Raw genomic sequence first — 57,516 nt, 5'->3', positions numbered from 1 at the left:
CGGAAATGAGCATAATATGCTACGCTATTTTGCTGAAGGACAGGCCTCTTATTGTCATACGTCTGATGACACTGCCATAGCGTATCCTGTGCTCACTCATTTTGGTTATTTACCTTATAATCCTGAAGGTAAGGAGGTACAAGTGCCACTTGAATTGATCAATTTATATATAAAGGCTGAATTAAACAGCGCATATCCCTTGATTAAAGACGGCTCCTTTGAGGACGAGATTGAAGCGATTAAGCGTCAGTTATATGAGGAAATAATGAGAAGTGAGGATGACTGGATTAAGAAGGAACTTGATAAGCAGATACGTCATTTGAAAAAGGATACACTTTATGACTGCTTGATTGATTATACAAATGATGACTTAAAGGATATCTGTCGTTTTTATAAGATTAGAGGTTTCTCTTCTAAAAATAAATCGCAGCTCGCGATGTTGATCTGCAGTCATTTTTTCGAGGATTTCAGTATGCTTGAAAAGATGGTCGAGCATATGTCATTAGAAACCATTGAAATAGTTGAGAAGATGGTTCGTCTTGACCGAATGTATACAATGGACCAGCCCGAGCTTGATCCTATGATGTTCTTCTACTATCTGAGCGATTCTGAATTATTTGTTTCCACTAAAGATGTGAGGGCACATTTCAGAGCCTATCTGAAGGAAAATGAACTGCATCCTGTAGTGACAAAGCGTTTATTCTATCGACGTCTGCTTTATCTGTATGGCGCTGTTGATTATCAGCATCTGTATAAGATGGCGCAGCAATTGATGGATGAATCAATGACACTCGCTCGTGTTAAAAGAGAGGTCAAATCGTCCTTCTCTAAGGATGAAGTGATTTTCAGCAGTGAAGGTATTAAACATAGAGCCTGGGCAGGCATCGACGTCAATGTACTGGAGAGACCTGCCTATTATGAACCGACGCTGAAAGAACTTGAACCTTTTCTGGATCAAAGCTTCATCAATAAAACTAACCTGCGAAAGGTTCTGAAGAAGCATGCCCGTCATGCCCATCAGTTTGAGATAGAATCACTCGATCGTGAAATACGGAAAGGACTTCGTGCTTGTCTGGGAATTGAAGATGTGCTTGATTTTGTTGCGGCACTTATTGATGAGGGTCTGTTTAATGAAGAACTGATGACAGATTTAGGTCATGAAATGACAGGATTAATGAGAGATGTACGTCTCTGGGTGCTAGCGGGCAATCAGATAGACCAGACATCTCAACGAACGCAGGATCGTCAGAAACCTCAATCTCTGAACAAAGGGCAGGTTATGAAGAAATCGAAGAAGCGGAAAAAGAATATGAATGTTGCGCGAGTTGTTAAATTAGATGACTATAGATGACGGAAAGATAGTGAAAAGCTGATATTACTGTCCGATCTCACAACATTGTAAATGACAATATACTTATTGATTACAGCATTCATCAAAAGCCGAATCTCTCACTAGTGATTACGGCTAATTTTGTTATTTAGTCTCAACCCACTTGCTTGTCCTCTCTTTTTTTCATATAATAAATAGGAATTTAATAACCGACCGATAAAAGGACGGGATGCATGGCTGCTGATTTAGAGAGTGATTGACTGAGGTGAAACAATCACCAGTGCTATGTTTCTTTTCATCTTTTTGGTTGCTTAATAAGAAGTTAAGCCGGATATGCCCGTTATGCATGAATGAAGTGTATGCTTAGGCATAAATTTGGGTGGTACCGCGGAAGTCTTTCGTCCCTTGTTGGATGTCAGGCTATTTTTTTATTTATTTTTAAGGAGGATTATGATGGAACTTAAAGAAAAGTTAAGTGCATTGCAGCAGGAAGCACTGGCAAAAGTGAATGACGCGAGTGATGCGCAGGGGCTGCAGCAGGTGAAGGTGGAGTATCTCGGCAAGAAAGGGATCATCACCGGACTGATGAAAGAGATGAAGTCTCTGCCGAACGAGGAGAAGCCGATGTTCGGTCAGCTTGTCAATGAGGCACGCCAGGCGGTTGAAGCGGCGATGACAGAGAAGGATGCTGAGCTTAAAGAGAAGGCGATCAATGACAAGCTCGCGAATGAGACGATTGATATTTCTCTGCCGGGCCGTCAGTTCAATGTCGGCAGTGCGCATCCTTTGACGAAGATTGTCGAGGAGCTTGAGGATTTATTTATCGGGCTCGGCTACGAGGTCGTTGAGGGCTATGAAGTGGAGACGGATTACTATAACTTTGAAGCGTTAAACTTACCAAAATCGCATCCAGCGCGTGATATGCAGGATAGTTTCTATATCACTGAGGAGCTCCTGATGCGTACACATACGTCTCCTGTGCAGGCACGGACGCTTGAAAGCCGCAAAGGTCAGGGTCCTGTTAAAATTATTTGCCCAGGTAAAGTTTATCGCCGTGATAGTGATGACGCGACGCATAGCCATCAGTTCACGCAGATTGAGGGGCTGGTTGTTGATGAGAACATCAAGATGAGCGACCTGAAAGGAACACTGGAGCTGTTCGCGAAGAAGATGTTCGGTGCTGAGCGTGAGATTCGTCTTCGTCCAAGTTTCTTCCCGTTCACTGAACCATCTGTTGAAGTCGATATCTCATGCTTCAAGTGTGGCGGCACCGGCTGTAATGTCTGCAAAGGTACAGGCTGGATTGAGATTCTCGGTGCCGGCATGGTGCATCCGAATGTGCTTGAGATGGCAGGATTTGATTCAGAGAAGTACTCAGGCTTTGCGTTCGGGATGGGGCCGGACCGAATCGCGATGTTGAAGTACGGGATTGAAGACATTCGTCACTTCTATACGGATGATCTCAGATTCCTTGAACAGTTCAAAGCAGTAGAAGATGGAGGTAGTGAACATGTTAGTCAGTAAAGAATGGCTGAATGAATTTGTCCGCGTCAATGTGCCGGTTGAGGCACTGGCTGAGAAGATCACGAGAAGCGGGATTGAAGTAGAAGAGATCACCGATTATACGAAAGACATCAAGAACCTGGTTGTCGGCCATGTGCTGACGAAAGAGAAACATCCAGATGCCGATAAACTGAATGTGACGACTGTGGATGTCGGTGACGAGACGCTGCAGATCGTCTGCGGTGCGCCGAATGTTGAAGCGGGACAATATGTCATCGTCTGTAAGCCGGGCGGCCGTCTGCCGGGCGGTATCAAGATCAAGCGTGCAAAGTTGCGCGGTGTCGAGTCAAACGGGATGATCTGTTCACTCGGTGAGCTCGGTATTCCGAAGAATCTGGTGCCTGAACAGTATGAGACAGGTATCTTCCATTTCCCTGAGGAAGTGACACCGGGAACAGATGCGCTTGAAGCGTTATTTTTAGCGGATGGTGTCATGGAGTTCGGTCTGACCCCTAACCGTGCAGATGCGATGAGCATGCTCGGCTCTGCCTATGAAGTCAGTGCATTGTACGAAGAAGAGATGGAGTTCCCTGAAGCAGAATTAGAGGAAGCCGGGAACGCAGCAGATGCGCTTGCGATTAAAATAGATGATGCTGAGGCATCGCCTTATTATGCGGCGCGTGTCGTGCGTGATGTGGTCATTAAGCCTTCGCCGACATGGATGCAGATGCGTCTGATTAAAGCGGGTGTTCGTCCGATCAATAATGTCGTCGATGTCTCGAACTATGTCATGATGGAACTCGGTCAGCCGCTGCACATGTTTGATGCTGATCAGATCGGCTCACAGAAAATCGTTGTCCGTTATGCCCGCGACGGCGAGACAATGACGACACTTGATGATAAGGAACGCGTACTGACATCAGAAGACATCGTGATTACGAACGGCACTGCACCGATTGCGCTGGCCGGTGTTATGGGCGGTGATTTTTCTGAAGTGACTGCGGATACGAAGAATGTCGTCATTGAGTCTGCACTCTTCAATCCGGTCAATGTCCGTAAGACGTCACGTCAGACGGGACTTCGTTCTGAAGCATCAAGCCGTTTTGAAAAAGGCGTGGCACCAGAACGCGTCAATATGGCGCTTGACCGTGCAGCGTTCCTGCTGCAGGAACATGCCGCTGGGAATGTGCTCGCGGGTATTGTCTCAGCAGGAGAACTGCCGGCGCTTGAAAAATCTGTACAGATCACGACAGATGAAGTCAATAACTTGATTGGTTTTGATCTCTCGAATACAGAAATCAAGAATATCTTTGAACGTCTCGGCTTTGATTCACAGGTGGACGGCGATGCCTTCAATGTTCACGTTCCGTCCAGACGGGGCGACATCACCATCAAGGAGGATCTGATCGAGGAAATCGCACGTATCTACGGCTATGACGAATTGCCGTCGACTCTCCCGGTGACGAATACAAACAAGCGGGTCGGCCTGACTGCTTATCAGACTAAACGCCGTGCAGTGAAATCACTCCTTGAAGGACTGGGCCTGAACCAGGCGATTACTTATGCGCTTGTGTCAGAGGAAAAAGCCCAGCAGTTCACGGCTAAAGAGCATGAGACAGTCAAATTAATGATGCCGATGAGTGCGGATCACGCTGTTCTTCGTCAAAGTCTGCTGCCTCATCTGATCGATGCCGTTCAGTATAATAATGCCCGTCAGATGAAGGATGTCGCGTTATACGAAATCGGCAACGTCTTCCATGGCCGCGGTGCAGAACAGCCCGTAGAAGTGGAGCAGCTGGCGGGTATTATCACCGGTCAGTTCAGTGCAACAGAATGGCAGGGTAAAGTGGAGCCGGTTGATTTCTTCGTGGTCAAAGGCATCGTTGAAGCATTGGGTGAGAAACTCAGCGTCCAGTTCTCATACGTACGTGCTGAACTGAGTGACCTGCACCCGGGAAGAAGTGCACAAGTACTTTTAAACGGGGAAGTTGTAGGGGTTATCGGTCAGCTGCATCCACTTGTGGAACGTGCGCATGACCTGAAGGACACTTACGCCTTTGAACTGAACTTACAGCGTATACTGGAAGAAACAAGCGCGGTGAAATATCATCTGATTCCGAAGTTCCCGGGTATCTCCCGTGATATCGCGCTTGAGGTTGACCGTCAGCGCGCGACAGGTGAACTCATTGACATCATCATGCAAGCGGATAATAAATATCTGCAACGTGCGACAGTTTTTGATGTCTACGAAGGTGAGCATATCGCAGATGATAAGAAATCTGTTGCCATCCGGATGGAATTCCTTAATCCGGATGAGACGTTGAAAGATGAAGATATCCAGCCGATTGTCGATCAAGTCCTTGATAACTTGACGCAGGCAGGCGCGAAATTGCGCGGTTAATCAAGATCTTTGAAATTGAGAGACATGAATCAGCAGCGTTAATCAAATTTGATTACCCGTAACATTTGTGAGAACTAGAAGGCCGAACATCAACAAAGGTGTTCGGCCTACTTCAATATATTTGTTATAATGACACAAAAAAGGGGGGGATGAAGATGAAACGTATTTTAGCGGGGCTGATCAGTCTGTCTGTCCTGGCAACAGGGCACGAGGCAGATGCGGCGAGCTGTAAAATCAATGTCAGCTATAATAAGCAGCTTTACAGGATCGACGGGCTGCCTATCGCCAACAAGCAATATGGTATGGCAAGAAGCTATAATCCTGGAGCGAGTAAGGCGATGATAGAAGCTTATAAGAAGATGAAGGCGGCTGCGCTCAAGAAAGGAATCGTGCTGGACGTTGTCGGGACGCCGGGTGCCTATGGCTTTAGAAGTTATGAGACGCAGAAACAGCTGTACAATCAATACATGAATCTTTACGGCTTTAGCTATGCCTCAAAGATCTCAGCGAGGCCCGGTACAAGTGAACATCAGCTTGGTCTGGCAATGGATATTCGGGATGGTACGAATTACGGGACACTGAACACCGCTTTTGAATATACAGCAGCCTCGAAATTTATCCGGGAGAATGGTCAGCGTTATGGTTTCATCGTCCGATATTTAAAAGGCAAAGAAGCCATTACTGGTTTTATGTATGAACCTTGGCATATCCGCTATGTCGGTGTGACGCATGCGACGCGCATCAAGAAGGATAACGTCACGCTGGAAGAATATCTCGGTATCGCCGGCCGCAAGAAATTAGGAGCCGGTCAGTATCAATCGAATGGGAACCTATGCAAATATAAAAGGTAAGGACCAAGAAGTCCTTACCTTTATTTGATATAGTGCTTTAAATGCTGGGCAGTATAGCTGTCTTGTATATCCAGCAGGCCGGCTGCCGGACCACTGTAGAGCAGTCTGCCGCCATCCTGTCCTGCTCCTGGTCCCATATCGATGATCCAGTCGGCAGCAGTCATCATCGTCAGGTTATGTTCAATCAGGATGACGGTATTGCCGTCATCTACGAGCCTGTTGAAGAGATCGATGAGGACATGGATATCTTCCTCGTGGAGTCCTGTCGTCGGCTCATCGAAGATAAAGATATGGTCTCTGACCTGCTCGATCAGATACTTGCTGAGCTTGACGCGCTGGACTTCTCCGCCTGACAATGTATCAAGTGACTGACCGAGCGTCATATAGCCGAGACCTGTCGCCTGCAGGGACTGGAGTGTTTCTGTTATTTTGTCATGATGGCTGAAATAGGCGACACCTTCATCTACCGTGAGTCTGAGGACATCCGCGATGGAGTAGCCATCAACTGTGGCAGCGAGTACTTCCTCTTTATAGCGGGTACCGTGACAGACCTCACACACCTGTGAGAAGTCCGGCATGTAGGCAAGTTCCGTCTTTAGAACCCCTTTGCCGTTACAGTTTGGACAGGCACCATCTGAGTTATAGCTGAACAGGCTCTTTTTCAGGCCGGTTTCTTTGCTGAAGAAGGCTCTGACTTCATCGAAAATATCTGTATAGGTCAGCAAATTTGAGCGGTTAGAGGCATGTACAGGTTTCTGGTCGATTATGATTGTCTGGTCCATATGTCTGAAGCCGGTCTTGATTAATGTGCTTTTGCCGGAGCCTGCGACGCCAGTGACTGCCGTGATCATCTGCTTAGGAATGTCCACTGAGATATCGTGCAGATTATTCCGGCTGATCGGTCCCAGATGGATGAAGTCTTGAGGTTCGCGCGCGCGTCTGAGCTGATGCTGTTCTCTTAGCGCACGGCCTGTCGCCGTATCGGATTCAAGCAGTTCAGGATAGCTGCCCTCAAACGTGATGGTGCCGCCATCCCGGCCGGCACCCGGTCCAATATCAATGATATGGTCAGCTATTTTGATGATATCCGGGTCGTGTTCGACGACAAGCACGGTATTCCCTTTGTCGCGTATAGACTGGATGATGCGGTTGATGTTCTTGATATCCTCCGGATGAAGGCCGACGCTTGGTTCGTCGATGATATAGACAAGGTCTGTCAGCGGACTGTTGAGATGCCGGATCAGCTTGATGCGCTGTGATTCACCGCCTGACAGTGTCGGTGTCTCACGTGCTAACGTCAAGTAGCCGAGACCGATATCAACAAGTGACTGGAGCTGTGTACGCAAGGGTTTGATGATATAGCTGGCAGTGGGATGATCTATTGAATCAAGAAACTGAATATTTTCACGGATGGTCATGCTAGTGAAGTCCGCGATATCGAGCCCCTTGATCTTACAGCTGAGAATCTTGCTGTTCAGCCGTTTGCCATGACAGTCAGGACAGGTCTTTTCCGTGACAACACGGTTGACCTCGCTCAGCCAGCGATTTTTCTCGAAGCCGTCATTGATGAGGAAATTGCGGCGGAAGCGATGAATGACTCCTTCAAATTTCGCGGTCTTCGGCCATTTGTCCGGTGCGTCTTTCAGCTTCATGGGTTCTGTATAGAGAAGTATCTCCATTTCGTCTTTCGTGTAGTCCTTCAGTTTCTTGTCATTATCAAAAAGGCCGGAGAGCGTATAACGTTTGCCGCGCCAGTGGTCCGGTCCGAATGTCGGAAACTGAATGGCATGTTCATTCAGTGACTTGTCATAGTCCAGCAGTTCATCGACATCAATATCCTCCACATAGCCGAGGCCATGACATGTCTCACACATGCCGGCAGGATTATTGAATGAGAATTCATTGGAATAGGCGACAAAGGGTTCGCCGACACGTGACCAGAGCAGACGGACAGCAGAGTAAATATCTGATATGGTGCCGACTGTTGAACGCGAGTTACCGCCGAGCCGTTTCTGACTGATGACCATGGAGACAGGGAGATGATAGATTGCATCGACATCCGGCTTCTCATACTGCGTGAGCTGGTTCTGAATATAGGTTGAATACGTTTCGTTCAGCAGGCGTTCGGATTCAGCAGCAATCGTACTGAAGACGAGTGAAGATTTCCCCGATCCGGAACGGCCTGTAAAGACCGTCAGCTTGTGCTTAGGAATCTCCACACTGATATTCTTAAGGTTGTTCTGTTTTGCGCCTTTAATGATGATGTTAGCCATAAGAAAAATCCTTTCAAGTGATTATCTTTTTCTTTTCCCTATTTCCTTTGAGATATACCATAATAAATAAGCAATGACCCCGAGACCTGCTCCTAGATAGATGGGTTCCATTATAATCGCTTCCTTTCAATTAAATCGAGTGCTTTTGCTCTGTTTTTGAAGTCCTTCTTCGTGATACTGTCGAGATAATCAAGCGATTTTCGCTCAATGATTTTAGCGGCCTGCAGATCGACCTTGCTGCCGGCCCCTTTATAGATGTCAAGCCCTGTCTCGAGCTCAATCTGGTCCATCCATCTGATGAAGGCATATCTGGCAATAATAGAGCTTGCCGCAATGGCGATTGATTTCGATTCACCTTTCGTCTCGAACCTTGTGCGGTCGCGTTCTGGAATAGGGGTCAGCGCATAATTCTCGTAGACACCCTGTACAGCGAACTGGTCGATGACGATATAGTCCGGGCGTTCCTCTATTTTAGACAGGACGTTCTGGATAGCCTGGTTATGCAGGACGGCCTTCATCTTGACCTGGCTCCAGCCGCGCGCTTTCTGCTCATTGTATTTTGGGTTGGTCAGAACGAGCAGCGAGTGCGGAATCATCGGAATGATCTGTTCAGCCAGTTCCACTATCTTCGGATCCTTCAGGTTCTTTGAGTCCGTGACACCGAGCAGTTTGAGTATCTCAGCATTTTTCTTTGAGACGTAACTCGCGACGACGGTCATCGGACCGAAGTAATCGCCGGAACCTGCTTCATCGGAACCGATGCAGTTATATTGATCGTACTGATGGACTGCTGACTGACGAGGTGCAGCTGTGCCGAGTAGTTGCGCAGCCAGATTCTCTGCATCCTTGCCCTGTATCATGACTTTGTTCGACCGGTAGATGGAAATAGAATGCCCTTGGATCTTCGCACGGGCGACCATGCCGGGCGGCAGATGGGTGGTTTCATAGGCGATTTGACGCAGTAATTGCTCAATTTCTTTTTGTTCCAGTGTCTTTACGACAGTACTCACTGTAAATCCCTCATTATACATGTATTTTTATTGTCTATTCCTTATAAAAAATGGTACCATATATATTAAATGACGCACAGTGGAGTGATATCGTATGGGAGAATTTAAAAATAGAATTACTGTCTCTATCTATGATCAGCAGTATACGATTATCGGTGAAGATGAACCGGGTCACATCCGCTATGTGGCAGGGTTAGTCGACGAGCGCATCCGTGAAATATCTCGCTATAATTCCGGACTTGATACGTCGAGAAAAGCAGTGCTGGCTGCAGTCAACATCATGGATGACTATGTCAAACTGAAAGAAGATTTTGAAATACTATTACATAAACTAGAAGCAGAAGGTTACGACCATGATTGATATTATTTTATTGTTCTTTTTATTATTAGGGGCCATCATCGGCTTACGGAGAGGGTTCATCCTTCAGTCCTTACATTTCATCGGAACGATCGGCGCACTTGTCATCGCAAGGATGTTTTACCAACCGCTGGCGGACAAACTGGCACTCATCGTGCCTTATCCCGCTGCAGGGGGGACACCTAAAGTTCTGATCAACTGGGCTGACGGTGAGCACGCCTTCTACAATGTGATCAGCTTTATTTTTCTGTTCATCGTCAGCAAAGTCGTGCTGCAGATGGTCGCAACAGTCTTTGACTATATTGCACAGCTGCCCCTGTTAAAACAGCTGAACAAAAGTTTAGGGTCACTGCTGGGCTTTATTGAGAGTTACCTTGTCATATTTATCGCATTTTTCTTCATTGCCATGATCCCGGCCCCTGCTATTCAGGCGAGAATTCAGGGAAGTACACTTGCCCGTGCGATAATTGAATACACACCTATCTTAAGCAACCGTGCAATTGACTGGTTTCAGCACATTGCCTTTATTCATATCTTCTAAAGTCATAGGCATAGGTCTATGACTTTTATTTTGGAGGTCATTAAATGACAAAGAAAGATTATATCAAGTTACTGGAGACCATCGGCTTATATATGGAACTTAAGGGTGAGAACAGCTTCAAGGTTTCAGCTTACCGTAAAGCGGCGGCTGCCATTGAGCAGTCACAGGTGCCTATTGATGAACTGGCAGACTTCACTGTACTTGCCGGCATCGGTAAAGGGGTCTCTGAAGTACTGAATGAATACCGCGAGACCGGTCAATCCAGTCTGCTAGCGGAACTGCAGGCAGCGGTCCCGGCCGGTCATATTCAGATGCTCAAAATCCGCAATCTGGGTGCCAAGAAAATCGTCAAGTTGCATAAGGAACTGAATATCACAACCATTGAAGAGCTTAAGGCAGCCTGTGAAAGCCATGCGGTAAGTGGTCTGACGGGTTTCGGTAAAAAAACGGAGGAGTCCATTCTCCAGGGTATCGAGGACCTTGAGACGAAAAAAGAGTATATAACGATTCATGAAGCGGTGAAACTGACAGCCTATATCAATCAGGCACTGGAAGAAGCGGTGCACGTCAAACGTTATGCGGTCGCCGGCAGTCACCGCCGTATGAAAGAGCAGAGCAAAGACCTTGATTATATCGTTGTCACTGACGATGCGCTGGCAGCAGCAGAAGAGATCGAGGCGTTCACGTTCGTCAAGCAGGTGGCAGTGAGCGGCCAGGAGAAAGTCTCCGTGACTGTCCAGCTGGATGACCTTGAGACAGCTGTCGATTTTCGTTTCACAGATGATAAAGGCTTTACACCGATGCTGAATCATTTTACAGGCAGTAAAGAGCATAACGTCAAAATGCGCCAGCTAGCTAAAGCACGAAGCGAGAAAGTGAATGAATATGGTATCACTTTAGCAGATGGGACATTGAAGCAGTATGAGAGTGAGGAAGCGATCTATCAGCACTATCAGCTGAACTATATTCCGCCGGAGATGCGAGATGACGTCACGGCGTTTGAAGTGGAGCAGTCAGCTATCATCAAGCTGTCAGACATCAGAGGCGATTTGCATATGCATACGACAGCAAGTGACGGGGCCTTCGAACTGACAGAGATGATCGAAGCGTGCATCCAGCAAGGCTATGACTATATGGCCATTACGGATCACTCCAGAAGTCTGCGGGTGGCGAACGGTCTGTCTGTTGAGCGCCTGCTGGAGCAGAATCAGCAGATCAGAGCACTCAACAAGGCTTACAGCGAAATTGATATCTACAGCGGTATCGAGATGGACATATTACGGGACGGGACCCTGGACTACGAAGATGAGGTACTGAAGGAGCTGGACTATGTGATTGCGGCGATTCATCAGTCGTTCAATCAGTCAGAAGAGGAGACGATGCAGCGTCTGGTCAATGCCTGCCACAATCCTTATGTCCGTCAGATTGCGCATCCGACAGGCCGGCTTATCGGCAGACGCGCGGGCTATGCCGTCAATATGGAAGAACTGATAGCAGTCGCCGCACAAACCAATACCGTGCTTGAAATCAATGCGAATCCGATGCGCCTTGACCTGAGTGCAGCGGTCATCAGACAATATCCGGATATCAAGCTCGCTATCAATACAGATGCACACCATACCAGTCATCTGGACTTTATGAAGTATGGTGTCGGGACAGCCATTAAAGGTCACGTCAAGCGCGAGCAGGTCATCAATACATTGACGCGCGAGGCATTCCGTGACTGGCTGCAGAAAGGAAAATGACATGAATCAAAAAGCTTTAAATATACTGGAATATCACCTGATCAGAGAGAAAGTGGCTGCATACAGTCAGAATGAAGTCAGTGCCGCTTTAATCAGCAGGCTTGAGCCGCAATCTGACGCGAGTTGGATAGAGGCAGAGCTTGAGAAACTGGAAGAGGCCCGCCTGATTCATATGCAGGCAAGTGAGCCGGGCATGAGTCAGCTGACAGAAGTGAAACAGCTGACTAAGCGGGCGAGTATCGGTTCGATGCTCAGTGTGACTGAGCTGAACCGTATCAAGAATAATATCCGTGTCACGAACCGTTATAAGACTTATCTGCTGAATATGACTGAAGACAGTGACATCAAGCTGCCGCTGCTCCGCGACAGATTTCAGCATCTTCCGGTCTTATCGCATGTCAGTGATGCGATAGACGAGAAATGTGACGAGACGATGCTCTATGACAATGCATCAAGCACGCTCTATGATATCCGTCAGCAGAAGAAGACGATTAATCGCCGTATTAAGGAGAAGCTTGACAGCATCGTCCGCTCACAGGCCAATCAGAAGAAACTCTCTGATGCGATCGTCACCATCCGTAACGACCGCCAGGTCATTCCTGTCCGCAGTGAATATAAGCAGGATTTCCCGGGTATCGTGCATGATACCTCGGCCTCAGGTCAGACATTCTATATTGAACCGAACAGTATCGTCGAACTCAGCAGTCAGCTCAATACAGTCACAGCGCGCGAGAACGAGGAAGTCAGTCGCATCCTGTACGAACTGTCTGCGCAGGTGGCAGAATCTCAGCATGATATTGACTGGATTACGACGGTCATGGGTGAACTGGACTTTCAGCTGGCTAAAGCGAAATACGGTCATTCAATCAATGGAGTGATCGCTGACACTGCAGACGAGCGAGCGATTGAACTCCCGTCCGCCTGGCACCCGTTGCTCGATCCTTCGAGCGTCGTCAAGAACTCGATCATCTTCGGTGATGATATCGATGCGGTGATCATTACAGGACCGAATACGGGCGGTAAGACCGTGACACTGAAAACAGTGGGTCTCCTGATTGCAATGAATCAATCCGGCCTGATGATCCCTGCAGGAGTCGGTGCCCGCCTCAGCATTTTCAACGATGTCTACTGTGATATCGGCGATGAGCAGTCGATTGAGCAGTCCCTGTCAACGTTCTCCAGCCATATGACCAATATCGTCTCCATCTTAAAATCAATGGACGATAAGAGTCTTGTGCTTTTTGATGAACTTGGTGCGGGCACGGATCCATCTGAAGGGGCGGCTCTGGCGATGAGTATCCTGGACCGCTGTCTTGAAACAGGTGTCATGACGATGGCAACAACGCATTATCCTGAACTGAAAGCATACAGCTATAACCGCGACCATGTCATGAACGCCAGTGTGGAGTTCGATGTGGAATCATTGAGCCCGACTTACAAGCTTCTGATGGGTGTGCCGGGTAAGAGTAATGCCTTTGAAATCTCGAAGAAGCTCGGGCTCGACTTGTCCATCATTAAAAATGCCCGCCAGCTGATTCATATGGATAATATTGAAATCAACGATATGATTTCAGCGCTTGAGAGAAATACAAGACAGGCAGAGAATGACAGAGAGGAAATGGCCCGTCTGAAGCAGGAATCTGCCGCCCTTCATCAAGAATTATCCGAACAGTTCGCCGCTTATCAGCAGATGAAAGAAACACTGGTGGAAAATGCAAAGATGAAAGCCAATGAGATCGTGCAGAAGGCTGAAAAAGAGGCTGATGCCATCATCAAAGACCTGAAGAGCCTGCGCAGTGAACATCAGTCGCTGAAAGAGAATGAACTGATTGAACGTAAAGGGAAATTCAAGAACCTTTACAATGAGGCAGCCCTGAAAAAACAGAACAAGCAGCAGGAAGCAGAAAAGATCGTTGCCGGTGACCATGTCAAAGTCCTGTCCTATGGTCAAAAGGGTGTGATCCTCAGTGTCGATAAGGATGAAGCAGTTGTGCAGATGGGCATCATTAAGATGAAGCTGCCGCTGACAGACTTCAAGAAAGAACAACCTGAAAAAGAAAAGCAGATCCGGGTGGTCCCACGTGCTAACCGACAGACGATCAAGATGGAGCTCGATCTGCGCGGTGAACGTTATGAAGATGCGCTGCAGCGGCTGGAGAGTTATCTGGATCAGGCACTGCTCAGCAACTACAGCCAGGTCACGATCATCCACGGCAAAGGCACAGGCGCCCTGCAAAAAGGCGTGCAGGACTATCTGAAGCGTTCGAAAGTCGTCGCATCGTTCAGAGGCGGTATGCCGTCTGAAGGTGGCTTTGGTGTCACAGTCGTTGAACTGAAATAGGAGGATATGATGTGGAATTTTGATATGTATAAGCTTGCCGTTGTGCTGATTGTAGTGGCAGTTGTCATGCTCCTGTCTGGCGTCGGCTATTTGATTCTCACCTCATGAGCAAACCGCATGACGCATGGAAATGCGCATGCTATAATTCTTAAAAATAGAACTTTGAGGAGGAAATAAACATGGCATTAATTAATGCAACTGATGCAAATTTTGATGAACAAATTAAAGAAGGTGTGACATTAGTCGATTTCTGGGCACCTTGGTGTGGACCTTGTAAAATGATCGCACCCGTCTTAGAAGATTTAGCGGGTGATGTTGACGGTAAAGCGGACATCGTAAAAGTGAACGTGGATGACAACCAGGCAACAGCTGCTAAGTTTGAAGTGATGAGTATTCCGACATTAATCGTCTTTAAAGACGGTCAGGCAGTTGATAAAGTTGTGGGCTTCCAGCCTAAAGAACAGTTACAATCTGTACTTGAAAAACATTTTTAATTGAGAAAAAGAGCTTCGGCTCTTTTTTTTTGAAATAGAGTGGTGGAAAAAATGGAAGAATATGAAGTCAGAATAAAGCATAAGCTCGCAGTCCTGCCGATGGAGCCAGGCTGCTATCTGATGAAAGACAGGCAGAACGAAATCATCTATGTCGGTAAGGCGAAGAACTTAAGAAATCGTGTGCGCTCTTACTTTACAGGGGCCCACGATGAAAAGACGACGCGGCTTGTCGCAGAGATCCGTGACTTTGAGTTTATCGTCACGAGCACTGAAATTGAGTCGCTGCTTCTCGAACTGACGCTGATCAAGAAGCATTATCCGCGCTATAATATCATGCTGAAAGATGACAAGAGCTATCCGTTCATCAAGATCACGAAAGAGAAGCATCCAAGACTCTTTGTGACAAGGCAGGTCAAGAAGAATACAGGTAAATATTTCGGCCCTTATCCGAATGCCTATGCGGCGCAGGAGACAAAGAAGCTGCTCGACCGCATCATCCCGTTCAGAAAATGCAATAAGATGCCGGACCGGTTATGTCTCTACTATCATATCGGCCAGTGCCTCGGTCCGTGTGTCTATGATGTAGAAGAGCGGGAATATCAGGAGATGATTCAGACGGTCAGTCAGTTCCTGAACGGTGAAGATACTACTATCGTTGAAGACCTTAAAGTGAAGATGGCAGAAGCAAGTGAAGCATTGAACTTTGAACAGGCAAAGGAATACCGGGATCTGATCAGCCATGTTGAATCATTGATGTTCAAGCAGAAGATGATGACTGCTGATATGACCGTCCGCGATATTTTCGGTTACAGTGTGGATAAAGGCTGGATGTGTGTGCAGGTCTTCTTTATCAGACAAGGTAATCTGATTGAACGCAATGTCACGATGATTCCGCTCATGGAAGACCCGAAGGATGCCTTCTATAATTTCATCGGCCAGTTTTATCAGCTGGACCAGCATATTCTGCCTGGTGAGGTGCATATTCAGCCGGGTCTGGACATCGATGTCATCCGTTCGGTCGTGGACACGAAGATTGTGCAGCCTGTCCGCGGCAAGAAACGTGAGATGGTGGACCTCGCCGTTAAGAATGCGGATATCGCATTGTCGAATAAGTTTGAGATTATCAAGCGCGATGAATCCCGGACGATTAAAGCGATCGAAGAAATCGGTGAAGCGATGGGGATTCCGACACCGATCCGTATTGAGGCCTTTGATAACTCGAACATCCAAGGGGTTGATCCGGTTGCTGCGATGATTTCATTTGTCGATGGTAAGCCGAGCAAGAAAGATTACCGGAAGTACAAGATCAAGACCGTCTCAGGGCCTGACGATTATCGGTCAATGGCAGAAGTCGTCAGACGTCGCTATACACGGGTCTTACGTGAACAGCTGCCGCTGCCTGACCTTATCATTGTGGATGGCGGGAAAGGTCATATGAATGTGGTCCTAAGCGTGCTGCAGGATGAACTCGGGCTTGATATACCGGTGGCCGGCCTGAAGAAAAACGCCAAGCACCAGACAGCAGAACTGCTCTACGGTGACAATGCCGATATCATTCCGCTCGATAAGAAGGGGCAGGCATTCTATCTTCTGCAGCGCATCCAGGATGAAGTCCATCGCTTTGCCATCTCCTTCCACCGGCAGACGAGACAGAAGACGGGGCTGCAGTCTCAGCTGGATACCATTCCAGGTATCGGTCCGAAACGCAAAAAGCAGCTGATCAAGCACTTTGGGTCAACCAAACGCATCAAGGAAGCAAAACAGGAGGAGCTGACCGCTATCGGTATACCGAAAGCGACGGCAAGCCTGATTCTGGAGACATTGAATGAAGAGACCGAAAAACAGTCCTGATGGGCTGTTTTTTTACTTTTAGTGAGAATAATTATCATAAACAATAAGCCTGAAATTAATGATACAATTGTCATATATTAATCTTCACATACTGTGCGACAAAATGTAATCGGTTTCTTGATTTGACCCATTTTTAGGCGTACAATAGTTTGTGATGATTTATCAGAAAATATTAGGGGGGACTTCGCTTGGCGAATTCAGAACAATCATTTGCAATACGCAGGCTTCATTCATTACTTGGTGTGTTACCGATTGGTGTCTTTTTAATCCAGCATTTATTCGTAAACCACTTCGCAGTATATGGTGAGGCAAGTTTCAACAGAGCTTCGGACTTTATGGGAGGATTACCGCTCAAACTGCTCCTTGAGACAGTGATTATCTACATTCCGATTCTGTTTCATGCTATCTATGGTTTCTATATTGCTTTCACAGCAAAGAATAATATCGGACATTACTCGACATTCCGTAACTGGATGTTCATGCTGCAGCGTGTATCAGGAATCATCACGTTCTTCTTCATTGCTGTTCACGTCTGGCAGACACGTGTGCAGGTCACACTGCATGATGCGCATGTCAACTACGAGATGATGCATAACATCTTCAATAATCCATTCTGGATCGCATTTTATTCAATCGGTCTTTTAAGCACTATCTTCCATTTTGCAAACGGCCTATGGTCATTCGCCGTGACATGGGGAATCACGCAAAGTGAGAAATCACAGCGCATCATGACATACGTATCACTTGCAGTCTTCGTGCTCGTAGCAGCATTAGGATTTACAGCTTTAATCGCATTTATTTAATTTAGGGGAGTGGCATATATATGGCAAACAGTAAAGTAATTGTTGTCGGAGGCGGTCTTGCCGGCTTAATGGCAACAATTAAAGCAGCTGAGCACAATACAAGCGTAGAACTATTTTCATTAGTGCCGGTAAAACGTTCACATTCAGTGTGTGCACAAGGCGGCATCAACGGTGCGGTCAACACGAAAGGTGAAGGAGATTCACCTTGGATTCATTTTGATGACACGGTATACGGCGGCGATTTCCTGGCGAACCAGCCGCCTGTCAAAGCGATGACTGAAGCGGCGCCAAGCATCATCCACTTACTGGACAGAATGGGTGTCATGTTCAACCGGACGCCGGAAGGTTTACTCGACTTCCGTCGATTCGGCGGTACACTGCACCACCGTACCGCATTCGCAGGTGCGACCACAGGTCAGCAGCTGCTCTATGCACTTGATGAGCAGGTACGTCGCTACGAAGTGGACGGACTTGTCACGAAATTCGAGGGCTGGGAATTCCTCGGTATCGTCAAAGATGACGACGGCGTCTGCCGCGGTATCGTTGCCCAGAATCTGGTGACTTCAGAAATCCAATCGTTCGCAGCTGATGCCGTGATCATGGCAACAGGGGGACCTGGTATTATTTTCGGTAAATCAACGAACTCTATGATCAATACCGGTTCTGCGGCATCAATCGTCTATCAGCAGGGCGCGACTTACGCGAACGGTGAATTCATTCAGATTCACCCGACAGCGATTCCGGGAGATGACAAACTGCGTCTGATGAGTGAATCAGCGCGTGGTGAGGGCGGCCGTGTCTGGACATACAAAGATGGTAAGCCTTGGTACTTCCTCGAGGAAAAATATCCGGACTATGGTAACCTGGTGCCCCGTGATATAGCGACACGTGAAATCTTTGATGTCTGTGTGAACCAGAAACTCGGCATTAACGGTGAAAACATGGTATACCTCGATTTAAGCCATAAAGACCCGCATGAACTGGACGTCAAGCTCGGCGGGATCATCGAAATCTATGAGAAATTCACAGGTGATGATCCGCGTAAAGTACCGATGAAGATCTTCCCGGCTGTGCATTATTCAATGGGCGGTCTCTGGGTCGATTACGATCAGCAGACGAATATTCCAGGTCTTTTCGCTGCCGGTGAATGTGACTATTCTCAGCACGGCGGTAACCGCTTAGGAGCGAACTCACTGTTATCGGCTATTTACGGCGGTATGGTGGCTGGACCGAATGCCATTAAATATATCAAGGGACTCGAGAAATCGTATGAAGATATTTCTGAGGACATTTATGCACGCAAAGTGGATGAAGAGCAACGTCGTTTTGACGCGCTGATGAACATGCGAGGCAGTGAGAATGCCTATAAACTGCACAAAGAACTCGGAGAAATCATGACGGCTAACGTCACAGTTGTCCGTCACAATGATAAATTACTCGAGACCGACAAGAAAATTGTGGAACTGATGCAACGTTATCAGGATATCGATATGGAGGATACAGCAACCTGGAGCAACCAGGCTGTCTTCTTCACGCGTCAGTTATGGAACATGCTTGTACTGGCACGTGTCATGACAATCGGTGCCTATAACCGTAACGAATCACGTGGCGCGCATTATAAACCGGAATTCCCGAAACGTAATGATGAAGAATGGCTGAAGACAACCATGGCGACATTTGATGGTGCCACTAATCCGCCGATCTTCAATTACGAGGACGTGGATGTCAGCCTCATCCCACCACGTATCCGTGACTACTCTAAATCAGGAGGTAAACATTAATGGCAGAAAAAACGATTGAACTTGTTATCAGACGCCAGGCGAACCCTGAATCAACGCCCTATGATGAGAAATTCGTCATTCCTTACCGCCCTAATATGAACGTCATTGCTGCCTTGATGGAGATTCAGCGTAATCCAGTCAATGCACAAGGTCAGAAAACCACACCTGTCACTTGGGATATGAACTGCTTAGAAGAAGTCTGTGGTGCCTGCTCAATGGTCATCAATGGTAAAGCACGTCAGTCATGTTCTGCTATCATTGATACACTGGAGCAGCCGATCAGATTAGAACCGATGGCGACATTCCCGGTGATGCGTGACTTACAGGTAGACCGTTCTAAAATGTTCGATAATTTAAAACGTGTCAAAGCATGGGTACCGATTGACGGGACATATGACCTCGGACCAGGTCCGCGTATGCCGGAGAAACAACGTCAGACGGCTTACGAATTATCGAAATGCATGACATGTGGTGTCTGCCTTGAAGTCTGTCCGAACGTCAATAAGAACTCGGACTTCATGGGTGCGCAGCCGATTTCGCAGGTTCGCCTGTTCAACCTTCATCCGACAGGTAAGATGAATAAAGATGAGCGTCTTCATGCCTTGATGGGCGACGGCGGTCTTGCTGAATGTGGTAACTCACAGAACTGTGTCAAGGCCTGTCCGAAAGGCATCCCTTTAACAACAAGTATTGCAGCGATGAACCGTTCTGCAAACTTCCAGTTATTCAAATCATTCTTCGGTTCAGACTATCAAGTGAATTAATCGGAACGACAGGTGGGAATTCTCGCCTGTCGTTTTTTTTGTTATGATAGTCATGAACAGGAAGTGAGGAATTGAAGATGAATAAAGAATTGATTATTCCACTGGAGTTTCATCTCCGTCATCTGGCAGATAGAATCAAGAAGTCAGGACGTAGTCAGCTGCAGGCGTATCAGCTGTCAGATAATCAGTTTATCGCGATGCAGTGGATCCATGAGGAACCTCTGACAGTCGGTCAGCTGGCGACGAAGATGGGCATCGCTGTCTCCACAGCTTCAGAAATGGTAGACCAGCTGATCAAGAAGGAATGTTTACGCAGAGAAAAAGATGTGGCGGATAAACGTAAAGTCAATCTGTATCCTGAACAGAAAAGCATTGATATCATCAATGAGGTGATTTCTAAGCGGCAGGAATTCTTAAATGAACTGATGACAGATATTCCACAGGACGATCAGCAGATGATGGCTGAAGTCATCAAGCAGTTATTCGCTAAAATGGAGCAGTCGTCATGAAGCCGATCGGGGTCATTGATTCTGGTATGGGCGGCCTGACAGTGGCAAAAGAAATTATGCGTCAGCTGCCGAACGAAAGCATCTGCTATCTGGGTGATGTGGCCAGATGCCCATATGGTCCGCGCAGCCCAGAAGAAGTCAAGCAGTTCACGATCGAACTTGCCCAGTTCCTGCTGAAAAAAGAGATCAAGATGCTGGTGATTGCCTGCAATACCGCGACCGCAGTTGCGCTTAAGCCTCTGCAGGAGATGCTGTCGATTCCGGTGGTCGGTGTCATAGAGCCGGGGGCCAGAACCGCACTGATGACGACAACTAATAGTCATGTCCTCGTGCTCGGTACTGAGGGGACGGTCAAGTCAGATGCCTACCGCAAGTCGATACAGGCTATCAATCCGAACGTGGATGTGCATAGTGTCAGCTGTCCGCGTTTTGTTCCGCTGGTGGAACAGATCGCTTATAAAGACCCTGTTGTGACGAATATCGTCATCCATCAGACTTTAAAGGAATGGCGGCTGGATCCGGCCGATACAGTGATATTAGGCTGTACACATTATCCGTTATTAAAAGGCTATATAGAGGATTACTTTAATGGAGAAAAGACGGTCATTTCGTCAGGACTTGAGACGGCGCGAGAAGTCAGTGCACTGCTGACGTTCAGTCAAGGTCACGCCCCGTATGCGGATGAAAAACACCATGAGTTCTATGTCAATGGTGACGCAGAGAAATTTACACGTGTCGCACGCGAATGGCTGGAAGATCCGGAGCTCGTGGTCACATCCATCAATTTAGAGGAGGAACTGAAATGAAAGATATTGTTATCGCTACAGGTAATCAAGGCAAGATCAATGACTTTAAACATATATTCCCAGACCATAACGTCATCGGCATCACGGCATTACTGCCGGACTTTGATGTCGAAGAGACCGGCACGACTTTTGAAGAGAATGCGGCGCTGAAAGCAGAAGCGGCAAGCCGCCTCCTCGGCAAGACGGTGATCGCGGATGATTCCGGCCTTTCTGTCGATGCATTAGACGGTGCACCCGGCGTCTATTCTGCCCGCTATGCAGGACCTGAGAAGGACGACGCAGCCAATATGAAGCTGTTGCTGAAGAACCTGCAGGGCGAGACGGAGCGGACGGCACGTTTCCTCTGTGTCATTGCACTGAGTGAGCCTGGACAGCCGACCCGGACATTCCGCGGTGAAGTAGAAGGCATCATCGCTGAGGAAGAGCGGGGTCAGCACGGCTTCGGCTATGACCCGATTTTTTATCTTCCTGACAGAAACAAGACCATGGCTGAACTGTCATCAGAAGAAAAAGCGGAGATCAGCCATCGTCGTAAAGCGATCGATAAACTGACAGACTACTTGGAGGGCTACAAGTCATGAAATGGGTAGTAGTCAGTGATAATCACGGCATGTCCCCTATTCTGACGGATATCAAGTCTATCCACCATGATGCTGATCGCTTCATCCACCTAGGGGATTCAGAATTTACGCGGGAGAATCCTGAAATAAGAGATTATGTGGCAGTGCGGGGGAACTGCGACGGTCCCTGGTTTGAGCAGACAAGGGTTCTGAAAGAGGACGGCGTATTTCTCACCCACGGTCATCTCTATGCTGTCAATGCCGGCAGAGAAAAATTAGCAGCAGCGGCGAAAGAAGCGGGCTGTTCACTGGCATTATATGGCCATACGCATGTCCGTCAGATAGAGGAGATTGAAGGGGTCATCTGTATCAATCCCGGCAGCGTCGCTCAGTCAAGGAGTGAGGAACCGGAGACGTACCTGGTCATACAGGATGACAGGCTCACTTTCTATGATCAGCAGCACCGTATTTATGCACAAGCACAGCTCAAGGGTTAACCTTCTGCCCTTAAAGGTGTAATAACGCAAAAAAAGGTTGTTGACTTTCCAGCTCAAACTTGATTATAATTAATCTTGTCTTGAAATTGAGTCCTGGTAGCTCAGCTGGATAGAGCAACGGCCTTCTAAGCCGTCGGTCGGGGGTTCGAATCCCTCCCAGGACGCTAGATATAAGAGTCTTTAAAATCGGAGAACGTCTAGAACGTTGATTTTAAAGGCTTTTTTCTTTTTTGAGCATCTATAAAAATCTATAAGAATCTATATTTTGGTCAAAATCTTGGTCAAGTTTTTGGTCAAGTTTTCATCCGGTTTACATTGCCTCTAAAATCTCCATAGCCTTTGCGTCTTCATCAACAAAAGTCTCTTTAAACATATGCTGATAGATTTCGCGTGTAGTGGACGTGTTAGCGTGTCCTAGGCGCTTTGAGATATATTCTATACTTAACCCCTTGGCGTACAAATAAGAGCAGTGTGTGTGCCTCAGAGCGTGCGATGTGACCTCTTCTATTTCGAGTTGTTTACATACACGCTTTATCTGCTTATTTACGGCTGTGTAGGAGAGATGAAAGACTTTCCCATCCAAATATACTGGCAGACGCTCAATGCCTCTCAGAATGTGGCTGAGGTCCTTTCTCGGCACTGTTAAAGTTCGGGGAGATAAATCAGTCTTAGTCTCTGCAATATAGATAGTCGAATTAACTTCATCAATATATTCTCTTCTTAATGCTGCAGCTCCGGAAAATCTTGCGCCAGTGATCAGCATCACGAACAGAAAGAGTGAAGACTCGCTGTCTGATTTCATCAGCTGTTTTTTAACACGCTCATAATCCTTCATCTCAATGAACTTTGTTTCTTCCTTCTGCGATTCCTTACCAGCTGTATAAGTAATGTTATGGTTGATATTCTTAATCATCAGACCATCGAACACAGCTGCCTCAAAGCAAGCACCACATGCACCTTTAAATTTCTTGATGGTGTCCTTGGCATGCTCTTTGGCATACTCATTAATAAAGTCCTGAAACTTATCCCGGCTCAAGTCCTTCAGCTTAATCTTTCCGAAGTCACTTTTCTTAATATGTTTCAGCGCAGATTTATAGGTCTTGTAGGTCCGATCAGAAACATTTTCAAGCTTGTTCGTCTCCATCCATTTTTCAAAGTATTCAGCGAACGTCAAATCTTTCTGCAGCCGGATGCCGTTCATCAGCTGATTATAAAGTATTCTCTCCGCATGAAGAGCCTCTGCCTTCGTCTTAAATCGGCCCTGACGGTATCGCTGGCCTTCAAAATAAAAGTCGTAAGCATAAGACTTGCCTACTTTCTTTACTGCCATTTTTTTCACCTCCTTTCAATGATTTTTCGGAAAAATGGTGTAAAAAAAGAAGGGTATAGAGATACCCTAATTTTATTCTTGGTGTTGACTAACAATAACTCTTGTTACAGTCTTGCCATCCGGACGCGAAAACATGACATCATACTTTTTATTCAGCTTCTTACTTTCATAAACAAACTCATTATCACTGATTTTCTGAACCATTGTTGCATCATCTTCCATAAAATCAAATGCATGATCAGTTAGAAATGGTTCATCCATTTCTACAGTCAAACCTAAATCTGAATCAAAGTTTTTTTCTGCCTGATATATATTATCCTTGTCACCCATCAGATTGACGTTACCTTTTTCGTTTACGTAAAAAGCGCCTTTTTCTTTAAAGGCTGAACCAATAGAGCCATAAACATTATTTTCTCCTGCAATTACTTCTTTTGGAGCTTCAGTAGTAGGCTCTTCTGTTGTCGGTGCTTCCGTTGAAGGAGCCTCAGTGGTTTCTTCTTCAGTCGTAGCTTTTTCAGTCGTCAACTTTTCTATAGTTGGGGCTTCTGTAGTAGTCTCAGTACTTGTTTTCTCTTTCTGTTTTTCTACAGGTTCATTTCCACAAGCAGCCAGAATAAGCGATGAAGCAAGTAACGTAACATTTAAAATTTTAAAAGTCATTTTTATACCATCCTCAATAATTTTTATCAAATGTCAATAAGAAGAAGGGGAGGGATAATCCCCTGATTTAGCTTGCTTCACAAGCATATTGATCACCATCTCTGTCCATTTTCGATTGGTATGCAGGATGTCCTGCTGGTACTCCTGCAGGATAGACTGAACGTAATTCAGTACAGTTAGAGAAGCCAGTCTGAACTTGTTCCTGTGGCTGTTGAACCGGTGCAGGTGCAGCAGTTGGAGGTTCAGTGGTCACAGGTTCTGCCGTTGGAGCTTCAGTCGAGCTTTGCTCTTCAAATGCACTATCTAAAGACCAGATGCCAATTTTTTCAGATTTAGCTTTAGCTTCAGCTGCTTTTAACTTATCGAGGTGTCGTGTGTTAGGTGGGTAAATGTAAGTGACTTGTGCAAGTCCTTCTCTAGCTAGGATCTCGTTAATCATCTTACCGTCAGCATAGATATATGCTAGTTGTCTTTGATATCTATCTTGCTTTTCACCGATATCGTATTCTACTTCAATTTTGTTAGCACTCGATAATAATTCATTTGTTCTTGCTGATGCTTCTGGACCATACGGCTGTACACCCATTCTAGGATGTTTCGTTTCAGGTGTATCTACTAAAAGGAAACGGAAAGTCTTTTCTTCTCCATTTACTATAAGTTTTGCAGTATCACCATCAACCGCTTTGGCAAAAGTGGCAGAGATTAACCCGTTTGTTGCAGGCGAAGAAGTTCTTTGTTTTTCATCTTTCTCTTTATCGTTGGTTACACCATCACCATCCCGGTCATTTTTAACAGTAACTTTCGATTCAGGTTTCTCTGTACTTGGTTTTTCAGTTTTAGGTTCTTCAGTACTTGGCTTCTCAGTGGAAGGCTCTTCAGTGGTAGGTTTCTCAGTGGTAGAAATTTCTTCAGTACTTTCAGTTGTATTTGTGCTTGCTAATTTATCGGCTCCATCTGGTGTTTCATCAGCATTACTTGCAGCAACTACTGAAGAAAATATAAGCATCAAAAAGGAAACAAGTACGCCTACAAGAGGTTTTCTAACATTCCTTTTTTTTGTAGCGTTGAATATCGACATGCCAGCGAAAGCAATAAATCCAGTCAAAGCTGCAAGTACCATCAAAGTACCGATAACCATGGCTGCTGTATTTGGTAACAACGTAAAGACAAGAAATAACAAAGTTAGATAAATCAAAGTTGCAGTAATCATTTTTAGTGGTGATCCACTTCTGAAACCAGCAATTTTTTGATAAAACTTGCGGTCAAGATAAAGAGAATCGATGTTATTTGACTTTAAATAGTTCTCAAAAGCATCTGTGTTACCGTTGACTCTTAAAATCTGACCGTTATCAAAATGATAAACTCTACTCATTGCAAACTTATCGATATCAACATTTCTGATTTCATTCAAATTGAATGAAGAAATTATTTTATGTCCTGTTACTTCTTCATATTTCTCAGTTTTAGATTTGCCATCTGATGCCTTTATTACACGTTCTTTTTTGACAAGATCGAATTCAGTTAAATCAAATACTCTTTCATCTTGTTTAATGATAATGTATTGATTGCTTGAAAACTTTTTTAAGTCCGCACCTTCAATAAAATCAAACTGGACGCCATTTCTCCTTAAATATTCTTTTATCAACTGCTCAGTATTCAATTTTCCATCCCTCTTCTTATAGTTTTTTTATATCTAACGGCTCAAAGCCAATTAAATATCCCTCATACTCAATCCATAAACCAAACTTACTTTTATAGTCCTCAATCACAATAGAGAAGTAACTGCGATCAATCTCCAGATGCAAACACATCGCATAGATGTCACCCCAGCAGCCATTTTCATAACAATCAATAAGCTGTTCGAGTGGTATCAAGAGTTTGTGTCCAAAGCGACGAGCGCGCAATTCCTGACGAGCTGCATTAACATTGTACGGCTTACGGTAATAACCTGTAATATCTGTTGTTGTAGTCACATGATGTCCGAACTCTTCACCAAGGATGCCATTTTCTAAATAATAATTGAGTTTGTCAGTTAGCAAAATTAAACCATTTGGATGTAAGTGATTCCGTTCATATAAACCGCCAAACTTTACAGGCATCATTGGATCATACTGTACTGAAACTTCAGGAAATTGATTAACTAGCTTCTCTCTGACCTGCATGGACCATAACCCCTTTACTTACGGTTCTTGCGTAAACTCTTTCTCATTTCTATGTAAGCGAGAATTTCTTCAATCTCTTCTTCAGTTGCGTCATCGTCGATATGAGCAGCAATGACTTCAACCGTTTGGTTGTCATGAAAATCTTCTGCAGATGAATTGTCAATATTAAGAACATCTTCAGTTTTAATGTTTAATCCTTTACAAATCTTAATGACGTTCTCAACCTTTGCATTCATAATTCCTCTTTCAAGAATTGATCTTACAGTTGTATAAGGAAGATTGATTTCTTCGGCAAAAGCTTTAACGCTACCAGATTTTTTCTCCATTAAAGATTTAAGATGATTTTCTTTTGACATTTTATTTACCTCATTTCTACTTTGTACCTATATATTAACATTCGAAAAATCGTATATCAAGCAAATAATAATAAAAAAATACGAATTTTAGTGTTGACATAATACGAAAATTCGTATATATTGAAATCAGGCCCTTAAAGCCTTATATTTTTTAATTATAAATACGAAAATTCGTATTTAAGAAGGAGGGAGGACTATGTTGACAAATCTAGAAAAAGTCAGAAAAGAAAAAGGTGTTTCATTAGTAGACATGGCTGACGTACTTAAATTAAGATATCAGACCGTTTCCGACAAAATTAACGGTGTTTCTGATTTTAAGTTTGGTGAAGCTGTTCTGATTAAAAACACATTCTTTCCTGAATATGAAATCGAGTTTCTATTTGCAAGAGAAAATGAATTTCAAGAAGCATAAGGAGGTTATCACATGCAAATCACGATTGAGCTTGAAAGCTTCCAGGACTTCATTAACGAACAAGTGCAGGAAGCTTTGAAAGAAGCTGCACCTGTAACAAAGTACTGGGGCGTTAAAGATGTTGTTGAGTCACACCTACCGCTGAAAAGTAAAAATGCTGTTAAAGATCTTCTGAAGTTTTATCAAAAGGAAATAAATGAATTTGTTCACATTTCGGCTGGTAGTGGTGATGAGTATGTTCTTAAAGCTAAGGAATTTTGTGAATGGTTCGACAGCAACTACAAACGAATTATGGATGACAAAAAATTGTGGAGGGTGAGCTGATGATCATCAGATTAAGCAAGAAAGTAATGCCTTCTGCGGTCTTCATCAATACATTTCTTCTCATGATGCTGGTGAACGCAAGTAACTATAATGACTACACTTTTACAGGGTGCTTGATGGTAGCTGGAGCGGTTGGTTTCTTTACATGGCTAGGACTTGAAGGGAGGTGAGTAGGATGAAGAAAGTGAAAATTAGTTTCCATATTTGGATACCTGATTTTGTATATAAATTGTTGATGAAAAAAGACCACAAGAGCTGCAACTCATGCGGTCAAATAATCCTTAAATCACATAACTATTGTAAATATTGTGGTCAGTCTAACCCCAAATAGACTTTTTCACGGCTTCACTGACAACGTCAACGAATATATTTTTTAAACCATTTTGCACAGTTTCGGCTGCTTTTGGTACATAAGTCTTGTACTTTGCAACTGCAACTGGAGTAGCCGGTGTTTCTACCATCAAGTCTGGAAAAGCATTTTTAATTATTAACTTATGTTCTTCTGAAATGTTTTCATCAAGTGATAATAATTCGACCGCATTGTTAATCACACGCTCAGTCCAAGGGTATGCGTGTCCACACTCCTGACAATGGCTTGGACGTTGATAGGTTCCTCCTATCACCATTATTGAGGGTTCATGATATTCACCTTCAATAGCAGCATCACAATTTGTACAACTAGAAATCGTTTGTGATCCACATTCTTTACAGTGTTTCTGATAATTTTTATCCCAATTTGATACAACATGTCCGTTTAAACAAATAGTTGCTCCTCGGTAATATCCCATAAATACACCTCCTTCCCTAAGGAGATTATACCAATTAACTCTAAAGGAGGTGAGAACGATTGAGACTACCATTTCTACAAAAAAGACCGAAGCAAGTAGCAAAGTTCAAGTTTCACGAAAAAGGAATATACAATGCCGCTCTTATTAAATACCGAAACAATCCACGTTACAGAGTGGTCGAAGAAGATACTTACTTCCTTGATGACAAAGGTGGACGAATCACATTTTATTGCAAATAAAAAACGCCCTGACGGCAATCAGGACGCAAAGATAATAACTCACAAAAAGAATAACACAAGAAAGGAATTTTGAAAATGCCGGAAGTTAAACCTAATGATGCCCTTATATTAATGGGCTATGGATTCAAGCAGAATCCCATGGATCCTAAGCGATTCAACAAGCATATCAAGAATGGGCGATTAGTGGTTCAGTTCAACGAAAGAGAAGGCTGGTCCGGAAGAGCATTCAATCGTTCTCTAGCAGTTACAACTGAAATTACTTGCAACACAATGCAGCCGATTCTTGATGAACTGAAGAAAGAGGAAGGGAGACTGAAAGATGAAACTTACGCTGCTCAAGCTAGCTATGGACCACTTCGCAGGATTGAAAAGTAAAGGCTTTGACTTTGATGGTAAAGATGCAGCTATCTATGGTGCGAATGCTGCAGGTAAAACGACAACTGCAGTTGCCTTACAGTGGCTGCTCTTTGATAAAAACTTGGCTGGAAAGACAATCAATGTTGTTCCGGTTGATGAAAATAATCAGGAACAATATGAACGGGTACCAACTGTAACAGCTGAATTTGATATGGATGGCCAGAAGTTGGTGCTGAGAAAAGAATCACATCCGAAGTATTCAAAGAATCAGATGACCGGTGCGAAAGAATACACGAAGAGCCGGACATCCAAGCAGTATATTAATGATGTCCCGACTACAATCACCAACTATAAAAAAGAAATAGCGAATCTGATTGATGAGAACATCTTCAAACTAGTTACAAATCCTCAGTCATTCAATGATCTGCACTGGTCTGAGCGACGCAAGATGTTATTTGAAATCTGCGGCAATGTCAGCGATGAAGACATCATTGAGGGCAACTCTGACCTTCATCCTCTTAAGAAATATCTTGAAGGCAAGAAGATTGAGGACCAGAAGAAGGTAGTCAAGGACAAGCTGGCTAAGACCAATGCTGATATAGAGGATATACCGGTCAGAATCAATGAAGCACAGAAAAGCATCATCGAAGTGCGGGCGATTGATGAAGAAGAACTTCATCATCTACAGCAGTTGAATAAACAGCTTGAAGCAGAAATTGTAGACATCGAGAATGGTGTAGAAGAAGTAAGAATGAGAAACGAGATCAGTGAACTGAGAGGGCAACTGGCACAGTTTGAACGCAATCATGACAGTAACAATCACAACAAAGTGTTGCAGCTGAAATCGAAGTTAGATTTGTCGAAGTCCAACCAGATGAATATCAATTCACAACTAAAGAGAGTTGAGGATGACATTGAGGATCAGAAGAGAAGGCGAACAAGTAAACTGGCCCAATACAAAGAACTCACACAAGATATTGAACTTGTACACCAAAGAACATTCACGCATGACGATGAACAATCATGCCCGTGTTGTGGTCAAGAGATTCCGGAAGCCCAGAAAGCAGATGCAAGACAGAAAGCACTAGAACACTTTAACCAGGATAAATCACAGACACTTGAAAACCTACAACGTAAGCGAAATGAAATCAAACAGCAGGGCGCAACATTCAAGCCTGCCATCGCTGCACTTGAAAAGAAGAAAGAAACACTTGATCAGCAGTCTGCAGATATACAGCGAGAGATTGACAGCTTGAACATTCAGATTACTGATGCAGAGAACAAGATTAGTGATGTGACACAGACAGATGAATATAACGAAATACTGCAGAAGATTGCTGATATTAACAGACAACGTAATGAAATCAGCAAAGTGAATGCTGAAAAGATTGCAGAACTGCAGCAGAAGATTGACACGAACAACAGAGAAATTTCTTTCATGCTGGAATCACAGGCTGACATTAAGGCGAACGCAAGATCAACAGAGCGCGTGAAGAATCTGCGAGAGGAAGAAGAGCGCTTAGTAGAAGTGAAAGAAGAGTTGCACTACCAACTCCATCTAATAGATCAGTTCAATCAGTCTAAAGTGAAGACGATTGAAAATACGATTAATGACAAGTTTAAGATGGCTAGATTCAAGTTATTTGACGAATTGAAAAACGGCAACATCGAAGAGACATGCATCACGACAGTAGACGGCGTTGAATATGACAAAGGCCTGAACAACGCAGCAAGAATTAATGTCGGTCTCGACATCATCAATACGTTATCCAAGCACTTTGATTTTTACGCTCCAATCTTCATCGACAACGCTGAGTCCGTCACAGATGTTCTGGAGACAGAATCACAGCAGATTAAGTTGATTGTGAGCGAGAAGGATGAAGAGTTAAGACTTACTATTTCTCAGAATCAAAGCTAGCTTTCTGCCATGCTCGGTAAGGCCACTAACATAAAATTCGTTAGGTAAGTGATTGATTCGATTGCCTGAAATGTAATTTTTAGATTTCATATCCTCTAATAATAATAGAGTACTAAAAAGGTTTGTATCAAAAGAATATTTCTTTAGGAGATTGTTTATGTCTGAGACATTGAGAATTATCCCAGACATATCCAATAAGTACTCTAAAATAACATTAACTTTTTTCTGATCGGTTTTCATATTTTCACCACCTTGTTATAAATTACAAAAATTATACCAATAAAAGGAGCAATAAACATGACAAATCAAATCTTAGTTAAAAATCAAAAAATGGGTAACGACGTGCTTGCTCGAGTAAAAAGCCTGGAGTCTCAAGGAGACCTAAAATTTCCGGCCAACTATTCACCTGAAAATGCAATGAAATCCGCAATGCTTACGCTGCAGGATTTAAAAGGATCTAAAAAAGATGGTTATAAGCCGGCGCTTGAGTTCGCAAATCCAAACAGTGTGGCCAACGCATTGATGGACATGGTCGTACAGGGATTGAATCCGGCAAAGAACCAGGGTTACTTCATCATGTACGGTGACAAGGTTCAGTTTCAGCGTTCATATCTCGGAACAATGTCAGTGACTAAGCGTGTGACTGGATGTGAAGAGATTAATGCAGAGGTCATCTTTGAAGGTGATGACGTTAAGTATAAGACTAAAAACGGTAAGATTGTTGATCTCGGACACAGTCAGTCCTTTGGTAATCGCGACACTAAGAAGATTTTAGGAGCTTATTGCACAGTAGTATTTAAAGACGAATCAAAGAACTATACAGAGATTATGACCATTCAGGAAATCGAAGAAGCGTGGAAACAATCTCAGATGGTATATGAAGGCAAGTTCAGAGAAGATGGCACTCATAGAAGATTCCCACAGGAGATGGCCAAGAAAACAGTCATTAACCGGGCATGTAAGAAACTGTTGAACAGCTCAGATGATTCTAGTCTTCTGCAGCAAGAAATCTATAAATCAGATGGACGTCAGCGCAAAGAAATCTTTGATGCAGAGATTGAAGAAGTGGCCAATAAAGAAGAACTGGACTTTGAACATGATGTCGAAGATGCACAGTACACAGACGTGAGTGATTTTCCGGAAGTACCTGCAGAAGAGCCGGCGACTGCAGTGCAGCCATCACCTGAAAGTGAAGAAGAACCATTTTAATCACTACAATCGGTTCAGGGTCATCGGGTAACTGCTATCACATATCCGATGGCCAGACTGAACTGTTGCTCGAAGCCGGTATTAATTTCAAAACAGTTCAGAAGGCACTTAACTTTAAAACAAACAAAGTGAAAGGTGTATTAGTAACTCACGAACACCTGGATCATGCAGAATTTCTTTCACAGTACATGGCTCACGGACTTGATTGCTATATGACACCAGGCACGGCAGAGGCGACTGATATGGATGAGCATCATCGGCTACATCAAGTGAAGATTAAAGAGATTTTTGTAATAGACACCTGGATCATCATGCCTTTCGACGTTGAACACGATGCTGCAGAACCATGTGGCTATCTCTTGCAAAGCGAGCTTGGATATAAGCTGTTGTTTGTAACTGACACTTACTATGTACGTTACAAGTTCAAGGGCATCACGCATATGATGCTAGAAATCAACTATCTGTATGAGCAGATGCAGCGGAACATTCAGGAAGGTAAGCTTCATCCAGGGCTGGCCAGACGAATCATGAAATCACATTTCAGTCTGGAACATGCATCGAACTTTCTGCAGGCAACAGACATAAGTAAGCTACAGGCGATTCATCTGATTCATTTATCCAAAAACAATTCAAATGCTCCACTGATTAAGGATTCAATACAAAAGATAGCGGGTGTCCCCGTTTATATAGCAGGAGGAAAGCAATGAATAAATGCACATTCATAGGGCGAATAACCAAGGACCCTGAGTTCAGGATTACGCCATCCGGAACTGAAGTTATCAGCTTTGATTTAGCAGTACAGCGTTCATTTAAAAATAATGACGGCGAATATGAAGCAGACTTCATCCGCTGCGTTGCCTTCAAGAAAACTGCAGAGTTCATCAACAAGTACGCAAAGAAGGGCTATGTGATGGCAGTTGAAGGCGAGATGCGCAATAACAACTATGAGGATAACAACGGTGTAAAACATTATGGCATGCAGCTGATCGTGAATAACGTCAATTCAACAGTCCTCTTCCTGAATAAGAAGAATAACCAAGAGGATGAATCGAGTTCTGCAGGCTATGACTACGGAACATCGAGAACAAGCCAGGGACAGAACACAAGTCCAGCAGCAGGAACGACAGCGAATCCCTTTGCAAATGGTGGACCGATTGATATTAATGATGACGATTTACCTTTCTAAACCAGTCAGCTAAGAAAGCGAGGTGTAAGTTATGGCTGGTTGGATTAAGTTACATCGTCAGGTTATGGACCATTGGATTTGGGAGGATCCAGTCAGATTTAAATGGTGGATGGAAATTATATTGCTGACTAATCACACTGAGAAGAAAACAATGATAGGTGGCAACTTAGTAACCATAAAGCGAGGTACTTTCCATACATCCGAACTGAAACTTGCTGAACGCTGGGGTGTTTCAAGAAACAGAGTAAGACGCTTTCTGGAGTTACTCGAATCCGATGACATGATTAGTACAAAAAAGACAGTAAACGGAACAACCATAAAAGTGCATAACTACGACGTTTATCAAGGAAATGAAGAGATAAAAAAACAGCAGACGATACAACGAACGGAACAGCAGATAGAACAACGAGTGGAACAACAGACGGAACATCGAACGGACATCGAACGATACAAGACTAAGAATGTAAAGAATGATAAAGAATTAAAGAATGAAAAGAATGTAAGAAGTATTGTATACGACGACACTTTTCAGGAAGTCTTTCAGAGTTATCAGGAAAACATTGAAATGAATCCATCGCCTATGACGATTCAAAAAATTCAACATGACTTTGATTCATATGGTAAGGAGATCATGATGCATGCAATCGAGAAATCAGCATTCGGAGGCAATCATGATTATAAATTTATCAATTGGCTCTTGAATGATTGGAAGAAACGTAACCTAAAGACTGTAGATGCTATCAAAGTATATGAACAGCAGCGGCAGACTAAACAAACTTACAGCAACAAACCAAATCAACCTGCAGAAATAACACCAGCTTGGATAAATGATCTAGAGAATAATAAGCAGCAGGAACAACGTGCAATGACACCTGAAGAAATTGCAAGAGGTGAAGCACTTAAAAAGAAGATTGCTAATTTCAGAGGCGAGGAAGATAAAGAAGCCGACGAAAAACGAAAACTTGAAGAAGAACTGAAAAACTTCTGGAAGGAGTAATAAACATGAAATATGTAGCAGGCACAGTAAGCATCAAGAGCAATCCAACATACGCACCTAAGATTGATTACGGTAAAAGAGATTCTATCTTCATCCCACGCATAGACCGCAAGCCTCAGAAAGTGCATCCGGCACCTAATGCAAAAGCAACGAACAAGTACCTAGAAATGATGTTTGGAGGATGGAACTGATGAAACCACAAAAAGGCGAATACTATGAACTGCTATTCATGCCTGAAGATAACCGACTCTTTCAGGTCAGAAGATTCTACCGCAAATATAAACAACCCTGGGCGATGGTCAGAAGTGAGAAGCTGCAGAAAAACTTCCCTATCCCGGTTAAAGTCCTGAAATCAGAACATTGCAGAAAGACAGAGCCACCTGTTAAAGAGCCTACGGTTATTCAACAGGATGACCTGCCGGCTATCGTCAAACACCTGGATCAGCCGGATGAAGTTGAGGGAATGAAAAAACCAATAAAAAAGGAATCGGCATTCACGAAAGCTGTTAATTTCTTTGGTCGTATTCGAGGTAAGAGAAATGTCTAAGAAGAAAGAACGCAACATTCTGGAAGAAGTGAAAAGATTACTGGGGAGGTAAAGAAGTGACACCTCACAAATTCACGATTAACTACATCAATAAAAAACACTATGAAAAACCGATGGCTTCGTCAAGACCACGAGCAAGAATAGTTAAAGCAAAAGGTAAGCCGCCGTTTGTACAGTTCTATATGAATAAAGAGTATATGGCACATAAGGATTTCATCCAGCGTCAGATGCCTAAACTTGAGCTGGAAGGACAAATCAAATTAACCGTACTCTTCGAAATGCCAATGCTGAAATCATGGAGCAATCCACAGAAAGCAAGGATGCTGAAAGCCTTCCACTCAAAGAAGCCAGACATCGACAACCTACTGAAGACAGTCCTCGATGCTGCTAACGGCCACATATGGAAAGATGATGGTCAGGTCGTCGAACTGCACTCAGCCAAGCGTTATAGCAATACACCCAAAATAATAATTAAACTGGAGGAAATATAAATGAGTGTTATGAGAAACATTAAACTTGCAGATGAATTGATTACTAAGACTTTTGGAGTGGACGGCAATGTAGTACGTCTACTTAAGTTTCAAGTGGATAAGACAAAAGTATTATTCGTAATTGAACGTGGCTCCATTACTGCTCAATTCGATTTAAGGGAAGGCAAGGTCATCCATAAGATAGATGGGGATAATGTGCCGTTTGAAACACAGAATATTTTATATGATCAAGCACAATATATTAGACGTCAACTCTTCAAAGATGAAGATGATGATCAGATGACCATGGACGATTATGAAGATGATATTATCGATGCGGATTTCAGAGAAGTAAATGATGAGGAACAACTGACACTTGAAGGTAGTGAGACACTTATGATTGAGACGACTGATGAAACACTTGATAACCTCTCTGAAGAAGATGTGGATATTGAAGATGAAGAGTCAGACAACATTGAAATTGTTGAACAGGAGGAAGATTTTAAGGTAGGAGATAAAGTGGTTTTGAAGACAGATGAAGGAGAAAACTATTTTGCAGATACTGTCATTAAAGTGACATCTGTTTCAATCTATGTCGGCATTGCAGGTACTGGCATTAAAGCAGTAGGTACTGTAAGAATCAACAGAGATACGATGATGGATTCTGATGAGAAATACAAGCTTCTCAAAACTGAGGAGGGTGAACAGAATGATTAAGGTAATTTCATTTCTATTAGGGTGGACACTCATCGACATCTTTATTCTGAAAGTATTTCAGAACTCTGGTCGTGGTTAACACAAATAAAAAAGAGCCTTCCCGGCTCATTGGTTAATCTACTGACAATAAATTATACCACAGACGGGAGGCTCACTATGATTGATTTGTTGATGCAGTATAGGCAGACCCGAAAAGAAACGAAGAAACTTCTTGACCACACAACTGATGAATATGAACTAAAGATTCTCAGAAGTATTATTGTAGATCTTGACTACTCGATTGACTGGATGCAGAAAGGGCATGCACCTAATTCTAATGCTATCGACAAGATTCAATGCTATGTGATTAATCCGACAACTATTGAAGCAGTGATTGATTCATCCGGATACAATAAAGTATCTGACGATGAGTACCAGGATTTTATCAGAGATGTGAACAATCCTATAAGTCATGCACTAAGAAAGCTGACTCAGAAAGAGTTGGAAGTATTCCTGATGATTGAATGCGAGAAGATGAGATATACAGAAGTAGCTGAACTCTTAGGTGTAGGCAAGAGTACTATACAAAAGAACGTTGAACGAAGTAAAGAGAAAATAAGAAATGAATTAGAATCAAATCTATTTCTGTAACTGTCCGCACTTGTCGTACAAATGTACATAAGTGTACGGTATGAAAAGACATTCTTAATTGAATGTCTTTTTATTTATATCATAACTACAGGTGATCCATATGTATCTAGACTGACACAGTCTTTAATCTAGGAGAGAGCATAGTATGTACGACACAGTGAAGGAACGCATCAAGTTCTACAAGTCGTCGCCATGGAGACGTAAGCGTGAAGAGATACTGAAGCGAGACAACTACGAATGCCAGGAGTGTAAACGAAATGGCAAGGTATCTATCGACTACAATCGTTTCAACATTGATACTGCTCAGGAACGCAAGCACAAGTATTTGGACGTTGACCATATTGAAGAGTTGCAGAACAGACCAGACTTAGCATTAGTTGATAGCAACTTGATTACGCTATGCATCAAGTGTCATAACAAAAAGCACGACCGTTATCAGGGCAAGAAGAAAAGGTGGAATGATGAGCGATGGTAAGTCATAAGAATATGCATGAGTACATTGAACAAAAACTAAAAGAAACAATGTACACACCGACATTCACCGAACAGATACAACATAAAGAAAGAATGAAAAATAAATCAAGACAGTTTATCAGAAGAAAATGAAGGACACCCCCCGGTCGAAAAATTTCAACCTGAAAATGAGGTCGTGGGAAACGGCATAGGGGTCGATTGTCCAACTATTTTAATAAAAATTCGTATATAGGGGGGTGGCAGAATGACAGTAGCGATTTCACGTCTTAGAGAACAGCTGGAGGAACATATAGACATTGATGATTATCAGCAGGTCGAGAAGGTCGAAAGATATATTGAGTTGGTCAAGATGTTCCGGAAGATAAAAGCACAAGTGAATAAAGATGGTCCAGTTGTAAAGACGGTCAACGGCTCACAGACATTTACTAAGAGTCACCCTCTGCTTGCTGATATGACAAGGATTAACACGTCCCTCCTGGCAATAGAGAAGACGATTTACACGACCAGGAACACTCAAGATGAAGATATTGTCGACAGCAAAGTTACTTATAAATCCGATGATCTTCTATGAAAATTCCGGCATATGTCACTGACTACATTCAGGCTTACAGGGACGGTAAGATTAAGTTTAATAAAGAAAGAGTGTGGTTAGTTGAGTATCTTGAGCAGCATATTCTTAACAGGGAGGACCTTTATTTTGATGAAGATAAGATAGAAAAATGTATTAAATTCATCGAAAAATGGCACTTTAAGTTAGAATTATTTCAGAAATTTTTTATTTGTTTCATCTTTTTGTATAAAAGTAACGGAAATGTCTTCTACAGGCGTTTTCTTTTTTTGGTCGGACGGGGCGGTGGTAAGAATGGATTGCTTTCTGGAATCGCTCATTTCCTAATGACAGAGTTTCATGGCGTTCCTAAATATAATGTCTCCATTGTTGCAAACTCGGAGGACCAGGCAAAGACATCGTTTGAAGAGATATACGACGCTATTGACCTAAGCAAGAAGCAGAACACAACATTGCATAAAGCATTTGCGACTAATCTACAGAAGATACAGTCTAGAGCAACAAAAAGTATTCTGCGTTATAGAACGTCCAATGCAAGTACAAAAGATGGTCTTCGTGATGGATGTGTTATATACGATGAAATTCATCAGTACACAGACAACGCAACTGTTCGAGTGTTTTCTTCTGGTTTAGGTAAGAAGAAAGATCCGCGAGAGTTCTTCCTTGGGTCTAACGGCTATGTACGAGGTGGTTACCTCGATAGCATGTTAGAAAAAGCGTTAGGTGTGCTGAAAGGGATGTTTCCAGATAGCAATCTGTTTCCTTTTATCTGTAAGTTGGATGAAGCTGACGAGGTGGACGATACAGATAACTGGCAGAAAGCTAATCCAATGTTTGAACTTCCTCTAAGTCCATACGCTGAAACACTCTATGAAACAATGCTTGATGAATATGCTGATTTTGATGATGCAAGTGTCAGAGAAGAATTTATGACGAAACGGATGAATATTCCTGAAGTTGATGAAAGTAAAATCATTGCACCATGGGAAGACATCTTGGCCACTAATCGGCTTATGCCAGATTTGTCTCAGCGAATGTGTATCGGCGGTCTTGATTATGCTTCAGTGAAAGATTTTGCAGCTGTTGGTTTATTATTTCGAAAAGGTGATGAATACTTTTGGAAAACACATTCATTTGTTCTCCGGAACTTTCTCAAGAAAGTAAAAATTGATGCACCTATTGAAAAATGGGAGAAAGATGGTTTACTTACAATTTTAGATGACCCTACTATTCATCCGACAGTTGTTGTTAACTGGTTTACTGAAATGAGTAAAGAATATGGTCTTGAAAAAGTAATTATGGATAATTACAGGTCAGAACTTTTAAGAACATATTTTGAAGAAGCAAATATTGATTATGAAGTAATAAAAAATCCTAAAGCAATTCATGATCTGCTGCATCCACGCATTGAAACAATTTTCTCTAACCATTTGCTTGTTCTGGAAGACAACCCTTTAATGCGATGGTATATCAATAATGTCGCTGTCAAAGTAAATCATTCAACCGGAAAACGCGAGTATATCAAAAAAGATGAATTTAAACGTAAGACAGATGGCTTCCACGCTTTCTTGCACGCACTCTATAGAGCGGATGAAATCATAGATTTTGACGTTAACGAAGCATTCGACATGCTTGATGCGCTCGACTTTTAAGGAAGGAGGTGAATAAATGGGTATACTGGATATTTTCGCACTGCGAGCGCGATCAGAAGAAGCATCTTACATTCTTGACCTGGATCTCGTGCAGGACCTGTCAGCACGCTCCTACCTAAAACGGATGGCGCTGCAGACAAGCATTGAATATCTGGCCAGGGCAATCGCTCAGACCAGGTTTATTGTGAAAGGCACCAACAAGGCAGAACAGGACGCGCTCACTTACAAGCTTAATGTCCGGCCGAATACAGATCAGAGTGCAGCGAACTTTTGGCATGAAGTGATGACTAAATTGATTTATGACGGTGAAGTTCTGATTATCCAGACTGACACTAAGGATTTAGTCGTAGCCACGGATTTTCAGCGGGATGAAATGGCACTCTATGATGACACATTTTCTGATGTCTATGTCAAAGATTATAAGTATGAACGTGTCTTTAAGATGAGTGATGTCATCTATATGAAGTACGCGAATCAGAAGCTAGAACGATTTGTTGACGGTCTTTTTGCAGACTATGGCGAGATGTTCGGACGGATGATTGATAGACACTTGCTCAACAATCAGATTCGCGGTACGGTGTCGATGCCAATTAAAGGCAGCACATACACAGCTGATCAGATTGCACGTTTGAACGAATTTGTTAAGCGACTCTATAACTCTTTTGATAAGCCGGTGGCCATCGTGCCACAGGCGGCCGGAATCGAGTATAAGGATATTCCATTCGGAGGCAGCAACCAGGAATTTAAGGAGCTGAACGAACTCAAGAAGTCAGTGACTGAAGACGTGGCCAGAATGATTGGCATTCCGCCGGTGCTTATCTCCGGCGAGATGGCAGACCTGGAGAATGCCATGACATCATTTAATAAGTATTGTCTCGGTTATTTTTTAAAGCTGATCAATGACGAGATGAATGCGAAGTTCTTCGAGCCGGATGAATATCTCAGTGGAGCGAAGATTAAGATGATTGGAATCAACAAGAAGGATCCATTAGAGCTTGCTACAGCGGTAGACAAGCTTAGGGCAAGCGGAACCTTTACCGGTAATCAGATACGCGAAATGCTGGGCGAAGAAGCGGTTGATAACGTGGAGCTTGATAAGTATGTGATTACGAAGAACTATCAATCTGTAGAAACTGTAGCACTGGAAGGAGGTGATAACAAATGACAAAGAACAGTATCTTGATGCTGAAACAGGAAGGCACGGTCGGAACTATCGATATTTATGGAGAAATTGTTCCGGAAGGCTGGCGCTGGTTCGAAGATGAAGTCTCCGCCTATAGCTTCAAAAGTCAGCTTGAGAGATTTGAGGGTGTCACTGAAATCGTCCTTAACATTAACTCTCCTGGTGGTGAAGTCTATGAAGGTGTAGCCATCTACAATATGCTGAAGCGACATCCTGTTAAAGTCACTGCAAACATTGACGGGTTATGTGCAAGTGTGGCCACAATCATCGCAATGGCAGCTGATGAAATCAACATGCCGGAAAATGCAATGATGATGGTCCATAATGCGATGATGGGTGTGTTTGGCAATCATAATGATTTCCGTGAAGCGGCTGACTATCTTGAAAAGCTAACTGATACAGTGACGACTGCGTATCTCGATAAGTCCGAAAAACTCAATAGAGAAACTCTTAAAGCCTTATTGGATGCAGAAACTTGGTTGACTGCGGAAGAGGCTTTTTCTTATGGATTAATCGACAATGTTATCACTGCGAATAAGATGGTTGCATGTGCGACTAAGGAGCAATTATCGAAGTACAGCAAGACGCCAGCTAAGGTATTTAATTCTGCAGGTAGAGCAGAGTTACTTAATGCATATGCTGATGATCAGCTCATTGAACAGCGTATCAAATTGGTTGAAACACCTGAAGAAACTAGCAATGTTAAAGGGTTAGATATAAACCTTCAGCTTTCACAAGGATATAAAGAAATGATGAATATGCTTGAAGAAGTAAGAATATTACTTCTAAACGAAAGGACCCCAAACATTGACGAACGAAAAATTGAACAACCAAAACAAAAATTTAGATATTACTAGGAGGAAATCAAATGGCTATTAAGTTTACAAACACAGATTTACAAATGGCTGCAGAAGAAAAACGACAGGCTTATTTAACAGCTGTTCGTGAAGGTAAGGAAGCAAAAGAAATAGAAGAACTGCAAGGCGAATACATGAAAGCTTACGCGGAAGGTCTGAAAGATGAAGTAATGCAAACGGCACGCGGTGAATACAATGATGCATCAAGTGACATGAATGTTAAATTACAGCGTGGCAATAATGTGCTTCTTGCAGAAGAACGTAAATTCTTCAAGATGCTTGTTGAAGATGATGCGAATTATGATTTATATAAAAAAGGCGAGCTGATTCCTAAGACAACTGTAGAACGAATCTTTGATGATATTAAAGTGGAACGTCCGCTGTTAAATAAAATCAACTTTAAGCTGGGTGGCTTAAAAACTCGACTCATTCTTGCAGATCCATCTGGTCAAGCGGTATGGGGTGAAATCTTCGGTAAGATTCAAGGTCAAATCGGTGCATCTATCCGTGCTATTGAGTTCACTCAGAACAAGTTAACAGCATTCGCGATTGTACCTAAAGATTTAATAGAGTTCGGACCGGAATGGGTGGAACGATTTGTTCGTCTGCAGCTTGTTGAAGCAATTGGTCAAAAGATTGAAGAAGGCGTTGTTAAAGGTGGCGGTTCTACTGTCCATCAACCTGTCGGTCTTATGAAACAAATGACATACGATGAGGACGGAAATGTTACAGGTGTAAAAGACAAAGTTTCATCTGGAAAATTAACTTTCGCTGATGATAAAACGACAGCTAAGGAGTTAGCTGGTGTAGGTACACTTTTATCTGTTACGGAAAAAGGTAAGCCTGTCAATGTCAGAGGTAAAATCTCAATGCTTGTTAGCCCAGCCGATTCGTTTTCTGTTGAAGCTTCAAATACAATTCAGACGCAAAATGGCTTATGGATTACATCATTACCTTACAACATTGATCCAGTTGTATCTGAATTCGTACCATCGGCTAAGGTTGTACCATTCGTAGGTTCTCGTTACGAAGCGGTTCATACAGGCAATGTAGAAATTAAAGGTTATGATCAGACGCTTGCGCTTGAAGACTGTGATTTATTTATCACGAAACATTTTGCTCATGGTCAGCCTTTAGATAACAAAACTTCTTTAGTTTATGATCTTGCTATTCCTGGTATGCCTGCTCCAGTAGTCTAAGAAATGAGGTGGTAGCATGACTATCACGACAGCACATGTAGAGGAGTTTAAGGATGATAATCGCATCTCGCACTCCTCTGAAGATAAGAAAATCACAAGAATGTTAGAGGCATCATATGCGGACATAAAGAGCCGATGTGGTGCCTTTGAAATTGACAGTAATGCACTCGGTAAAGACTTGGTTTATCAGCAGACACGCTATCGATTTAATGACATGTTGGAGTACTTCTATGACAACTTTCTTTCTGAGATTAACAACCTCGGTATCAGCTTGATTGAGGTTCCGGATGAGGTGGTCTAATGGTCAGGACACCACTTTCTCGTAATACAGGCAGTTCTTTGATTACACCTCTTAAACGTGCAGCGAAGAACTTACGCGATCTCGATACTGAGGTCACGTTCTACAAGTTCATCGCGACAGACGGTCCGGAAGCCGGGGAAGTTGAAGAGAAAGTACTCTTTGAATGCATGGCAGAAGTCGATACGGTGTGGCTCAGAGATTTAGAACAGGCTATCGCGAATGGCACTGAATCTAATCTGAAGATATTTATCCGCGATACGCTGGGTGAGTACGTGCCGAACGGAGACACAGACTATGTTTCCATCAACTATTACATGTTCCAGGACAAGCGCTTCAATATTCTTAATGTGCAGCCTGATCCGAGAGACAAACGATTCATCATGATTACTGCAGGTGTGAAAGATGCCGATTGAATTAGAAGGCCTTGAAGCATTCGAGCGGAGTCTTGAAAGTCGTTTTGGACGAGAGGCAAGACGGGAAATTACTGATAAAGCTCTTGTTATCGGAGCGCAAGTGATAGTGGAATACATTAAGAGTCAAATGGAGTCCTTTGCTGATACCGGTGCATCTATTGATGAAATTAAGATATCTGAACCGATGTGGATTCGAGGAAATCGCACAGTCAAGATTTACTGGCAAGGACCTAAAGACCGTTATCGTTTAATCCATCTCAATGAACGTGGCCATTATGACCGGTCAGGCAAGTGGGTTGAGACTAAAGGTAAAGGTGCTATAGACCGTGCAATGCGTGCAGGACGTGAAGCTTATTTTGAGGCGATCAAGATAGCGATAGGAGGGATGATATGACAGTAGATATACTGACAATAGTATATGATGCCATTAAGGACGATGAAGTGATAGCGAAGTATGTGGGTAATCGTATCAAGTTCAATGATTATCCGGATGCATCTTCTATGGCAGAACCTTATATCGTGTTGGATGACATTGATGATCCTGTACCTATCGCTTACATTGACGGCGATGAGTCAGCTTATTCCTACATTGTCCAGGTCGATGTATTTGTAAAGTACAGCACAGCATATAAGGCCCGTTTAGTACGAAATGAACTGTCGAATAGAATCCAGCGATTGTTGTGGGAAAAGTTAAAGATGGGTAACGTCACCAACTTCAAGCCGGATTATAATCGCGATTTAAAACTTTATAGTAGCACTCGACGCTACGAAACGATCATTTACAGGGATGACCTTAAGTCATCTCTTTTTTAATTCTTAAAAAACAGGAGGAAACAAAATGGTAAATGCACAAGCAAAGACACCTAAGTCTTTTATCAATGTAAAGGATTTAGGATTCGCAGTTGTGGCAACTGACGAACTGACCGGTACTACTTACACTAACGTGACACAAACACGCGGTCTGCAGAAAATCAGTGTGGAAACCGGCGGGGAACTTAAAACGGCTTTTGCTGATGGATTGATTATTGAAGCGGGTAACACTGACGGAAGCGGTAAGATCGGAATGACGATGCATGCAATTCCGGCTGAAATCCGTAAAATCATCTTCAATGAGAAAGCAGATGAGAAAGGTATTATTTCGGAAGTGGCTGGCCAGCAGAATAACTATGTTGCTGTATGGTTCAAACGAGAGCGACGTGATGGTACTTATCAACTTATCGGACTCACTAAAGTCATGTTCTCTAATCCTAAACTTGAAGGTGAGACAGCTAAGGCTGACTGGGACTTCTCCAGCGAAGATACTGATGGCACAGCGATGCACCGTCAATCAGATCGCAAACGTAAAATCACATGGGACAGCGCGTCAGCTCTCGGAACTGAAGCAGACTTCTTTACAGAACTGCTTAAAGGCGCATACAAAGCAGCACCACCCACTCAAGTAATCTAATCAAATAAACAGGAGGAATGACAAATGGCAACTAACAAGTATCGTGTACTCACACCTTTTAAAGACGGCGAAGACAAGGATAAGGAATATCAAGCAGGTGACATCTACGCTCCATCTAAGCGCATCTCAAAAGATCGCTATGAAGCGTTGACATCAGTCAATAACTCGCTAGGCCGTCCAGTGCTTGCACTGGTCGAAGGTGACGGCGTTGAGAAGGAAGAAACACCAGAAGAAACTAAAGCAGCTACAACTGCAAAGAAATAACTGAAGCGGCCATCTGGTCGCTTTTCATTTTTATCTTGTCGACAACATAAAAAATACAATTCAAAGGGAGTAATCACTCATGTCAAAATTAAAACGTAACGTAATCTGGTTAGTTAAAGATGCAGAAAATAAAGAAACACCTGAACTGATTCCGTATATGACGCCTGGATTTATTCCATTCTCACTAATGTACGAAAGTGTAGACTTGATGGAAAAAATTGAAGATCCTAATAGTGGAATGAGTCAGAAACAGCAGGTTGATGAAATTATTGACCTTGTTATTAGAATCTTTAACCATCAGTTTAACCGCGACGATATTCTTCAACGTCTTCATTCGCCTGACGCAATCAACACATTAAAAGAACAAGTTCAGTTCGTGGCTCAAGGGTACCAGAGTGATGAAACAAAAAAGTACCTGGAGAGTCTGAACTAGAAGGAATAGAGATAACCTGGACAACATTAAAGAACGATATGGATGCCTATATGCTACATGCTGTGAAGAACGGTAAGGATGCAAATGAAATACTTGCTATGCCTTATCAGTACTTATTGCAGTTACTTGAGAATGAAGCTGAAGGCACATACCTGACAGATGAAGAACAGGATGCTCTACTCGCAGCATTATAAGCCTTGACCATTTTGTGGTTGAGGCTTTTTTTCGATATTTAAGGAAAGGAGGACATATATGGCAACAGAACAAATCAAGGGTTTATCGATTGGTCTCGACTTAAATGATATGGGGATAGATCGCACGTTGACAGAAATCCGCAGAAGCTTCCGGTCTTTATCAGGCGACATCAAGCTGGCATCGAATGAGTTGAAGTATGGCGAAAAATCAATGGATAGCTACAAGAATAATATCCGCACACTTGACAGTGCGATTAAGCTTCAGACGAAAAATGTCGAGGATCTGCGAGACAGATACAACCGACTAGCTGATGAACAGGGTGCCAACTCAAAAGCAGCTATTGCAGCACGCAATGAATTTAATAAGCAGCTGGATGTCTTGAATAAGACAAAACGCGAGCTGAATGGCGTTGTCGATGACTTCAAGGAATTTCAGAAAGCTGAACGTAAAGCCGCAGATGAAGCGCGTTATCTTGACACTCAACTAGGAAAAGCACAATCTGCAATGAAGAACATGGCGCCTAAGTTGACTGGCATCGGCGACGGTTTAAAAGATATCGGCCGACAAGCGACAATTGGCATGTCAGTGCCTTTGCTTGCAGGATTCGGTGCCGCGATAAAGACATCTGCAGATTTCGAATCACAGATGAGTCGTGTGGGTGCAATCGCGGGGACAACAAAAGGCGAGTTTGAACAGCTGAAGAAGCAAGCGATGGACTTAGGCGCATCAACATCCAAGAGTGCTTCAGAAGTCGCTGCCGGTATGGAGAACTTGGCGGCGATGGGCTTTAATGCCAAGGAGATCATGGGCGCGATGCCGGGTGTTATTTCCGCCTCTGAATCATCAGGAGCGGATATGGCACAGACGGCAGATGTCATGGCAGCAGCTATTAACGGATTTGGTCTCAAAGCTTCAGATGCGACTCACGTTGCGGACGTACTTGCTCAGACAGCGAATCAATCAGCAGCTGATATCAATGATATGCAGTATGCACTTAAGTACGCTGCAGGTCCAGCACATGCACTGAAGATACCACTTGAAGAGACTTCGGCTGCTATAGGTATTATGACAGATGCGGGTCTTGATGGTTCTAATGCAGGTACTGCATTACGTGGTTCTTTACTTTCTTTACTGGATCCATCAGAAGAAAATTCTAAGCGTATGAATAAGATGGGAATCGAATTAGAAGATTCAAATGGGAAGTTCGTTGGCATTAGCGGAGTTATCGGCCAATTTAAACAAAAGCTGGAAGGCATGACAGACAGTCAGAAAGCATCAACACTATCAGCGTTAGTTGGTAAGGAAGCGGTGTCGGGATTTATGACACTGATGGAAGCTGGACCGACAAAGATTGATAAGATGACAAAAGCTTTGAAAGAGTCAGATGGTGTATCGGCTGAAGCAGCAAAGAAAATGAAGAACAATCTTAAAGGGTCACTTGAAGAGTTAGGCGGTGCTGTAGAAACGGCCGGTATTAAGATTGGAGACTTACTCTCTCCGGCCATACGAGGAATCGCGGACGGGGTCAGTAAGGCAGTCAACGTGTTTAATGATCTGCCTAAGACGTTTCAGGTCGCTATAACTGTATTTGGATTATTAGCTGCTGCTATCGGGCCGATTGTCTTGGCCATCGGTACGATCATCTCAATCATGGGTACTGCTGCAGGTGTCATCGGTGGACTGTCTCCTGCACTAATGGGTCTGCTTGGCCCTATTGGTATTGCAGTCGGCGTCATCTCCGGACTCGGCATTGCCTTCACAATCGCTTATCAAAAAAGTGAGACCTTCCGGAATATTGTGACGGGGGCCATGACCGGCGTTATGAATGTATTCAGAACAGTAGGCGGCGTCATCAAAGGCGTGTTCCAGCTGTTCCAAGGAGACGGCTCAAAAGGCGTTATCACTCTATCTAAGTTCTTCCCTCCAGGATTAGTCGTCGGAATCACTCAGACGGTTGATATGATCAAAAGGAGTGTAATGTCTGCAGTGAAAGCAGTATCTGATTTTGCTGGTCAGATTGGACGACAGATTTCGACATTCTGGCAGAAGAATGGCACATCTATCGTTGGTGCGGTTCGGAATATAGGTAACGTCATCTCTATTGTTTTTCAGGCCATACTAGCGGTATTTCGTTTTGTCTGGCCGCTAGCCGCTGCCATTATCAAATCCGTGTGGGAAAATATTAAGGGTATAATCTCGGGTGGACTTCGAATCATTCAAGGATTAGTTAAGGTTTTCTCAGGCATTTTCACGGGTGACTTCAGAAAGATTTGGGAAGGTGTCAAAGATATATTCTTCGGCGCAATTCAGGTTATTTGGAATTGGGTACAATTGCAATTCATCGGTAAATTACTTAAAGGAATAGCTGGATTCGGAACAGTATTTAAAGGGCTGTTTAAATCAATATGGGCGTTTATAAAAGGAGTATTTAGCGGAACTATTAGTACAATCTATAGATCGTCAATGAACACCTTCACACTTTTCTTCAAAGGCACCACAAATATCTTTAATGGAATAGGTAGATTTCTGAAGACAACTTGGGAAAGCATGAGAACAAATGTGAGTAATGCAGCCACTCGTCTCAAAGATGGCGCGCTAGGACCATTTAAGACATTATGGCAAAACATTAAAACACTTGCTGGAAACATCGGTTCATCGGTTACTGGAATGAAGGAAAAAGTGGTTGGTGCAGCTAAAGATATGGCATCCGGATTAAAGCAACACGCTATTGGCGGTCTGAATAAGATGATTGATGGTGTAAATTGGGTCGGTAGAAAACTTGGCATGGGTGATCATCTTATTCCTCGTCTATCAACCGGTACCGGCGCCACTAAAAAAGACATGCTTGCTGTAGTTGGTGACCGTGGACCTGGTAACGGTGCAGGTGGCCATCAGCAAGAATTAATCAGATACCCAAACGGTCAGATTGAACTTACGCCAGCACAAGACACGCTCAGATTACTTCCTGCAGGTTCCACTGTATTTAATGGTGAACAAACGTTAGACATCATGAGAATGATGAATAGAAATAATACGGACCCAGGTGCAGGTGGTCCTTTAGATTGGTTTAAGCCAGTAGGAGATGCCATTTATTCAGGCATCAAAATCGGACAAGAATTTATAGGAAAAAGTTTTGTTAAGGGTGTAAGTAATTCCAACAAAGTTATTGGTAAGAAAAAAACAGCTCAAACATTGAGTGGTCTTGCTAAAGTCGGCGCGCCTGTTCAAGAAAAAGCTGGAGCGATAAGAGATACTGCAGTTGAAATTTTCGATATGATTAGAAATCCATCGAAATTAGTAGGATATGTTCTTAAGAAGTTCGGAGTCGACTTCAGTGGTATTAATGCGGTGCCTGGTAAAATCATGGGCGCTGGATTTAATCAGCTGAAAAAGGGGATGTTAAACACCTTTAAAAAATGGGATAACAAAAGTGCTGGTGCAGCAAGTGCGACTGCAGGCATCTTAGATCCTAATTTAATCACTTACTTTTTCGGACATACTGAAGCTTATACTCGGGAAACAGGACGCTGGTGGCATGAAGGGGTTGACTTCCCGTTTGTTTATCAGCCGCTGAAGACTCCTATGGGCGGTGTTCTCACACGTCAGCCTTTCATGGCAGGCGGATATGGTAACTGGGTCACAGTCGATAATGGTGGTACACGATTAATCTTCGGCCATTTAAGAGATTATGGACGTTCGCCAGCTTCAGGGACTCGAGTTAAACCAGGAGATACAATCGGGATATCTGGCGATTCTGGATTCTCTACCGGCCCTCACTTGCACTTTGGTGTTAAACAGAATGGTGTCGACATTAATCCATTACCATGGCTAAGAGCAGCTAAACCACGTGCACATGCGAACGGTGGTATGACGTTGAGCAATGGGTTCTTTGAGTTGAATGAGACTCATCCGGAATACATCGTACCAACGGATCCATCAAAGCGGACACAGGCGATGAAACTTTGGTCGTTAATTGGCCAGAAGCTAAGAAGTGGTAGAAGCTTACAGACAGATCAATTACCTAACCCGACCAGCCTCGGAGGGAATGATGCATTACTTGAAGCGACACTACAGCAGAATCAAATCCTGATGGATCAAGTAGATGTAATGATGCAAATGTTGCAGAAGCTTACAGGAATTGAAGCGAAGCCGGGATTGACAGATGATGATATTGGTCAGTCAAATGACCGATATAACCAACGACAACAATCGAAAAGAAGAGTTAAAACAGGGAGGTTGAACTACGGTGTTTAAGATTTATGATTTAAATTACAAGGAGGTCAGCCTTCCGGTTGACTCACTCGGCTACGGTATTAAAGCGCTTGACCTTGAACTAGGGCCAATTGAATATGAAACAATCTATACAAAAGGTGTGGGTGCTGATCAGTATCAGAAGAGGTACGCGAAAGATAGGAAAGTCTCTATTAATATCCTGTCTACTTCAAAGGACACAGAAGACTGGAGACTGAAGCGGGATGCGGTTTATAAGTTCTTCCGAAAACTTGGCCAATTTTATGTGGCGGAAAAGTATGAACCAAATAAATTGCTGAAGGTTATGGTGGATAGTGATTACAACTATGAGAGGCCTTTGATGACGTGGGGCCTTGCCTCCATCCCTCTCAAAGTCCTAGACACACCATTCAGACAATCGCTATATACATCTCTCACGCTTAATGATGAGGGTGCACAGTTTAACGGTAAGTGGCCAGTCGGCATGGGAACACTCAGTGATGCAGGTACCTGGAAGTATCGATTCACAAACGAACAGCCACGCTTTTTAAACATAGGCGACGAGCCTATCAAACTGATTAAGTACCCGGCCTATTATATACATGTCATAGTAGACGCAGATGCGCAGTACCTGGAAATATACGATGGCAAGAATACCTTTAGATACAATGACCCTGTTAAAGTAGGCAATCAGCTTGTTATTAAAGGCAGCACTGTCACGATTGCTGATAAAAATGTACTGGATAAAACCAACTTCACATTTTTAGAAGTGTCTGACGGCTGGAACAACTGGGAAGTAAGAGGCCCTGTGAAGTTTAGATTTTATGTAAGGATTAAATTTTTATACGACTAGGCAATCTGCCTAGTCGTATTTATTTAGGAGGATGAATAGATGACGATACCAAATGTAGGAACGGACTTAGGATCTGATTTTAGAAATATTATTAACTTATTGATTGATGTGGTAAACGGACAATCTAATGCCTTACAGACACTAGTAGCAGAAGGGCAGCTGACCGATGAACAATACAGTGATTTGCTGATATTGTTAAATGCACTTATTAAAAAAGGCGAAGTGACAGTTGCGGATATTAACACAAATTTAGGTAAGATCGGGCTTGAGCATTTAAGTGACGCAGTTATTAAAGCTATTGCTGGCACAGCACCAGTCAACGCAGTGCCGGCTGATAAATCAATCACGACGCTCAAACTTAACGACAAAGCTGTTACTGCGAGAAAAACCTCTTTTTTTAGTATCAGTACAAATAAATACAATAAGAATACAACACTTAGAGGTAAGTCAGTTGATGTTGATGGCACTATCATTGATGACACGACTAGATGGTTAAGTGATTTTATCGAGTTGGACGAATCAAAGATAATCAACTTTACTCGCGGTACTTATCGTATAGGAGTTTACACAAAAGATAAAGTGTGGATTACTCGTAGCGGCGTTACTGATTCATCGCAATACAACGCATCGTCTTATCCTGATGCGAGATGTGTCAGATTGTCAAACGCCTCACTACCTTATGACACGGTTATGGTCAATGCTGGGTCAGCACTGCTGCCGTATGAAGAGTTTTACGAAAAGTTAAAAAGCGAGAGCGCACCTCTCCTAAAGAAAAAAGATATTACTGATTTTAGCGTAACACCTAACGACGAAGTGCATTTCAAAAAGTCCGCTAATCTTTATAACCGGTATACTTTACAAAAAGACACATCAATGGACACAACAGGTGTCATCACAGCGGAGGTAGGTCGCTACCTGTCCGAAAAAATTGCTGTTAAATCTACCGATGTTGTCTACGCAAAAGTAGATAATATATTTAGATATTGTTTATACGATGCTGACAATAAACCTTTGACAAGTCGATTGACTAAAGTATCTGGTGTTGAAAAGCTGACTGATTTTTCCCCTTACACAAAAGCTGCCTATATGCTCGTCTCTCCAGTCGAAATTATGAAAGACACTATTATGCTAAACAAAGGGACTGCCCCTTTACCTTACGAAGATTACGGTTATACATTAATCAGCACCCCGCAATATCCGATTAAGATTGATAGTGCTATTGTACCTGTCGGAACTGGTACAGGTGGTACGTCAACAGGCACAGGTATCGCAGGCACACAGCAGATCAGTAAGACGGTCAGCGGTACTTATGCCACAACAGTTGTGACGGACGTTTATAGCACAACATCAATCAGCGAGGTTGATTATCTGACGCTATCAGCTAACAACGTCAATGCGGAAGTGATTATCACAAGTTACGATAAGACAGGTGCGTCACAGCCTTATGTAATCATTAATCCATCTGACAACAGCAAGCTACCTTTAACAATCGCTAACATCGTTAAATATGGCTTTGCGGATGTTGAGTTTTTGCAATACGATGACGGTGCGTCACAATATAAGTTATCGTTTAACGGCTTAAAGTTTAGTAATGGCTTTAAGGTACAAATTAAAAATGCTCATACTGCTAATATTAATATTACAGCACAGTTAGAGGGTCGATATTATGTATAAGGCACATGCTTTTTTAGGTAATTATGGCCAGGTCAATCCCTATCCCAATTATAATGCCATGATAAATCATGTAGACAGTCAACTTTTGCCAGTGGGATTTATCAAAGAAGAATTGGGCATGTCTCAAGACGGCGACTTTATGCTTTATGGCTACAAAAAGGCTAATGCTGGTAAGCCTTATCTATGGATTGACAGCAATATCCACGGGTCAGAGTGGTGGACTGTCTACTATTGTCTGGACTTCCTAAAAGGTGTGTGGGGTGGCGACTACTTTGACAAAAAGGTCGTCAATCTGATTAAGGATAATTACAGTGTTTACTTTATCCCGTCAGTCAACCCATGGGGCTATCACAACAACAAATATTACCAGAGTAGAGGGGTCAATCTTAATCGTAATTTTCCAACTGATTATTGGGAGGGCTATGTAGGAGACGCACAGTGGAAGGGCAACAACTACAAGGGCGAAGCACCAGCTAGTGAAGCTGAAACGAAGGCAGTTGTCGCAAAGTTTGATGAAATACTGCCTGCGGTTGCCATCAACTGCCACACAACGACTGGTGGAGCAAACGGGATTGACAGGAACTACCGATTTAAGCATTACAGCTTATTGAGTACAGACATGTTCGCAACGTTTAAGTTAACTATGCCGCAAGTCCCAACGATGGATTGGAACGGTCAATACAGTCCGCAGGCACAGGCATATTATGGCAGTAAGGTAAGCAAAGATGGACGTAATATTTTTACGACTATACTAGAGCATCAGTCAGATACCGACAAGTACAATACAGGGCTAACCTTTCTGTATATCATCGCGCTGACATTATTAAATCATATAAAAAGCGGTAAACTAAAGCTATCTGATACAAGTAGCATTTTAAAGCGAGGTGATTAAATGCCCCAACTTGTAGTCAAATCTTTAAACGGTGAAATATTTACAGCATCTGCTCAGGTCGAGCGTGTGAGAAGGATTAATGGAGAGCGAGAGTTATCGCTCTCTTTTTTATGTAACGAAATCAATAATGAGTTTCTTTCAGACATCGAAGCGTGCTGGAAAGTCAACTTTCAGGGCGATTGGTACCATCTCTTCAACATGAAGGAAGATAGGCACGGCAATAAATCATTTAATGCTGTCCTTGATTTCTACTTTAACTTTAATCAGATCTGGTACATGGACGAAGTCGAGAATAAATCGATGACGATTAGCGAAAGTATCGGCTCTTTATTTATTGGGACTGATTACATTCTGCAGATTGTCGATAACTTTTATGCTAATACCATGACGTATAGCAAACAGGAAAACTCGACACAACGCTTTATGTACTTCATCGAGCGGCACAAAGCTGAGTTTGTGATTCCTATTGGTACAAAGATAGTTCAGCTGAGAAATAGAATCGGCGTCCGGCGTTCTGACATTGTAATTCATGAGGACGACAATCTGATTAATTTAGACATCGACACTGACACTTCTTCGTTTTGTACGGCCATCGAGTGCTTTTATGACTTCATCAAAGTTGAGGGTTCAGACGAGCCACAGCCAAAGGGAGACTTCTTCTGGCGGAGTCCGATGGTCGAGAAATATGGAATGATACTTGGCGAACCTATTTATGATGAGCGCTACAAGAATATAGCGTCCGTCTCAGAGGCAGCGAGGTTAAAACAAGAGTCTACTTACAAGATGTCGTTTAGCGTCGACGCATCACTATTTGATACAGCGCTGAATGAGGGCGACGAAGTACGTCTGATTATTCCCTCAAAGGCCATTAACACATATATTCGTGTAGTGGATATCAATGAGAAATTTGACGAGGAAGGCGACCTCATAGAAGCGTCTTATACATTCGGAAACGAGAACATTGCAGCGCAGTATAGACAGCTGCAGTACGATGCGATTCAGGATATTCGCGACATCATGCAAGGTAAGAAACCTATTCCTTTTTCCGTCCTTCCACGTGCCGTAAAAGAAGCGACTGACATCATTAACGCCGGAGCTACAACACAATTTTATTACCGCAAAGATGGCATCTATGGCTACAATACTTCGAATCCTCAGGGCGTAACCAGGTACAACGCTAATGGTATTGGATTCAGTCAAGATGGTGGTCAGACTTTTGAAAACGCGATGACTTATCTCGGCATCGTGGCCACGGCCATTACATCCGGAACTATCAATACAAACAACGTTACCATCTATGGATCAGAGGGCTATAACCGGATTGAGATTACAGGCGACAAGTTAAAGGTGTGGGATAGTCGTGACCCTGACGTATATACAGAGATGACAAGAGGCGGCTTTAAGTCAAATAAAGGTGCCTTTGATTTAATTGGTTATGACGGACGGCAGGAATACTTTAACGGCGTGAGGCAGTATGATTTAGACCTGCAGATTCAGCAGTTTAACAATCCAGCCTATGTTGAGTTCACAGGACGTGACATGAGAACGACCGAAGTCGAATTTCAACGCGTCTACTGTGTTTGGACGACTTTTAGAAGTCAATACATTACTTTATCTGGCTCAGTAAGATTAGAGGGTTCAAGTACATCAAATAGTGGTCAGGCAGAAATTCGTATCTGGCACATGACAGAAGGTAAGGCGATGGCCACAGAACGCTATACAATTAATAAGTCATTTGATCCAGACGAGAACAATACTTTGTATTGGTCAATCAAAGTCGATTTGAAAGACTACTTTAGCAAGAATCCAGGATCTACACCTTATAAAGGTTATCCGGACAAACGATCAGTCAATTTATATGTCGAAATCAGAATGGTCAACAGAGTCAATACAGATGACAAGATGGCCATGCGAGTAAATAGGGGGTGGATGGATGGTTAATTTATATGACAGTCTAGTGGATGCGAATGGCTTTGAGATTAAGGGACGGACACGGCTCTTTATTGCAGCATCAGATATACAGTCAGATGGCACAATCAATACATTTAAAGCAGGCTCCAGCACGATCATTGACGTGTCAGGTCTGCTTTTTATTGTGGATGATTATCTAATTGAGCAGATCGACAAGGTGCGAGTGGATGGACGGACGCTCAAATTAAAAGATGGCCAAGTACTGGACGAGCCGCCAAAATCAGATACACAGCTGCAGATGGAAGAACTGCAAAGACAGATGCTTGCGCTGCAACAGCAACAAGCACTGGAAAGTGAAACGACTAACTAATAAAAGGGAGAGTGACACATGCCACTCGAAGATAAGGACACGATCATCAAAATATTTGAATCACTGGGCGAGATCAAAGGACAGCTGGCGAATCTAGACGTAGTGCGTGAAAGAGCAGATACTGCACACGAAAAAGCGAGTACAGCTATTGGTTTATCTGGCGAGAATAAGGAAGACATTGCGGAACTCAAAACGAAGCACGGCGTCACAGCTAAAGTTGCTCATGAGGCACGTGACATGGCCAACTATAATAACAAAAAACTAGCTGAAATATCCACAAATGTAAAGTGGTTTGCGGGTCTAAGTGTACCCGCCATCATTTCCATCGTACTGTGGATACTTAATCAGGTATTTAGTTAAGGACATCTTCGGGTGTCCTATTTAATTTGGAGGGAATCTAATGAAAATCAACTGGGCTATCAGATTTAAGAAGAAAACATTTCTTGTCGCATTGTTTAGTGCATTACTACTCTTTGCCAATCAAGTTGCCGGCATCCTGGGTTATGACATCTCTGAATACAGCAAATCTGCTGATGCATTGTTCACAACTGTACTTAACATCTTAGTGCTAATCGGTGTGGTGGATGACCCGACTGTTAAAGGGATGCTCACTGACTCAGATTTAAGCATGGAGAAGGTAGAGCCTACTGATCCAAATATGGACCTGACGATTAAAGGCGAGCAGGAAGTCACAGACGAATCACAAATTGAAGTGGATAATACGGACAATTTCGGAGGTGCAAAGTAATGAAAACATTCAATGAAGCTCTTACACGGTTAGAATGGTACGTTGGAAAGTATGTGGACTTTGATGGCGTCTATGGTCAGCAGTGTATGGACCTAGCTGTAGATTATGTCTACTGGCTATCAGGTATTCGCATGTGGGGAAACGCGAGAGACGCCTTTAACAATGACTTTAAAGGTCAATTTACGGTCCATCAGAATACACCGTCATTTCAGCAGCAGAGGGGTGACATTGCAGTATTTACACGCGGTCGCTTTGATAATCAGTATGGCCATATCGGACTGGTTTACACTGACGGGGATTTAAATGGTTGCATGATCCTGGAACAAAACTGGGATGGTCTTGCGAACAGTCCGGCAAAGTTACGCTGGGACGACTGCACGGGCATCAGCCACTTCATTCGTCCTAACTATGAAGAGCCTACTGTCAAAAGTGTTACGAGCGTTTTTAAGGCCAAAAAGCCGACTAGCTTATCCACCATCACGCCAGCATTCAACCGCGCTCAGAACCGTGGACGGTCGCTAACAGCCTATGTTAAAGGCTCTATTGATAGCAAAGGTGCTGAAGTACGAAAACGTCAAGGCAACAGATGGAGAGGCTTTAACTGGGACCGCAAAGCCGGATATGATTTAAACCCTGGCGATATCGTGTACATCTTCGAGGTGCATGATGGATGGGGTCGTATTTATACAGGAAAGACTTCTGGCCCAGGTAGTAATGACTGGATCTGGTTGGGCCGCATGAATGTGATTAAAGTCTATAAATAACTTCAAAGCCGTCTATCTCTTCGGAGGTAGGCGGCTTTTTTATTTGCTAAAAAGTGCGTGGTTGAGGGGATTTACATAGATACTAAAAAATATTTTAGTAAATTTAATAAAATCTATTGACTACTAAAATATAATTTAGTATATTATATACATAAGCAAGACGCATTAAGGAGAATGGTCATGAGAAAGCAAATTGAACAACTAATACAGGCATGGGACGACAACAAGGTTACAGGGTACAGAATCAGTCAGGCAACTGACATCAGCGAGCAACTACTTGGTAAGTATCGTAAGGACCACGAAGCAATTGGCAAGATGTCACTGAACAATGCTGAAAAACTAAAAAAATTCTGGGAGGAAATGAACAT

At 43.3% G+C, this 57,516-nt stretch carries 65 protein-coding genes and 1 tRNA gene (1 of these 66 running past the window's edge); 57 read left to right on the top strand and 9 right to left on the bottom strand.

What is annotated here, in order from left to right; genetic code table 11:
• Positions 1-16 precede the first annotated feature (16 nt).
• From ERX55_RS02240 to ERX55_RS02225, 4 genes are all read left to right on the top strand, one after another.
• Complete coding sequence (locus tag ERX55_RS02240) at positions 17-1,351, top strand: hypothetical protein (RefSeq protein WP_133450946.1); 1,335 nt, start codon at positions 17-19, stop codon at positions 1,349-1,351.
• A gap of 432 nt (positions 1,352-1,783) precedes the next feature.
• Positions 1,784-2,854: a phenylalanine--tRNA ligase subunit alpha gene (gene pheS, locus ERX55_RS02235; protein WP_133450945.1), complete on the top strand. Its 1,071-nt coding sequence runs from the start codon at positions 1,784-1,786 to the stop codon at positions 2,852-2,854.
• Positions 2,841-5,234 (top strand): phenylalanine--tRNA ligase subunit beta, encoded by a 2,394-nt coding sequence (gene pheT / locus ERX55_RS02230; RefSeq protein ID WP_133450944.1) that lies wholly within the window; start codon positions 2,841-2,843, stop codon positions 5,232-5,234. Before pheS ends, pheT begins: the two co-directional genes overlap by 14 nt.
• 155 nt (positions 5,235-5,389) lie before the next feature.
• On the top strand, positions 5,390-6,085 hold the full coding sequence (locus tag ERX55_RS02225; RefSeq protein ID WP_165983679.1) for a M15 family metallopeptidase: 696 nt from the start codon (positions 5,390-5,392) through the stop codon (positions 6,083-6,085).
• Positions 6,086-6,105: 20 nt separating this feature from the next.
• Here ERX55_RS02225 and ERX55_RS02220 read toward each other — a convergent pair whose 3' ends face one another.
• Both ERX55_RS02220 and rnhC read right to left on the bottom strand, forming a co-directional pair.
• Positions 6,106-8,358 (bottom strand): ATP-binding cassette domain-containing protein, encoded by a 2,253-nt coding sequence (locus tag ERX55_RS02220; RefSeq protein WP_133450942.1) that lies wholly within the window; start codon positions 8,356-8,358, stop codon positions 6,106-6,108.
• A 110-nt stretch (positions 8,359-8,468) separates the two neighbouring features.
• A complete protein-coding gene (gene rnhC, locus ERX55_RS02215; RefSeq protein ID WP_133450941.1) occupies positions 8,469-9,368 on the bottom strand; it encodes a ribonuclease HIII in 900 nt (299 codons plus the stop codon).
• Between the two features lie 94 nt (positions 9,369-9,462).
• On the opposite strand from rnhC, the gene zapA reads away from it, so the two are divergent.
• From zapA to ERX55_RS02145, 14 genes are all read left to right on the top strand, one after another.
• Complete coding sequence (zapA, locus tag ERX55_RS02210) at positions 9,463-9,729, top strand: cell division protein ZapA (RefSeq protein ID WP_133450940.1); 267 nt, start codon at positions 9,463-9,465, stop codon at positions 9,727-9,729.
• Positions 9,722-10,267 (top strand): CvpA family protein, encoded by a 546-nt coding sequence (locus ERX55_RS02205; protein WP_133450939.1) that lies wholly within the window; start codon positions 9,722-9,724, stop codon positions 10,265-10,267. The genes zapA and ERX55_RS02205 overlap by 8 nt, the downstream gene beginning before the upstream one ends.
• A gap of 44 nt (positions 10,268-10,311) precedes the next feature.
• Positions 10,312-12,012, top strand: a complete 1,701-nt coding sequence (polX, locus tag ERX55_RS02200; RefSeq protein ID WP_133450938.1) for a DNA polymerase/3'-5' exonuclease PolX — start codon at positions 10,312-10,314, stop codon at positions 12,010-12,012.
• 1 nt (position 12,013) lies between these two features.
• A complete protein-coding gene (locus tag ERX55_RS02195) occupies positions 12,014-14,353 on the top strand; it encodes an endonuclease MutS2 (protein ID WP_133450937.1) in 2,340 nt (779 codons plus the stop codon).
• 179 nt (positions 14,354-14,532) lie between these two features.
• Positions 14,533-14,847 carry a thioredoxin gene (trxA, locus tag ERX55_RS02190; protein WP_133450936.1) on the top strand — a complete coding sequence of 105 codons (315 nt, stop codon included), beginning with the start codon at positions 14,533-14,535 and terminating at the stop codon, positions 14,845-14,847.
• Positions 14,848-14,898: 51 nt separating this feature from the next.
• Positions 14,899-16,698 (top strand): excinuclease ABC subunit UvrC, encoded by a 1,800-nt coding sequence (uvrC, locus tag ERX55_RS02185; protein WP_133450935.1) that lies wholly within the window; start codon positions 14,899-14,901, stop codon positions 16,696-16,698.
• A gap of 188 nt (positions 16,699-16,886) precedes the next feature.
• Positions 16,887-17,501, top strand: a complete 615-nt coding sequence (locus ERX55_RS02180) for a succinate dehydrogenase cytochrome b558 subunit (protein WP_133450934.1) — start codon at positions 16,887-16,889, stop codon at positions 17,499-17,501.
• A gap of 20 nt (positions 17,502-17,521) precedes the next feature.
• Positions 17,522-19,282: a succinate dehydrogenase flavoprotein subunit gene (gene sdhA / locus ERX55_RS02175; RefSeq protein WP_133450933.1), complete on the top strand. Its 1,761-nt coding sequence runs from the start codon at positions 17,522-17,524 to the stop codon at positions 19,280-19,282.
• Positions 19,282-20,046, top strand: a complete 765-nt coding sequence (gene sdhB, locus ERX55_RS02170) for a succinate dehydrogenase iron-sulfur subunit (RefSeq protein WP_133450932.1) — start codon at positions 19,282-19,284, stop codon at positions 20,044-20,046. The genes sdhA and sdhB overlap by 1 nt, the downstream gene beginning before the upstream one ends.
• A 77-nt stretch (positions 20,047-20,123) precedes the next feature.
• Entirely contained in the window at positions 20,124-20,555 is a 432-nt protein-coding gene (locus tag ERX55_RS02165) for a MarR family winged helix-turn-helix transcriptional regulator (protein WP_133450931.1), read from the top strand.
• Positions 20,552-21,361, top strand: a complete 810-nt coding sequence (gene racE / locus ERX55_RS02160) for a glutamate racemase (protein WP_133450930.1) — start codon at positions 20,552-20,554, stop codon at positions 21,359-21,361. The genes ERX55_RS02165 and racE overlap by 4 nt, the downstream gene beginning before the upstream one ends.
• Positions 21,358-21,942, top strand: a complete 585-nt coding sequence (locus ERX55_RS02155) for an XTP/dITP diphosphatase (RefSeq protein WP_133450929.1) — start codon at positions 21,358-21,360, stop codon at positions 21,940-21,942. Before racE ends, ERX55_RS02155 begins: the two co-directional genes overlap by 4 nt.
• Positions 21,939-22,418: a YfcE family phosphodiesterase gene (locus ERX55_RS02150; protein ID WP_133450928.1), complete on the top strand. Its 480-nt coding sequence runs from the start codon at positions 21,939-21,941 to the stop codon at positions 22,416-22,418. The genes ERX55_RS02155 and ERX55_RS02150 overlap by 4 nt, the downstream gene beginning before the upstream one ends.
• A 90-nt stretch (positions 22,419-22,508) precedes the next feature.
• A tRNA-Arg gene (locus tag ERX55_RS02145) sits at positions 22,509-22,582 on the top strand.
• Between the two features lie 146 nt (positions 22,583-22,728).
• On the opposite strand, the gene ERX55_RS02140 is transcribed toward ERX55_RS02145, so the two are convergent.
• From ERX55_RS02140 to ERX55_RS11645, 5 genes are all read right to left on the bottom strand, one after another.
• Positions 22,729-23,748 carry a tyrosine-type recombinase/integrase gene (locus tag ERX55_RS02140; protein ID WP_133450927.1) on the bottom strand — a complete coding sequence of 340 codons (1,020 nt, stop codon included), beginning with the start codon at positions 23,746-23,748 and terminating at the stop codon, positions 22,729-22,731.
• A 72-nt stretch (positions 23,749-23,820) separates the two neighbouring features.
• Entirely contained in the window at positions 23,821-24,408 is a 588-nt protein-coding gene (locus tag ERX55_RS02135) for a hypothetical protein (protein ID WP_165983678.1), read from the bottom strand.
• Between the two features lie 67 nt (positions 24,409-24,475).
• On the bottom strand, positions 24,476-26,068 hold the full coding sequence (locus ERX55_RS11515) for a thermonuclease family protein (RefSeq protein WP_243721429.1): 1,593 nt from the start codon (positions 26,066-26,068) through the stop codon (positions 24,476-24,478).
• Between the two features lie 16 nt (positions 26,069-26,084).
• Entirely contained in the window at positions 26,085-26,570 is a 486-nt protein-coding gene (locus ERX55_RS02125; RefSeq protein ID WP_133450925.1) for a hypothetical protein, read from the bottom strand.
• Positions 26,571-26,584: 14 nt separating this feature from the next.
• Positions 26,585-26,926, bottom strand: a complete 342-nt coding sequence (locus tag ERX55_RS11645; RefSeq protein WP_133450924.1) for a helix-turn-helix domain-containing protein — start codon at positions 26,924-26,926, stop codon at positions 26,585-26,587.
• Between the two features lie 196 nt (positions 26,927-27,122).
• Here ERX55_RS11645 and ERX55_RS02115 point away from each other — a divergent pair, with 196 nt between their 5' ends.
• From ERX55_RS02115 to ERX55_RS11380, 3 genes are read left to right on the top strand one after another with little or no spacing between them, the layout of a single operon-like run.
• On the top strand, positions 27,123-27,338 hold the full coding sequence (locus ERX55_RS02115; RefSeq protein WP_133450923.1) for a helix-turn-helix domain-containing protein: 216 nt from the start codon (positions 27,123-27,125) through the stop codon (positions 27,336-27,338).
• A gap of 12 nt (positions 27,339-27,350) precedes the next feature.
• A complete protein-coding gene (locus ERX55_RS02110; RefSeq protein WP_133450922.1) occupies positions 27,351-27,662 on the top strand; it encodes a DUF771 domain-containing protein in 312 nt (103 codons plus the stop codon).
• A complete protein-coding gene (locus ERX55_RS11380; RefSeq protein ID WP_165983677.1) occupies positions 27,662-27,832 on the top strand; it encodes a hypothetical protein in 171 nt (56 codons plus the stop codon). The genes ERX55_RS02110 and ERX55_RS11380 overlap by 1 nt, the downstream gene beginning before the upstream one ends.
• 147 nt (positions 27,833-27,979) lie before the next feature.
• On the opposite strand, the gene ERX55_RS02105 is transcribed toward ERX55_RS11380, so the two are convergent.
• Positions 27,980-28,450: a DUF2321 domain-containing protein gene (locus ERX55_RS02105; RefSeq protein WP_165983676.1), complete on the bottom strand. Its 471-nt coding sequence runs from the start codon at positions 28,448-28,450 to the stop codon at positions 27,980-27,982.
• Between the two features lie 59 nt (positions 28,451-28,509).
• Between ERX55_RS02105 and ERX55_RS02100 the strand changes: the two genes are divergently transcribed.
• From ERX55_RS02100 to ERX55_RS02090, 3 genes are all read left to right on the top strand, one after another.
• Positions 28,510-28,689 carry a hypothetical protein gene (locus ERX55_RS02100; protein WP_133450920.1) on the top strand — a complete coding sequence of 60 codons (180 nt, stop codon included), beginning with the start codon at positions 28,510-28,512 and terminating at the stop codon, positions 28,687-28,689.
• A 75-nt stretch (positions 28,690-28,764) separates the two neighbouring features.
• The gene (locus ERX55_RS02095) at positions 28,765-29,064 is read left to right on the top strand and encodes a hypothetical protein (protein WP_133450919.1); all 300 of its coding nucleotides are present in this window, start codon (positions 28,765-28,767) and stop codon (positions 29,062-29,064) included.
• Positions 29,009-30,964 carry an AAA family ATPase gene (locus ERX55_RS02090; protein ID WP_133450918.1) on the top strand — a complete coding sequence of 652 codons (1,956 nt, stop codon included), beginning with the start codon at positions 29,009-29,011 and terminating at the stop codon, positions 30,962-30,964. Before ERX55_RS02095 ends, ERX55_RS02090 begins: the two co-directional genes overlap by 56 nt.
• Here the strand turns inward: ERX55_RS02090 and ERX55_RS02085 are convergent.
• Positions 30,932-31,204: a hypothetical protein gene (locus ERX55_RS02085; RefSeq protein ID WP_133450917.1), complete on the bottom strand. Its 273-nt coding sequence runs from the start codon at positions 31,202-31,204 to the stop codon at positions 30,932-30,934. The two genes, ERX55_RS02090 and ERX55_RS02085, sit on opposite strands and share 33 nt — an antisense overlap.
• Before the next feature lie 57 nt (positions 31,205-31,261).
• Between ERX55_RS02085 and ERX55_RS02080 the strand changes: the two genes are divergently transcribed.
• From ERX55_RS02080 to ERX55_RS01925, 33 genes are all read left to right on the top strand, one after another.
• A complete protein-coding gene (locus ERX55_RS02080; RefSeq protein WP_133450916.1) occupies positions 31,262-32,173 on the top strand; it encodes a recombinase RecT in 912 nt (303 codons plus the stop codon).
• Positions 32,167-32,880 carry an MBL fold metallo-hydrolase gene (locus ERX55_RS02075; protein WP_133450915.1) on the top strand — a complete coding sequence of 238 codons (714 nt, stop codon included), beginning with the start codon at positions 32,167-32,169 and terminating at the stop codon, positions 32,878-32,880. The genes ERX55_RS02080 and ERX55_RS02075 overlap by 7 nt, the downstream gene beginning before the upstream one ends.
• Positions 32,877-33,359: a single-stranded DNA-binding protein gene (locus tag ERX55_RS02070; protein ID WP_133450914.1), complete on the top strand. Its 483-nt coding sequence runs from the start codon at positions 32,877-32,879 to the stop codon at positions 33,357-33,359. The genes ERX55_RS02075 and ERX55_RS02070 overlap by 4 nt, the downstream gene beginning before the upstream one ends.
• Before the next feature lie 31 nt (positions 33,360-33,390).
• On the top strand, positions 33,391-34,356 hold the full coding sequence (locus tag ERX55_RS02065; RefSeq protein WP_133450913.1) for a DnaD domain protein: 966 nt from the start codon (positions 33,391-33,393) through the stop codon (positions 34,354-34,356).
• A gap of 5 nt (positions 34,357-34,361) precedes the next feature.
• Positions 34,362-34,547 (top strand): hypothetical protein, encoded by a 186-nt coding sequence (locus ERX55_RS02060; protein ID WP_133450912.1) that lies wholly within the window; start codon positions 34,362-34,364, stop codon positions 34,545-34,547.
• Positions 34,547-34,903 carry a hypothetical protein gene (locus ERX55_RS02055; protein ID WP_133450911.1) on the top strand — a complete coding sequence of 119 codons (357 nt, stop codon included), beginning with the start codon at positions 34,547-34,549 and terminating at the stop codon, positions 34,901-34,903. The genes ERX55_RS02060 and ERX55_RS02055 overlap by 1 nt, the downstream gene beginning before the upstream one ends.
• A gap of 113 nt (positions 34,904-35,016) precedes the next feature.
• Positions 35,017-35,394 (top strand): RusA family crossover junction endodeoxyribonuclease, encoded by a 378-nt coding sequence (locus ERX55_RS02050; protein ID WP_133451063.1) that lies wholly within the window; start codon positions 35,017-35,019, stop codon positions 35,392-35,394.
• Entirely contained in the window at positions 35,395-36,090 is a 696-nt protein-coding gene (locus ERX55_RS02045; RefSeq protein ID WP_133450910.1) for a hypothetical protein, read from the top strand. It begins immediately after the preceding gene.
• 156 nt (positions 36,091-36,246) lie between these two features.
• On the top strand, positions 36,247-36,720 hold the full coding sequence (locus tag ERX55_RS02040; RefSeq protein WP_133450909.1) for a sigma factor-like helix-turn-helix DNA-binding protein: 474 nt from the start codon (positions 36,247-36,249) through the stop codon (positions 36,718-36,720).
• A 145-nt stretch (positions 36,721-36,865) separates the two neighbouring features.
• Complete coding sequence (locus ERX55_RS02035; RefSeq protein WP_133450908.1) at positions 36,866-37,195, top strand: HNH endonuclease; 330 nt, start codon at positions 36,866-36,868, stop codon at positions 37,193-37,195.
• Positions 37,196-37,438: 243 nt separating this feature from the next.
• The gene (locus tag ERX55_RS02030; protein WP_243721427.1) at positions 37,439-37,765 is read left to right on the top strand and encodes a P27 family phage terminase small subunit; all 327 of its coding nucleotides are present in this window, start codon (positions 37,439-37,441) and stop codon (positions 37,763-37,765) included.
• A complete protein-coding gene (locus ERX55_RS02025; protein WP_133450907.1) occupies positions 37,762-39,414 on the top strand; it encodes a terminase TerL endonuclease subunit in 1,653 nt (550 codons plus the stop codon). Before ERX55_RS02030 ends, ERX55_RS02025 begins: the two co-directional genes overlap by 4 nt.
• A gap of 16 nt (positions 39,415-39,430) precedes the next feature.
• Entirely contained in the window at positions 39,431-40,579 is a 1,149-nt protein-coding gene (locus ERX55_RS02020) for a phage portal protein (RefSeq protein WP_133450906.1), read from the top strand.
• Entirely contained in the window at positions 40,576-41,454 is an 879-nt protein-coding gene (locus ERX55_RS02015) for a head maturation protease, ClpP-related (protein ID WP_133450905.1), read from the top strand. The genes ERX55_RS02020 and ERX55_RS02015 overlap by 4 nt, the downstream gene beginning before the upstream one ends.
• Positions 41,455-41,465: 11 nt before the next feature.
• Complete coding sequence (locus ERX55_RS02010) at positions 41,466-42,653, top strand: phage major capsid protein (RefSeq protein ID WP_133450904.1); 1,188 nt, start codon at positions 41,466-41,468, stop codon at positions 42,651-42,653.
• Between the two features lie 16 nt (positions 42,654-42,669).
• Positions 42,670-42,954 carry a hypothetical protein gene (locus ERX55_RS02005; protein ID WP_133450903.1) on the top strand — a complete coding sequence of 95 codons (285 nt, stop codon included), beginning with the start codon at positions 42,670-42,672 and terminating at the stop codon, positions 42,952-42,954.
• Positions 42,954-43,367, top strand: a complete 414-nt coding sequence (locus tag ERX55_RS02000) for a phage head completion protein (RefSeq protein ID WP_133450902.1) — start codon at positions 42,954-42,956, stop codon at positions 43,365-43,367. Before ERX55_RS02005 ends, ERX55_RS02000 begins: the two co-directional genes overlap by 1 nt.
• Positions 43,357-43,761 (top strand): hypothetical protein, encoded by a 405-nt coding sequence (locus ERX55_RS01995; RefSeq protein WP_208001494.1) that lies wholly within the window; start codon positions 43,357-43,359, stop codon positions 43,759-43,761. Before ERX55_RS02000 ends, ERX55_RS01995 begins: the two co-directional genes overlap by 11 nt.
• Positions 43,758-44,180: a hypothetical protein gene (locus ERX55_RS01990; RefSeq protein WP_133450901.1), complete on the top strand. Its 423-nt coding sequence runs from the start codon at positions 43,758-43,760 to the stop codon at positions 44,178-44,180. The genes ERX55_RS01995 and ERX55_RS01990 overlap by 4 nt, the downstream gene beginning before the upstream one ends.
• Positions 44,181-44,205: 25 nt before the next feature.
• Entirely contained in the window at positions 44,206-44,814 is a 609-nt protein-coding gene (locus ERX55_RS01985) for a major tail protein (protein WP_133450900.1), read from the top strand.
• 24 nt (positions 44,815-44,838) lie between these two features.
• Complete coding sequence (locus ERX55_RS01980) at positions 44,839-45,078, top strand: hypothetical protein (protein WP_133450899.1); 240 nt, start codon at positions 44,839-44,841, stop codon at positions 45,076-45,078.
• A gap of 79 nt (positions 45,079-45,157) precedes the next feature.
• Complete coding sequence (gene gpG / locus ERX55_RS01975; RefSeq protein ID WP_133450898.1) at positions 45,158-45,511, top strand: phage tail assembly chaperone G; 354 nt, start codon at positions 45,158-45,160, stop codon at positions 45,509-45,511.
• A gap of 50 nt (positions 45,512-45,561) precedes the next feature.
• Positions 45,562-45,705, top strand: a complete 144-nt coding sequence (gene gpGT / locus ERX55_RS11375; protein WP_165983675.1) for a phage tail assembly chaperone GT — start codon at positions 45,562-45,564, stop codon at positions 45,703-45,705.
• Positions 45,706-45,763: 58 nt separating this feature from the next.
• A complete protein-coding gene (locus ERX55_RS01970; RefSeq protein WP_133450897.1) occupies positions 45,764-49,960 on the top strand; it encodes a phage tail tape measure protein in 4,197 nt (1,398 codons plus the stop codon).
• Entirely contained in the window at positions 49,953-50,789 is an 837-nt protein-coding gene (locus ERX55_RS01965; protein WP_133450896.1) for a phage tail domain-containing protein, read from the top strand. The genes ERX55_RS01970 and ERX55_RS01965 overlap by 8 nt, the downstream gene beginning before the upstream one ends.
• Before the next feature lie 39 nt (positions 50,790-50,828).
• On the top strand, positions 50,829-52,463 hold the full coding sequence (locus ERX55_RS01960) for a hypothetical protein (RefSeq protein WP_133450895.1): 1,635 nt from the start codon (positions 50,829-50,831) through the stop codon (positions 52,461-52,463).
• Entirely contained in the window at positions 52,456-53,355 is a 900-nt protein-coding gene (locus ERX55_RS01955) for a M14 family metallopeptidase (RefSeq protein ID WP_133450894.1), read from the top strand. The genes ERX55_RS01960 and ERX55_RS01955 overlap by 8 nt, the downstream gene beginning before the upstream one ends.
• A complete protein-coding gene (locus ERX55_RS01950; RefSeq protein ID WP_133450893.1) occupies positions 53,356-55,296 on the top strand; it encodes a phage tail protein in 1,941 nt (646 codons plus the stop codon). It begins immediately after the preceding gene.
• Positions 55,289-55,636, top strand: a complete 348-nt coding sequence (locus ERX55_RS01945) for a hypothetical protein (protein ID WP_133450892.1) — start codon at positions 55,289-55,291, stop codon at positions 55,634-55,636. Before ERX55_RS01950 ends, ERX55_RS01945 begins: the two co-directional genes overlap by 8 nt.
• Before the next feature lie 18 nt (positions 55,637-55,654).
• Positions 55,655-55,996: a hypothetical protein gene (locus ERX55_RS01940; protein WP_133450891.1), complete on the top strand. Its 342-nt coding sequence runs from the start codon at positions 55,655-55,657 to the stop codon at positions 55,994-55,996.
• Between the two features lie 40 nt (positions 55,997-56,036).
• Positions 56,037-56,384, top strand: coding sequence for a phage holin (locus ERX55_RS01935; protein ID WP_133450890.1), 348 nt, complete (start codon positions 56,037-56,039; stop codon positions 56,382-56,384).
• Positions 56,384-57,148 carry a CHAP domain-containing protein gene (locus ERX55_RS01930; RefSeq protein WP_133450889.1) on the top strand — a complete coding sequence of 255 codons (765 nt, stop codon included), beginning with the start codon at positions 56,384-56,386 and terminating at the stop codon, positions 57,146-57,148. Before ERX55_RS01935 ends, ERX55_RS01930 begins: the two co-directional genes overlap by 1 nt.
• A 180-nt stretch (positions 57,149-57,328) precedes the next feature.
• A protein-coding gene (locus ERX55_RS01925) for a hypothetical protein (protein WP_133450888.1) crosses the window boundary here: on the top strand, positions 57,329-57,516 show its 5' portion. Its footprint extends 469 nt past the window's final position; 188 of the gene's 657 nt are visible here — the first part of the coding sequence; its start codon is at positions 57,329-57,331; its stop codon lies beyond the right edge, outside the window.

The sequence above is a fragment of the Macrococcus bovicus genome (assembly GCF_004359575.1).
In the GTDB taxonomy this organism is placed as follows: domain Bacteria; phylum Bacillota; class Bacilli; order Staphylococcales; family Staphylococcaceae; genus Macrococcus; species Macrococcus bovicus.
This window is presented reverse-complemented; position numbering and strand designations above follow the sequence as displayed.

Bases quoted from the DNA above. Each gene is read 5' to 3' on its own strand.
- ERX55_RS02195 (WP_133450937.1), top strand. From the start codon at position 12,014: ATGAATCAAAAAGCTTTAAATATACTGGAATATCACCTGATCAGAGAG.
- ERX55_RS02105 (WP_165983676.1), bottom strand. From the start codon at position 28,450: ATGGGATATTACCGAGGAGCAACTATTTGTTTAAACGGACATGTTGTA.
- ERX55_RS02220 (WP_133450942.1), bottom strand. From the start codon at position 8,358: ATGGCTAACATCATCATTAAAGGCGCAAAACAGAACAACCTTAAGAAT.
- ERX55_RS02140 (WP_133450927.1), bottom strand. From the start codon at position 23,748: ATGGCAGTAAAGAAAGTAGGCAAGTCTTATGCTTACGACTTTTATTTT.
- sdhB (WP_133450932.1), top strand. From the start codon at position 19,282: ATGGCAGAAAAAACGATTGAACTTGTTATCAGACGCCAGGCGAACCCT.
- ERX55_RS11380 (WP_165983677.1), top strand. From the start codon at position 27,662: ATGATCATCAGATTAAGCAAGAAAGTAATGCCTTCTGCGGTCTTCATC.
- pheS (WP_133450945.1), top strand. From the start codon at position 1,784: ATGGAACTTAAAGAAAAGTTAAGTGCATTGCAGCAGGAAGCACTGGCA.
- ERX55_RS02005 (WP_133450903.1), top strand. From the start codon at position 42,670: ATGACTATCACGACAGCACATGTAGAGGAGTTTAAGGATGATAATCGC.
- ERX55_RS02040 (WP_133450909.1), top strand. From the start codon at position 36,247: ATGATTGATTTGTTGATGCAGTATAGGCAGACCCGAAAAGAAACGAAG.
- ERX55_RS02020 (WP_133450906.1), top strand. From the start codon at position 39,431: ATGGGTATACTGGATATTTTCGCACTGCGAGCGCGATCAGAAGAAGCA.
- ERX55_RS02060 (WP_133450912.1), top strand. From the start codon at position 34,362: ATGAAATATGTAGCAGGCACAGTAAGCATCAAGAGCAATCCAACATAC.
- ERX55_RS01955 (WP_133450894.1), top strand. From the start codon at position 52,456: ATGTATAAGGCACATGCTTTTTTAGGTAATTATGGCCAGGTCAATCCC.
- ERX55_RS01940 (WP_133450891.1), top strand. From the start codon at position 55,655: ATGCCACTCGAAGATAAGGACACGATCATCAAAATATTTGAATCACTG.
- sdhA (WP_133450933.1), top strand. From the start codon at position 17,522: ATGGCAAACAGTAAAGTAATTGTTGTCGGAGGCGGTCTTGCCGGCTTA.
- zapA (WP_133450940.1), top strand. From the start codon at position 9,463: ATGGGAGAATTTAAAAATAGAATTACTGTCTCTATCTATGATCAGCAG.
- ERX55_RS02115 (WP_133450923.1), top strand. From the start codon at position 27,123: ATGTTGACAAATCTAGAAAAAGTCAGAAAAGAAAAAGGTGTTTCATTA.
- polX (WP_133450938.1), top strand. From the start codon at position 10,312: ATGACAAAGAAAGATTATATCAAGTTACTGGAGACCATCGGCTTATAT.
- racE (WP_133450930.1), top strand. From the start codon at position 20,552: ATGAAGCCGATCGGGGTCATTGATTCTGGTATGGGCGGCCTGACAGTG.
- trxA (WP_133450936.1), top strand. From the start codon at position 14,533: ATGGCATTAATTAATGCAACTGATGCAAATTTTGATGAACAAATTAAA.
- ERX55_RS02045 (WP_133450910.1), top strand. From the start codon at position 35,395: ATGAGTGTTATGAGAAACATTAAACTTGCAGATGAATTGATTACTAAG.
- ERX55_RS02010 (WP_133450904.1), top strand. From the start codon at position 41,466: ATGGCTATTAAGTTTACAAACACAGATTTACAAATGGCTGCAGAAGAA.
- ERX55_RS02050 (WP_133451063.1), top strand. From the start codon at position 35,017: ATGGCTTCGTCAAGACCACGAGCAAGAATAGTTAAAGCAAAAGGTAAG.
- ERX55_RS02095 (WP_133450919.1), top strand. From the start codon at position 28,765: ATGCCGGAAGTTAAACCTAATGATGCCCTTATATTAATGGGCTATGGA.
- ERX55_RS02085 (WP_133450917.1), bottom strand. From the start codon at position 31,204: ATGAAAACCGATCAGAAAAAAGTTAATGTTATTTTAGAGTACTTATTG.
- ERX55_RS02135 (WP_165983678.1), bottom strand. From the start codon at position 24,408: ATGACTTTTAAAATTTTAAATGTTACGTTACTTGCTTCATCGCTTATT.
- ERX55_RS02150 (WP_133450928.1), top strand. From the start codon at position 21,939: ATGAAATGGGTAGTAGTCAGTGATAATCACGGCATGTCCCCTATTCTG.
- ERX55_RS01960 (WP_133450895.1), top strand. From the start codon at position 50,829: ATGACGATACCAAATGTAGGAACGGACTTAGGATCTGATTTTAGAAAT.
- ERX55_RS02155 (WP_133450929.1), top strand. From the start codon at position 21,358: ATGAAAGATATTGTTATCGCTACAGGTAATCAAGGCAAGATCAATGAC.
- ERX55_RS01950 (WP_133450893.1), top strand. From the start codon at position 53,356: ATGCCCCAACTTGTAGTCAAATCTTTAAACGGTGAAATATTTACAGCA.
- ERX55_RS02090 (WP_133450918.1), top strand. From the start codon at position 29,009: ATGAAACTTACGCTGCTCAAGCTAGCTATGGACCACTTCGCAGGATTG.
- ERX55_RS02080 (WP_133450916.1), top strand. From the start codon at position 31,262: ATGACAAATCAAATCTTAGTTAAAAATCAAAAAATGGGTAACGACGTG.
- ERX55_RS02125 (WP_133450925.1), bottom strand. From the start codon at position 26,570: ATGCAGGTCAGAGAGAAGCTAGTTAATCAATTTCCTGAAGTTTCAGTA.
- ERX55_RS01985 (WP_133450900.1), top strand. From the start codon at position 44,206: ATGGTAAATGCACAAGCAAAGACACCTAAGTCTTTTATCAATGTAAAG.
- ERX55_RS02225 (WP_165983679.1), top strand. From the start codon at position 5,390: ATGAAACGTATTTTAGCGGGGCTGATCAGTCTGTCTGTCCTGGCAACA.
- ERX55_RS02055 (WP_133450911.1), top strand. From the start codon at position 34,547: ATGAAACCACAAAAAGGCGAATACTATGAACTGCTATTCATGCCTGAA.
- ERX55_RS02205 (WP_133450939.1), top strand. From the start codon at position 9,722: ATGATTGATATTATTTTATTGTTCTTTTTATTATTAGGGGCCATCATC.
- ERX55_RS01970 (WP_133450897.1), top strand. From the start codon at position 45,764: ATGGCAACAGAACAAATCAAGGGTTTATCGATTGGTCTCGACTTAAAT.
- ERX55_RS01990 (WP_133450901.1), top strand. From the start codon at position 43,758: ATGACAGTAGATATACTGACAATAGTATATGATGCCATTAAGGACGAT.
- ERX55_RS02110 (WP_133450922.1), top strand. From the start codon at position 27,351: ATGCAAATCACGATTGAGCTTGAAAGCTTCCAGGACTTCATTAACGAA.
- gpG (WP_133450898.1), top strand. From the start codon at position 45,158: ATGTCAAAATTAAAACGTAACGTAATCTGGTTAGTTAAAGATGCAGAA.
- gpGT (WP_165983675.1), top strand. From the start codon at position 45,562: ATGCTACATGCTGTGAAGAACGGTAAGGATGCAAATGAAATACTTGCT.
- ERX55_RS01945 (WP_133450892.1), top strand. From the start codon at position 55,289: ATGGTTAATTTATATGACAGTCTAGTGGATGCGAATGGCTTTGAGATT.
- pheT (WP_133450944.1), top strand. From the start codon at position 2,841: ATGTTAGTCAGTAAAGAATGGCTGAATGAATTTGTCCGCGTCAATGTG.
- ERX55_RS02025 (WP_133450907.1), top strand. From the start codon at position 37,762: ATGAAAATTCCGGCATATGTCACTGACTACATTCAGGCTTACAGGGAC.
- ERX55_RS01930 (WP_133450889.1), top strand. From the start codon at position 56,384: ATGAAAACATTCAATGAAGCTCTTACACGGTTAGAATGGTACGTTGGA.
- ERX55_RS11645 (WP_133450924.1), bottom strand. From the start codon at position 26,926: ATGTCAAAAGAAAATCATCTTAAATCTTTAATGGAGAAAAAATCTGGT.
- ERX55_RS02240 (WP_133450946.1), top strand. From the start codon at position 17: ATGCTACGCTATTTTGCTGAAGGACAGGCCTCTTATTGTCATACGTCT.
- ERX55_RS01980 (WP_133450899.1), top strand. From the start codon at position 44,839: ATGGCAACTAACAAGTATCGTGTACTCACACCTTTTAAAGACGGCGAA.
- ERX55_RS02015 (WP_133450905.1), top strand. From the start codon at position 40,576: ATGACAAAGAACAGTATCTTGATGCTGAAACAGGAAGGCACGGTCGGA.
- ERX55_RS02035 (WP_133450908.1), top strand. From the start codon at position 36,866: ATGTACGACACAGTGAAGGAACGCATCAAGTTCTACAAGTCGTCGCCA.
- uvrC (WP_133450935.1), top strand. From the start codon at position 14,899: ATGGAAGAATATGAAGTCAGAATAAAGCATAAGCTCGCAGTCCTGCCG.
- ERX55_RS02165 (WP_133450931.1), top strand. From the start codon at position 20,124: ATGAATAAAGAATTGATTATTCCACTGGAGTTTCATCTCCGTCATCTG.
- ERX55_RS01995 (WP_208001494.1), top strand. From the start codon at position 43,357: ATGCCGATTGAATTAGAAGGCCTTGAAGCATTCGAGCGGAGTCTTGAA.
- ERX55_RS02070 (WP_133450914.1), top strand. From the start codon at position 32,877: ATGAATAAATGCACATTCATAGGGCGAATAACCAAGGACCCTGAGTTC.
- ERX55_RS02000 (WP_133450902.1), top strand. From the start codon at position 42,954: ATGGTCAGGACACCACTTTCTCGTAATACAGGCAGTTCTTTGATTACA.
- ERX55_RS01935 (WP_133450890.1), top strand. From the start codon at position 56,037: ATGAAAATCAACTGGGCTATCAGATTTAAGAAGAAAACATTTCTTGTC.
- ERX55_RS02065 (WP_133450913.1), top strand. From the start codon at position 33,391: ATGGCTGGTTGGATTAAGTTACATCGTCAGGTTATGGACCATTGGATT.
- ERX55_RS02030 (WP_243721427.1), top strand. From the start codon at position 37,439: ATGACAGTAGCGATTTCACGTCTTAGAGAACAGCTGGAGGAACATATA.